The sequence below is a fragment of the Streptomyces sp. NPDC050263 genome, from assembly GCF_040655955.1.
GTDB lineage: Bacteria > Actinomycetota > Actinomycetes > Streptomycetales > Streptomycetaceae > Streptomyces.
The window spans coordinates 56,045-99,206 of the sequence record NZ_JBFAKW010000022.1; the positions used below are offsets into that span (position 1 = coordinate 56,045).

The window sequence follows — 43,162 nt, forward strand, 5'->3', positions numbered from 1 at the left end:
GAGCATCGCGTGCGGGTGTTCAGCCATGGCAATCGCCACCTTTCCCAGTTCGGCGCCAGAAGGCTGATACGGACGATTCTCCTCCCCCGAGCTCCTACCGGCCCCCGGAGCGGGCCGCCCGCGCGATCGTCACGACTGCCTTCTCCAGGGCGTACTCGGGATCGTCACCGCCGCCCTTCACTCCCGCGTCGGCCTCGGCCACCGCCCGCAGCGCGACGGCCACGCCGTCCGGTGTCCACCCCCGCATCTGCTGTCTGACCCGGTCGATCTTCCAGGGCGGCATGCCGAGCTCCCGGGCGAGATCGGCCGGCCGGCCGCCGCGCGCGGAGGACAGCTTGCCGATGGCCCGCACGCCCTGGGCGAGCGCGCTGGTGATCAGCACGGGCGCGACGCCGGTGGCCAGCGACCAGCGCAGCGCCTCCAGCGCCTCCGCCGCCCGCCCCTCCACCGCCCGGTCGGCGACGGTGAAGCTCGACGCCTCCGCCCGCCCGGTGTAGTACCGCCCGACGACCGCCTCGTCGATGGTCCCCTCCACATCGGCGACCAGCTGGGAGACGGCCGAGGCCAGCTCCCGCAGATCGCTGCCGATGGCGTCGACGAGCGCCTGGCACGCCTCGGGCGTGGCCGACCGGCCCGTCACCCGGAACTCCTGTCTGACGAAGGCCAGCCGGTCCGCCGGCTTCGTCATCTTCGGGCAGGCCACCTCGCGCGCCCCGGCCTTGCGCGCGGCGTCCAGCAGCCCCTTGCCCTTGACCCCGCCGGCGTGCAGCAGCACAAGGGTGATCTCCTCGGCGGGAGCCCCGAGGTACGCCTTGACGTCCTTGATCGTGTCGGCGGACAGGTCATGCGCGTTGCGTACGACCACGACTTTGCGCTCCGCGAAGAGCGACGGGCTGGTCAGCTCGGCGAGCGTGCCGGGCTGCAGCTGGTCCGAGGTCAGGTCACGTACGTCCGTGTCGGCGTCGGCGGCTCTGGCGGCGGCCACCACCTCCTGCACGGCACGGTCGAGCAGGAGGTCCTCCTGGCCCACGGCAAGGGTCACCGGGGCGAGAGGGTCGTCGTTTGCAGTCTTCCTGGCCATCCCCGAAAGCATCCCACGAGCCACTGACAACGCGGCCGAGGTAGGCCTGGGGCCGAGGTAGGCCTGGGGCCGAGGTTACGACTGGGGCCGAGGTACGACTGGGGCCTCTTACGGCTCCTCGCGCCAGCCTTCCCACTCCCCCGCGAACGCGTCCAGCGCCCCCGCGTCGAGCAATTCCGCCTCGTCCCCGACCAGGACGAGCCACTGCGCGTCCTCCGCGTCGTCCTCCCCGGCCAGGGCGTCCCGGACGATCCTCGGCTCCTCACCCACGCCGAACCGCTCCCCGAGTGCCTGGGCGGCCTCCTCGGCGGCCTCGCGGTCGGGCAGCACCAGCACATGTCTCACATCGCTCACGGCCCCATTTTCCGGCACGCGCGGCAGCGGTCGTACCGCAGATCAGCTCGTCGGCACGGTCAGGCACCCGGCGCGGTCACGCATCCGGTCCGGTCAGGCCTCGGTCCGGTCAGGCCGTCGGTGCGGTCAGGCCTCGGTCCGGTCAGGCCTCGGTCCGGTCAGGCCTCGGTCCGGTCAGGCCGTCGGTGTGGTCTGCACGATCTGCACGTCCAGCTCGATGCTGATGCTGGGGCCGACCACCGCGATGCCCCGCGTCAGCATCGTCTGCCAGCTGACGGTGAAGTCGTCCCGGTGCAGTTCGGTCCGCGCCCGGCAGGCCGCCCGCACCTCGCCGCCCATGCCGTTGCCGACCCCGAGGTACTCCGTGTCGAGCGTGACCGTCCGCGTCACACCGTGCAGCGACAGCGCCCCGGTGACGGCCCACCGGCTGCCGCCCTTGTGCACGAACCGCTCGCTGTAGAACTCGAGCGTCGGGAACCGCACGACGTCCAGGAAGTCCCCGGACCGCAGATGGTCGTCCCGCATCCTGACGTTCGTGTCGATGGACGCAGCGTCGATCACCACGTGCATCGCCGACTGCTCCATCCGCTCGGCGATCCGCACCGCCCCCGCGAACGAGTTGAACCGCCCGTGGATCCGGGCGAGCCCGATGTGCCGCGCGGTGAACCCGATCGACGAATGCGTCGGCTCGATCTCCCAGTCCCCCGGCGGCGGCAGTTCCGGAGGCCGCGCGACCTGGAGCATCACATCGCCGAGCGAGGCCAGCGCGTTCTCCCCGACCGTCGCCGTCGCCCGGTAGGGCGTGTACCCCTCGGCGGACACCGCGAGCCGGTACTCCCCCGCCGGCACGGTCGTCATGAACGCCCCGAAGGGATCCGTGCCGCCGCTGACGACATTGCGTCCCATCGCATCGCTCACCGCGAACTCCGCATGCGGCACCGGCTCGTTGACCGGATCGAGGATCCGGCAGCTCAGCACGCCGGCGTTCGGCGGGGTGTGGACCGCCGCGAGAGGGCTCGTCCGCTGCATGCGGTTCGTACGGTTTCCCAGCCAACGGCCGAACATATACGACACCCCCGCGCGACTTGACATCACTTGTTGCCGAAGAAGCATTCGATCACCGATGCGGCTTTCGAGGCAAGACAAGCCCACCTCACGGGAAACAAGCACATGTGCCGGTACTACGCACGAGTAGCCCATTGTGGCCGGAATCCACCCCTCGGATCGCAGACCTCACTCCACCGTCCTCCCCGTTGCCCGTACCGTCGGCACCCGCTCCAACTCGATCCCGAACCGCTCCCGATACACCGTCAACACCTCGTCGTCGCCCGTCAGTTCACTCTCCTCACTCGCCCCGTCGACGGACGTCGCCTTGAACCGGCGTCCGCTGAGCGTGATCCGCCCTCCGTCCTCCGTGACCCGCGAGCAGATCAGCGACTTCGTGAAGTGCGACTCCGGCGAGGTGCTGTGCCACCAGGCTCCCGCCACGAAGTCCCCCAACACCCGGGGCCGCAGCTCCAGTCGGTACACCGACGCCCCGTCGCACACGACGTCCAGGTCCCGCGCCTCCGCCGGAGCCAGGGCCGGCCCCGGCCCCGAACTCGGCCCCGAACTCGGACTCGGTCTCGGACCCGAACTCGGCCCCGGCCCCGAACTCGGACTCGGACTCGGTCTCGGTCTCGGACTCGGACCCGGACCCGGACTCGCCTCGACGATCCGGAACACCCCGCCGGGATCCTCCTGCTCGTCACGGTGCCCCCACCGGAGCGGGTAGTGGCTGTGCGCCCCGAACCCGACATCGGCCAGCCACTCGCCCGCGTCCACCGTCCTCACCAGCAGCGCGAGATGGTCGTACGGAATCCCGAGCCGCCCCTCCTCCCCGTACACCCGCGCCGCCAGCAGCGTGACCTCGAACCCCAGCGCCGCCAGCAGCGCGCCGAACGCCCCGTTCAGCTCGTAACAGAACCCGCCCCGCCGCGCCCCGACGACCTTCTCGACGAGCCGCCTCTCCTCCAGCACGATCCCCTCCCCGAGATGAACCGACAGGTTCTCGAAGGGCACCGCCCTCAAATGCCGCACATGCAACTCACGCAGCAGATCGACAGTGGCGGTGGCGACGGGGCCCGTGGCGACGGGGGTGGTGCCGACGGAGGCCGTCGCGACGGGGGTGGCGGGCCTTGCCGGGGGCTCGACGCCGATGCGGCGCAGATAGTCATCGACCAGTCGGGCGTCGAGCCGGGCAGCGGAGGGCTGGGCGACCGAAGGCTGGGCGACAGAGGGCTGGGCGACGGAAGGCTGGGGCGCTTCTTCGTCGGCCTGTGCGGGATTCATGCCCTCAGTCTCGCGCCACCCGCAGCTCCCCGCCCGCGTCCGCGACGACCGCCAGCGCCCCGTCCCGGTCCGTCCGCAGCACCACCGCGCCTCCCGCCCGCAGCGCCGCGACCGTGCTGGGCGCAGGGTGACCGTACGGGTTGTCCGCACCGCACGAGATCAGCGCCAGCCGTGGTGCCACCGCCCGTATGAGGTCCGGATCCTGGTAGGCCGAGCCGTGATGCGCCACCTTCAGCACGTCCACGCCACGCACCAGCGAGGCCGCCGACGATCGCGCCAGTGCCTGCTGCGCAGGGGGTTCGAGGTCGCCGAGCAGCAGCATCCGCAGCCCGGCCGTCCGCACGAGCAGCGTCACGCTCGCGTCGTTCGGCCCGTCCGGTTCCGGCACCGGGTCGGGTGGCGGCCACAGCACCTCCCAGTCCAGCGCACCGATCCGCCGCCGCTCCCCGGCCACGGCCCGCGCCATCGGAACGCCCCGCGCCGCCGCCTCCTTCCGTACGAAGTCCACCTGGTCCACGGGCTCCTCGAACCCCGTCGTCTGGATCTCGCCCACCGCCCGGCCACGCAACACCCCCGGCAGCCCGGCGACGTGGTCGGCGTGGAAGTGCGTGAGCACGACCAGCGGCACCCGGGTGACGCCGAGCGAGCGCAGGCAATGGTCGACCAGCGTCGGATCAGGCCCGGCGTCCACCACGACCCCGGCCCCGTCGCCCGCCGCGAGGACGGTCGCGTCGCCCTGGCCCACGTCGCACATGGCCAGCCGCCAGCCCGGCGGGGGCCAGCCCGTGAGCACTCTGGTCAGCGGCAGCGGTTGCACCACCACGAGCAGGAGCAGCACCCCGCAGAGCCCGCACAGCCACGGGTGCCCCGACAGTCGCCGCCCGAGCACCACCACCCCTCCCGTGACGAGTGCGAGCAACAAGGCACCGCCCCAGCTCCCCGGCCAGTCCACTCCCCCGCCGGGCAGCGCCGCCCCGGCCCGTGCCACACCCGCGATCCACCCGGCCGGCCAACTCGCGCACCATGCCAGTGCCTTGGCCACCGGCATCGCCACCGGCGCCGTCGCCAGCACCGCGAAACCCAGCACCGTCGCCGGCGCGACCGCGAACTCCACGAGGAGGTTGCAGGGCACCGCCACCAGACTGACCCGCGCCGACAGCACGGCGACGACCGGCGCACACAGCGCCTGCGCGGCTCCCGCCGCCGCCAACGCCTCCGCGAGCCGCGGGGGTACCCGGCGTCGTCGCAGCGCCGCGCTCCACCGCGGTGCCAGCGTCAGCAGGGCCCCGGTGGCCAGGACGGACAGCAGGAACCCGTAGCTCCGGGCCAGCCACGGGTCGTACAGCACCAGCAGCAGCACCGCTGTCGCCAGCGCCGGGATGAGAGATCTGCGGCGGCCCGTCGCGAGGGCGAGCAGCACGATCGCCCCGCAGGCCGCCGCCCGCAGCACACTGGGGTCGGGTCGGCACACGACCACGAATCCGAGAGTGAGCGCTCCACCGAGCAGCGCGGTCGTCCGCAGAGGGACACCGAGACGAGGTGCCAGGCCGCGGCGCTCCACCTGCTGGGCCAGCCCGGGCGGGCCGAGGAGCAGGGCGAGGATGATCGTGAGGTTGCTCCCGGAGACGGCGAGGGTGTGGGCCAGATCCGTCTCTTTGAAGGCCTCGTCCAGTTCGGGGGTGATCCGCGAGGTGTCCCCGACGACCAGCCCGGGCAGCAGCGCCCTCGCGTCCGCCGGCAGCCCCTCGGTGGCCGTCCGCAGTCCCGCCCGCAGCCGCCCCGCCAACCGCTGCGCGGCCGACGGTTCCGCGACCACCGACGGCGCCGCACGATCCCGCACCCGCAGCACAGCCGCGATCCGGTCCCCTCGAGCCAGCGCGGGCACCAACCGCCCGGTCACCCGCACCCGGGTGGACGGCAACAACCCGAGCCACGACGATCTGGCCGTCACCCCTGGTCCCGGCCCACCCCCGGACACCACCCGGCCGACAGCCTCCGCAGGCCGCCCACCCCGAGACGCATCCCGGCCGTCGAGCCCCGCCCGTCGGCCACCCGTGCCCGAGCCCGGCCCGACGTCCACGATCACCAGCACCGGAGCCCGTGTCGTCACGGCCGTCCGGGCCGCGCCCTCGACGCTGCGCACCTGGCCCTCGATCAGGACCGAGTCCGGGGTCACGTGGTCCCCTCTGACCCTGGGCCGGGTGAGCCGTGGATCGGAGGTGATCTCGACCTCGGCGGTGACCGTGGCGTACTCCCGTGCCAGCGCCGGCACCGGCCCCCGGCGCAGATCGGCCCCGTGCAGCCCGGCCGACGCGGCAGCCGCGCCCACGCAGAGCAACGACGCGGCGACAGTGACCCGGGGCCAGGCGATCCGGCTGCCCACACCACCCCGCGCGCGGCCCCGCCGCACGATCAGCAGGGCACCGGCGGTCACCAGGCAGGCGGCCACGATGCCGCCCACCAGCCCTGGCGGCGCGTCCAGCGTCAGCGCGGCCGTCGCCCAGGCCGCGAGCGCGGGTGGCACGAGCCGTAGATCCACCGGCCCTTCCTGGCGCGGGTTGGCGTCACCCAACCGCTTACCGGAATCCGCGTGCACGGTTCGGCGGATACGGGAGCCGGGCGTGCCCCGGACGCCGATGCCCTCGGGGGCCTCCCCGGCCCTCGTCGCGGGGTTCCCGACCCCAGGGACGGCGTGCTCAGCGTCGTCGGACCTCATGGCCGCACGAGATTCCGCAGGTCGGCGAAGCGCCGCTCGCCGATGCCGTTGACCTCGCGCAGTTCGTCCACCGATCGGAAACCGCCGTGTTGTGCCCGGTAGTCGACGATGTGCTGTGCCAACACGGGTCCCACGCCCGGCAGGGTGTCGAGCTGATCCACGGTGGCCGTGTTGAGAGAGACGGGGGCCGGCGGCCCGGCTCCCGCCCCCACACCGACGGAACCCCCCGCTCCCGCCCCGACAGCCCCGGCCGGCGCGGGTCCGCCGACGACGACCTGCTCCCCGTCCACGAGGAAGCGCGCACGATTGAGACCGTCGGTGTTGGTGCCGGGCCGGACTCCACCGGCCGCGCCCAGCGCGTCGACGACACGTGAACCGGCCGGGAGCCGGTGGATCCCGGGCTTGCGCACCTTGCCGCTGACGTCCACGACGATCTCGGCCCCGGCCGTACTCCCCAGGCCCGCCGACGGTCCGGCGGAGGCCGCCGGCCCGGCCGCCGAGCTCTGCTCGTCCGCCGGGTAGGGGGCCACGGCTCGCACCACCTCCGGTGCCCGCACCGGCTCGGCCCGTCCCACCCAGAAGTGCTGCACGGCGAAGGCAGCGGCGGCGACCAGCAGCACCGTGAGCGCGACCACGCTCCTGCGCTCCAGTCCGCAGCGCGCCTGCAACCACACCGGCAACCGCTCCCGCAGCGCACACCCCGCCCGCGTCTGCCAGCCCCCCGCGCCACGAGGACCTACCCCCTCACCCCCCTCATCGACATCATCGGACCGCACACCCACACCGCCGGCCCCACCACCGTCCACCGCATCGACTCCCCGCAAGGCATCAGCCGAAGCCACCACCGCTCCCGACCCGCCCGCAGCCACCGCAGATGCCGGAGCCACCACCGCCTCCGGAGCCACCACCGGCTCCGCAGCCACCACAGCCTCCGACGCCACCGCCGTGCCCGACGCCGCCGACGCCCCCTCAGCCACCGGCGTTTGCACCGCGCCCCGCGTACCTCGCGCACCCGCCCCTCCGACAGGCACAGCGCCCTCACCCGGCGGCGGCCCCGTCCCCGACTCCCGTCGCATCCGGGCCCGTTCGGCGAACAGCGCCTCCGCCCGGCGACGGATCTCCTCCGCCGAGGCGTCACGGTGTCGGACCCGGCCGCCGCCAGGTGCGCGGAGCTGGCGGGAACGGCCGTCGGAGCCGGGGCCCCGTCCGGGGCCACTGGTCGCGTTCGTGCTGTGTGAGCGTGATCGAAGTGCCATGCGACGAGGATCGGACACTTCGCCGAACCGCGATGATCTTGCTCAATTTCCGGGGATTACCGCCCAGTTGTGGATAACTCCTTCACCCTCCCGGGTGAGGGAGGCCCTCAACGCGGCGAGACCACAACCCCGAGCAGTCCCGGCCCGGTGTGCGCCCCGATCACCGCTCCGACCTCGCTCACGTGCAGATCGACGAGCCCGGGCACGCGTGACCGCAGACGGTCCGCGAGAGCGGACGCCCGGTCGGGAGCAGCGAGATGGTGCACGGCGATGTCGACGGGCGCGCTGCCCGCCCGGTCGACCCCGAGTTCCTCGAGGCGGGCGATCGCCCTCGACGCCGTCCGCACCTTCTCCAGGAGGTCGATGCGCCCTCCGTCCAGTTGGAGGAGCGGCTTCACCGCGAGCGCGGAGCCCAACAGGGCCTGCGCGGCGCCGATCCGGCCGCCGCGGCGCAGGTAGTCCAGGGTGTCGACATAGAAGTAGGCGGAGGTGCCGGCCGCCCGCTTCTCCGCCGCGGTGACCGCCTCGTCGACCGTGCCGCCCGCCTCGGCGACCTCGGCCGCCGCGAGGGCGCAGAAGCCGAGTGCCATCGCGACCATGCCGGTGTCCACCACCCGTACCGGCACCGGCGCCTCACGCGCCGCGACGACCGCCGCGTCGTACGTGCCGGACAGTTCGGCGGAGAGATGGAGGGAGACGATGCCGGTGGCGCCGGACTCGGCGACCTTGCGATACGTCTCGGCGAAGAGCTGCGGGCTGGGACGCGAGGTGGTGACGGGTCGTCGCTTCTGCAATGCCTGCGCGAGGGAACGGGTCGAGATCTCGTTGCCCTCTTCAAGGGCCTGGTCGCCGAGGACGACGGTCAGAGGCACCGCTGTGATGCCATGGCGCTCCATCGTCCGCTGCGGCAGGTAGGCCGTTGAATCCGTGACGATCGCGACATGGCGGGACATGACCTGGAGGTTACCTGGCGTAGCCCCTGTACGGCAGCCCGGCTCCTCGCAGCCGGCCCGCCCTTGACCGAATCAAGTACCGGCCGCACAGCGCCCGCCCAGGGGCCGCCTCAGGTGGTGCTCTCGGGGCGCGGCTTCTTCTGCCAGGGGTAGGTCGGACGCGCCGCCGGTGGGGTGATGGCGGTCCGGGTCGGCTCCTCCGCGGCGCGCGCACCGGGTGTCTCCGGCCACGTCTGCCCCGCTGCCGGGCTGCCGGCGGCGGGTGCCTCGGGCCATGAGGGCGAGGGCGGTGTCGTCGGGGCAGGCTCCGGTGTGGTCCAGTGCCGCAGGGCACCGGTCTCGACGTCGATCTGGGCGCTCAGGGAGTCGAGGTCGTCGTCCGCGAAGCGGTGGGCGCGGTCGCGGGCCGCCCAGCGCAGCGAGTCCGCCGATCCCGTGATGCGCTCGGTGCGCTCCCGCAGCGAGGGCAGCCGCTCGGTCAGCGTCGCCCGGTCCGGCTCGGATTCCAGGCGTTTGAGCTCGTCGTCCAGTTCGCGTCCGTGCGCGCTGAGTCTCTGGAAGAGGCCGAGGGACTCCTTCAGGGACTCGTCCTCGGCGACGCCCGCGTGCAGCGCGTCCTGGGTGGCCCGCATCGATGTGCGCAGCTTGAGCCGCAGCTGGGCGATCTCGCCGGCCGGTCCGAGCTGGGCGAAGGACTTGGCCCGCAGGGTGTGGTCCTCGACCGTGCGGCGGGCCTGGGTGATGGTGCGGTCGACGCCCCGCTTCGCGGCGCCGATCACCTTCACCGTGGCGTAGGCGCCGAGCGCCAGGAACAGCACGAAGAGCAGAGCTACCACTGTGATCACTGCTTCCACGAGCTCCTCCTGCGGCCGGCCACGACATATCCGGCGCCACACATGGCGCGCCGCACTCAAAACGGTAAACGACGCGGGCAGGCCCGGAGTTCCAGAAGAACCCCGAACCTGCCCGCACGAAACCCCTAGGGGGCGGCCGCGGCCGGTCTCGGCCCCTTACGCCGGGACGATGTTCACCAGCTTCGGCGCCCGCACGATCACCTTGCGGATCCCGGCGCCGCCCAGCGCGTTCACCACGGCCTCGTCGGCCAGCGCCACCTTCTCCAGCTCCTCGTCGGAGATGGCCGGGGACACCTCCAGGCGCGCCTTGACCTTGCCCTTGATCTGCACGACGCAGGTCACGCTCTCGTCCACGACGTACGCCGGGTCGGCGACCGGCAGGTCCTGGTGGACGACCGAGTCGGTGTGGCCCAGCCGGCGCCACAGCTCCTCGGCGATGTGCGGGGCCAGCGGGGCGACCAGCAGCACCAGGGCCTCGGCGACCGGGCGCGGCAGCGCGCCGCCCGCCTTGGTCAGGTGGTTGTTCAGCTCGGTGATCTTGGCGATGGCGGTGTTGAAGCGCAGGCCCTCCAGGTCCTGGCGCACCCCGTCGATCGCCTTGTGCAGGGCCCGCAGGGTGTCCACGTCGATGTCGCCGTCCTCGGCGTCGACGACGGTCACCTCACCGGTGGTCTCGTCGACGACGTTGCGCCACAGCCGCTGCAGCAGGCGGTACTGGCCCACGACGGCGCGTGTGTCCCACGGGCGCGAGACGTCCAGCGGGCCCATCGCCATCTCGTACAGGCGCAGCGTGTCGGCGCCGTACTCGGCGCAGATCTCGTCCGGGGTGACCGCGTTCTTCAGGGACTTGCCCATCTTGCCCAGCAGCTTGGAGACCTTCTCGCCCTGGTAGTAGAACGCGCCGTCGCGCTCCTCCACCTCGGCGGCGGGCACCGCGATGCCGCGGCTGTCGCGGTAGACGAAGGCCTGGATCATGCCCTGGTTGAACAGTTTGTGGAACGGCTCGACGGACGAGACGTGCCGCAGGTCGAACAGGACCTTGGACCAGAAACGCGCGTACAGCAGGTGCAGCACGGCGTGCTCGGCACCGCCGACGTACAGGTCGACGCCACCGTGCGGCTGGCCCTCGCGGGGGCCCATCCAGTACTGCTCGATCTCCGGGTCGACCAGCTTCTCGCTGTTGTGCGGGTCCAGGTAGCGCAGTTCGTACCAGCAGGAACCGGCCCAGTTGGGCATGGTGTTGGTCTCGCGGCGGTACTTCTTGGGGCCGTCGCCCAGGTCCAGGGTGACGTTGACCCAGTCCTGGTTGCGGGACAGGGGCGTCTCCGGGGACGTGTTCGCGTCGTCCGGGTCGAAGGTGCGCGGTGAGTAGTCCTCGACCTCCGGCAGCTCCAGGGGCAGCATCGACTCGGGCAGCGAGTGGGCGACGCCGTCCTCGTCGTAGACGATCGGGAAGGGCTCGCCCCAGTAGCGCTGGCGGCTGAACAGCCAGTCGCGCAGCCGGAAGTTGACGGTGCCCTCGCCGATGCCCTTGCGCGCCAGCCACTCGGTGATGCGGGCCTTGGCCTCGGCAACGGGCAGGCCGTCCAGGCTGATCTCGCCGTTCGCCGAGTTGATGATCTTCGCGTCGTGCGACCCGAAGGCGTTCTCCCAGGTCGATGTGTCGGTGCCGCGGCCGTCGGTCGGCTCGACGATGCAGTGGATCGGCAGCTCGAAGGCGCGCGCGAAGTCGAAGTCGCGCTGGTCGCCGCAGGGGACGGCCATGATCGCGCCGGTGCCGTAGCCCATCAGGACGTAGTCCGCGATGAAGACGGGGACCTGGTCGCCGTTGACCGGATTGGTCGCGTACACGCCGGTGAAGACGCCGGTCTTGTCCTTGGCCTCGGCCTGGCGCTCGACGTCGGACTTCGAGGTGGCCTGCGCGCGGTAGGCGGCGACGGCCTCGGCCGGGGTCGCGTGGCCGCCGGTCCAGACATCGTGCGTGCCCTCGGGCCAGGTGCCCGGGGTGAACTTGTCGACCAGCGGGTGTTCGGGCGCCAGCACCATGTAGCTCGCGCCGAACAGGGTGTCCGGGCGCGTGGTGAAGACGGTGATCCGCTCGCCGTCCACGGGGAAGTCGACGCGGGCGCCCTCGGAGCGGCCGATCCAGTTGCGCTGCTGCAGCTTGATGGCCTCGGGCCAGTCCAGCGCGTCCAGGTCGTCCAGCAGACGGTCCGCGTAGGCGGTGATGCGCATGTTCCACTGGCGCAGCTTGGCCTTGAAGACGGGGAAGTTGCCGCGCTCGGAGCGGCCCTCGGAGGTGACCTCCTCGTTGGCCAGCACGGTGCCCAGGCCCGGGCACCAGTTGACCGGCGCGTCCGAGGCGTAGGCCAGGCGGAACTCGCCCAGGACGTCGGCGCGTTCGGTGGCGGTCAGTTCGTGCCACGCGCGCGTGTGGCCCGGTACGGCACGCTCACCGGACTCGAACTGGGCGATCAGCTCGGCGATCGGGCGGGCCTTGTCCGCCTCGCCGTCGTACCAGGAGTTGAAGATCTGCAGGAAGATCCACTGGGTCCACTTGTAGTAGTCCGGGTCGATCGTGGCGAAGGACCGGCGCCGGTCGTGGCCCAGGCCCAGCCGGCGCAGCTGGACCTTCATGTTCTCGATGTTGGCCTCGGTGGACACACGCGGGTGCGTGCCGGTCTGCACGGCGTACTGCTCGGCGGGCAGGCCGAAGGCGTCGAAGCCCAGGGTGTGCAGCACGTTGTGGCCGGTCATGCGCTGGAAGCGCGCGAACACGTCGGTCGCGATGTAGCCCAGGGGGTGGCCGACGTGCAGGCCCGCACCGGAGGGGTACGGGAACATGTCCATGATGAACTTCTTGGGCCGGGCGGCCAGCTCGGGGTCACCGGCCAGGTCGCCCTTCGGGTTCGGCGCGGCGTACGTGCCCTCGGCGTCCCAGAAGTCCTGCCAGCGTGCCTCGATCTCGGCGGCCATGGCAGCCGTGTAGCGGTGCGGCGCGGCCTCTGCCGGGACAGCGGCGGCAGCGGGGTTCGTCTCGCTCATGGTCCTCAAAGCTCCATCGATCGTCTCTGCCAGCGGCCTGTCGTCCAGGAAACGAAAAATCCCCTCGCACAGGAGGGGACGCCGCGCCGATTCCGAACCGTCCGTTCACCGGCGGTCGGGACTGATCAGCGCGGCTCGCTAAGCAGAAGGCGTACAGCACGCATGGCGCTAGGGTACCGCAGGCCTTGAGCACGCCGCGACGCGCTTACGTATGCATGGTCGCGACAACGTTGCTGCAACCAGAATCGGTGGGCCGGAACTGAATCAAGGTCAAGGGTTACTTCGCGTAACAGTAGCTAAGGGACATCACGACAGCCACATTGTCGTTTCATAACAACGCAATAACTCAAACCTCGTACCCATCGGTATGGAGCCACTTAGAGTTCGGCAGCGGGACCGCTTTCCCGAAACTGCTCGGAGTTGCCCCCATGAACCCTCGTCGTAACAGCTCGCTCCCCAAGCCGGGTCGGTCGGCCTATGGGGCGGCGACTGCTGTCGTCCTGCTCCTCATACCCGTAGCCGTGCTGGTCGGAGGTGACCAGTTCCAAGCCTTCCTGAACTTCGGCGCGGGCGTGTTGTCCCTCGTCTCGCTCAGCTGCTCGGTGATCTGGGGCCTGGTCGCCCAGGACCGGATCTTCCTCAACACCCGCCAGCGGATCATCGGCCAGGCGGTGCACCGGACGACGGCGGTCGGCTCGATCGCGTTCCTGCTGCTGCACATCACCACGAAGATCGCGCTCGACCACACCCAGCTCATCGCCGCGATCATCCCGTTCTCGCTCGGCATCACCGGAAGCGCCGGCCTCATCGGCCTCGGCTCCCTGGCCGGCCTGTTGATGATCTTCGTCGGCATCACAGGCGCGCTGCGCAGCAACTTCGCCGCGCCCGCCGAGGTCGCCGCCCGCTGGCGCGCCATGCACATGCTGGCCTACCCGGCCTGGTGCGCCGCGCTGGTCCACGGGCTCTACGCGGGTCGCCAGGCCAAGCCGATCTTCACGATCCTGTACAGCCTGTGCCTGCTCGGCGTCATGGCCGCCCTCGCGCTGCGCGCCGCCCCGCGCCCCTTCAAGCGCCAGTTCGCCGACCGGCTCGGCTCCGTCTTCGGGGGCGCCGAGGACCGCTCCGCGATGGACGGCCTCGAGGCTTCACGCGCGCGCGTAGGCGAGACGGGCGCCGCTTCACGCGCACGCGTGGGCGAGACGGGCTCCTCCGCACTGCCCGGCTACGAGGGCCGCTCACCGCTGACCGACACGATGGGCTCCACCCGGATGAGCCCGCAGTCGTCGCCGCGGTACGACACCCCCGCCACCCCGGAGCCGGCGAACGGCTTCGCGGCCGCCTACCGCGCCGTCAACACACCCCCGCGCGGCCAGCAGCAGCCCTACGCGGCCGACCAGACGGCGCGCATGAACATGGCGTTCGACGTGCAGCCCACGGAGGCAATGCCGCGCGTCGACAACGGCGGCAGCACCTCGGGCAGTTGGCCGATCCCGTCCCCGCCGCCGGTCGGCGAGGCGCCTCCGTCGGCCTACGACCCGCTCCAGGACACGGGATTCAACATCCCGGTCTATGGCAATTCGGGCGCTCCGGGGTACGGCGGACGTGATGTGTACGACACCGGTGAGACGAACACCCAGTACGGCACGTACAACCAGAACGACACGTACAACAGCGGTCCCGCCAATGAACCAACGCCCGGCGCGTCCTTCGACGCACCGGGTTCGGGCGAACCTTGGAACACGCCTTCCGGAGGCTATAGGTGAACGAGGCCCTGCCCGACGTCCCAGAAGTCCGCGTGGTCGGCCTTCCGCAGCTCACGTCGGGCTTCGACCTTGTCGAAAGACTGGACCTGCCCATGCACCTGAAGGTGCATGGGCCGCTCGAACCCCTGGGCGGAGAAGCCCTCGCCAAGCTCTCCGAGAACATCAACCTGAAGGGCCGCGGCGGCGCGGGCTTCCCCTTCCACAAGAAGTTGCGCTCGGTCGCCGAGGCCGCGATCAAGCGCGGCGTACGGCCGGTCGTCGTCGTCAACGGCAGTGAGGACGAACCGGCCTGCCGCAAGGACACGGTGCTCATCAACCGTGCCCCGCACCTCATCCTGGACGGCGCGCTGCTGGTCGCGGAGGCGCTGGGTGCCCGCACGCTCGTGGTGGGGGTCACCCGCGAATCGACGCAGCGCTCCATGGAGGCCGCGCTCTCCGAACGCGGCCTCAGCAACGGCCGTAGATCGGCCCTGAAGGCGTTCGTCCAGCGCAACCCGATCCGCATGGTCACCGGCGCCGCCGCATCGCTGATCCGCTCCATCGACGGCGGCCCGCCGATCCCGCCCGGCCGCAAGGTCAGCGCCTCCCAGAACGGCGTCGGCGGCGCACCCACCCTGCTGTCCAACGCCGAGACGTTCGCCCAGCTGGCCATCGCCGCCCGCATCGGCCCGGAGCGCTACGGCAACACCGGCCTGTACGACGAGCCGGGCACCGTCATGCTCACGGTCTCCGGCGCGGTCGCCCGCCCGATGGTGATCGAGGTCCCCACGGGCGTGCCGCTGCGTTACGTCCTTCAGCTGGCCGGCGCCCCGCCGGTGCCCCAGGGCGTGCTGACCGGCGGCTACCACGGCAAGTGGATCGACGCGGCGACGGTCAACGAGGCGATCGTCTCCCGCAACTCCCTCGACGCGGTGGGCGGCGCTCTCGGCGCCGGCGCGATCCTGCCGATCAGCCAGGAGACCTGCCCGCTGGGCGAGTCGCTGCGCGTGGCCCAGTGGCTGGCCGACGAGAGCGCGGGACAGTGCGGCCCCTGCTACCTCGGTCTGCCGGCCGCCGCACGCGGCATGGAGGACATCATCAACGGCGGCGGCCCGGCCGCCCTGGAGGCGCTCAAGCAGGTCGCCAAGAACGTCAAGCGGCGCGGCGCGTGCTCACACCCGGACGGCTCCGCGATGTTCCTGGAGTCGACCATCAAGGCGTTCACCGACGACCTGGCCGCGCACGTCCTCGGCAATGGCTGCGGACGGCCCGTGGAGGGCGTTCTGCCGCTCTTCGAGACCGGCATGGCCCCGGCGAGCATCACGAGCGGCAGCGCGCCGGAGGAGAGCGGCTCGAGCCGCCAGAAGATCTTCGTCGACTGGACGCTGTGCCGCGGCCACGGCCTGTGCGCCGACATCCTCCCGGAGGTCTTCCAACTCGGCGCCGACGGCTTCCCGACGGTCGCCCAGGCGAAGGTGCCGCAGTACGCGGAGGCCAAGGCGCTGCGCGCGGTGCGCCGCTGCCCCGCACTGGCTCTGCGCATCGAGGAGGACACGCGCGCGCAGGCACCCGCCCGCAACCTCCCGGTCCTCTCCCAGGGCCGCGGCCGCCGCGCCCTCGGCCGCTGAACGACACGACGACATGAAGGGCCGCCCGTTCTCGGGCGGCCCTCACGTATTCGCCTGTGAACACAACAAGTCGGCAGACAACGAAAAGATCCCGCCGGATCGAATCCGATCCGGCGGGATCTGTTGTGGAGCTAAGGAGAATTGAACTCCTGACCTCCTGCATGCCATGCAGGCGCTCTACCAACTGAGCTATAGCCCCTTGCGGTGTTCCGCGGGTCTCCCCGGCGGCGACGCCAACATTACCGGCCCGGGGGGTGGACCACCAAATCGTTTCCGCCCTGTCCGGTTTCAGCCGGTATAGGAGGTCAAGCGGTGACGAACGAATAGAACCGCTTGAGCGTGCAGTGCTCCTCGAGGAGCCGGCCGTAGATCGGCTCGCCCTCCAGTTCACGGTAGGTCTCGATCGGGTCGCCTTTTATGATCAGCGCCCGCGCGCATTCCTCGCACCAGTACTGGTAGTCGGCGTTGACCGGCTCCATGTCACGGACGATCGGGGTGCCGCTGCCGCACCAGTCGCACTTTCGCCTGTGTGCACCCATCGATCAGCTCCAGCTGTGGCCGCAGGCCGTGCACACGTAGGAAATCCCGCCGTTGTCACCGAGAACCTGGGCCACATGACCGGAACCGCAGGAGGGGCAGCTGAGCCGGGTGGCCTTGTCCCGTGTCAACGCCGCTTCGGAGAGGTGGCCGACCTCTCCGAGGATGCTCGCAGGCATCGCTACTCCCTCCCGTCGGGCCGCGCCCCCTTCCGGCCGTTTGATTCTGCCACGGCCGGGCCAATACGGTCAGCGACGCCTCAGTACCAGTCCGGACACGGCACCCAGGGTCGCTGTCGCAGCGAGCGCGAACATGCATGTGAGAAGCGCTTCCGAAGAGGTATACGCCTCCCGGGCCCCAAGTGACTCAAGCCGGTTGAAGAACAGTGTGCCGAAGACCGCCACCCCGATCAGCTGCCCCAGCTGGGTGACCGTGGCGAGCAGTCCGCTGGCGTCCGCCGCGTCCTCGGGCCGCACCGCCGCCAACGCCCCGGTGAGCGTCGGGCTGAAGGCGAGCGCGAGCCCGACGCCCACGCCGGCATACGCCACGTACAGCCACGCGCTCCCGTGGCCACCGCCTTCGAAGGCCAGCCCCACCCCGGCCACGGACAGCGCGGCGAACGCGAACCCGGCCGGAATCAGGGACCGTTGCCAGGACGCGGGCCACTTACGCCAGGTCAGCCCGACCACCCCGAAGACGACCGCGGTCGGCGCGAAGGTGAGGCCGGCACGCAGCGCGCTGTAGCCGAGGCCGCCCTGGACGTGCAGGGTCAGCACGAACAGGAAGCCGCCGTTGACCGCCATGACGGCCATGACGCGCAGGACCGCGAGCCCCATCCCGGGGTGACGCAGCACACGGGGCGCGATCAGCGGGGAGCCGCCGCGACGGGCGAGCCGGGCCTCGTAGCCGCAGAACAGAACGAACACGAGCGCGCCGACGGCCAGCGACAGCCAGGACCACCACGGCCAGTCCTCCTCCTGCCCGAGCACGAGCGGCACTGTGACCAGCGAGACAGCCGCGCCAAGAAGCACCAGCCCGGGCCAGTCCAACCCGCGCGCCCCTGCACGCGCCCCTGCCACCGTCTCCTGCCGTTCCACGCCCCCGCCGCGCGGCAGGACGCGCCTGCCGACGGCCAGCAGGACGAGGCCCACCGGCACGTTCACCAGGAACACCGGACGCCAGCCGGTGCCCAGCAGATCGGCACTGACCAGAACGCCGCCCACCACCTGCCCGGCCGCCGCGCCGACGGCGAGGACCGCCGCGTAGGCGCCCAGGGCGCGCATTCGGGCGTCGCCGGTGAACGTGCGCTGGATCAGGCTGAGCACCTGCGGGATCATCACGGCCGACCCGGCGCCCTGCACCAGCCGGAACACGATCAACTCGGCGCTGCCCTGAGCCAGACCGCAGGCCAGCGAGGCAAGGGTGAAGAGAGCGAGCCCGACGAGGTGGACCCGGCCGTGCCCGAACCGGTCGCCGAGGCGCGCGCCGGTGATCAGCAGCACGGAGTACGTGACGGCGTACCCGGCGACGACCAGCTGGAGGTCCGCGCCGGAGGCGTTGAGGTCGGAACCGATCGTGGGGGCCGCGACGTTCACGATGAAGACGTCGAGCAGTGCCATGAACTGGGCTCCGAGCAGGACCGCCAGCAGCCGCCGAGACCGGTTGTCAGTGCCAGGGTCTTTACTGGCAGCAGGAGTTGAATCGGGTGGAACGGGCGCGGGGACCGGGCTCGTCCGGGGTGTCGTCGTCATGCCGACGAGCGTGACGGGGATCCGGTACGGGTGCCGAGAGCCCGCTGATGCTGGTACTGACAGCACCTGGCAGGGGACGGGTGGGAGATCGACCATGGGGGACGTGACGATGGGGGACGTGACGATGGGCACACGAACCGGCAGGCGGACAACGGCAGGGGCCGAGGCGGCAACGGGGAAGCAACCCGGGCCGGGGGCCACGCACCGGCGCCGGCCCGAGCTGGCCGCCTTCCTGCGCAGCAGGCGGGCCCGCGTGACACCGGGCGACGTCGGAATGGCGCCCGGGCTGCGGCGCCGCACTCCGGGGCTGCGGCGCGAGGAGGTCGCGCAGCTCTCGGGCGTGGGCGTCACCTGGTACACGTGGCTGGAGCAGGGCCGGCCGATCAACGCCTCCGCGCAGGTCCTGGACGCCGTGGCGCGCACGCTGCGGCTCGACCCGCCGGAACGGGAGCACCTGTACCACTTGGCGGAGGTGCCCTGCACATCGGCGCCGGAGGCCCTGGTGCAGAGCGTGGGCCCGGAGATCCAGGACATCATCGACACCCTGGCGCCCCGGCCGGCGGTGGTCTACAACTCGCGCTACGACATCCTCGCCGCCAACCCCGTCTACCACGATCTGTTCATCGCTCCGACGGCCGAGCCCGCCTCCCGGGTACCGTGCAACGCCCTGTGGCGGCTGTTCACGGTGCGGGAGGAGGACAGCCCGCTGGTGTTCCGGGACAAGGAGCTGCCGGTGATGGTGGCGACCCTGCGGGCGTCGTACGGACTGCATGCCGGCGAACCCGTCTGGGAGGACTTCATACGCAGGCTGTCGGAGGCGAGCCCGCTGTTCGCGCGACTGTGGGCGTCCGGTGACGTGGCGGAGCCCGGCAGCCGCGTGAAGGTCTTCCGGCACGCGGCGGTGGGCGAACTGAGGATGACGTCCACGTCGCTGTCGATCAACGGAATGCCGGAGTGCCGGATCGTCGTCTACACGCCGAACGACGAGGAGACGGAGCGGCGCGCGGCCTGGCTGCGAACGGAGGCAACAGAAGATCCCGCCCCTTGAGGGACGGGATCTTCGTGAAGCGATCTCAACCGATCTCAATCGATCTTTGACAAACTCAACAGAGTGTCGACCGACCGGACGATCAGTGGAGCTAAGGAGAATTGAACTCCTGACCTCCTGCATGCCATGCAGGCGCTCTACCAACTGAGCTATAGCCCCTTGTCCCATGCGACCGAAGTCGTATGGTGTTTCGCCCCGCTCGGCGGGGCGAACAAGAAGAACTTTAGCCTGCGACCTGCCGGAAAGTGAAATCCGGGTCCCGGCGGCCCGACGGCGCTCAGTCGTCGTCGCCGAGCACCGGCTCGGGCAGGGTGCCGGCGTTGTGCTCGAGCAGCCGCCAGCCTCGAGCGCCCTCGCCGAGGACGGACCAGCAGCAGTTGGAGAGACCGCCCAGGCTCTCCCAGTTGTGGGCCTCCAGGCCGAGGAGACGGCCGATGGTGGTCCGGATGGTGCCGCCGTGGCTGACGACGACGAGCGTGCCGTCCTCGGGCAGCTTCTCGACGTGCCGCAGCACGACGGGGGCGGCCCGGTCGGCCACCTCCGACTCCAGTTCGCCGCCGCCCCGGCGGACGGGCTCACCGCGCTTCCACGCGGTGTACTCGTCGCCGTGGCGGGCGATGATCTCGTCGTGCGTCAGCCCCTGCCAGACGCCCGCGTACGTCTCGCGCAGGGCCTCGTCGTGGGTCACCTCCAGGCCGGTCAGCGCGGCGAGCTCGGCGGCCGTGTCGGCGGCCCGCGACAGGTCCGAGGCGACGATCGCGTCGGGCTGGAGGGAGGCGAGCAGCCGGGCGGCGCGGCGGGCCTGGGCCACGCCGGTCTCGGTCAGCTCGACGTCCGTCGTGCCCTGGAAGCGGCGCTCCACGTTCCAGGCGGTCTGGCCGTGCCGCCAGAGGATGACGCGACGGCCGCGGCCCGGCTCGCGGGCGGCGGTCTCCGCGGGGGCGGTCATCGCAGCTCCCCGTACCCGGCGGCGTCTTCCTCCTCGGCCTGCAGCTTGGCGTGCTCCTGGGCCTTGCCGCGGGTGGCCTTGGCGTCGGCGGGCAGCTCCAGCTCGGGGCAGTCCTTCCACAGCCGTTCCAGCGCGTAGAAGACACGCTCCTCGCTGTGCTGGACGTGGACGACGATGTCGACGTAGTCGAGCAGGATCCAGCGGGCGTCGCGGTCGCCCTCCCGGCGGACGGGCTTGGTGCCGAGCTCCTTCTGGAGGCGCTCCTCGATCTCGTCGACGATCGACTTGACCTGGCGGTCGTTGGGCGCGGAGGCCAGCAGGAAGGCGTCCGTGATCGACAGCACGTCGCTGACGTCGTAGGCGATGATGTCGTGCGCGAGCTTGTCTGCGGCCGCCTGTGCGGCGGCGGTGATGAGCTCGATGGAGCGGTCGGTGGCGGTCACTACGTGGCTTTCCCTAGGCGGACACTTGTCCCCAAGGGTCTCACGGACCGCCGACGGCACCCCACGTGATGGAGGGATCACACGGGTCACTCGGTCGAGGTGGGCTTGTAGTCCTCGCCCAGGACGACCGCCACGTCGGCGTTCGCGGCGACGGCTCCCTTCTTCACGACGCTGTCGTCCAGGCCCAGGGTCTTGGCCACCTCGGTGGCGTTCTCCTTCTCGGCGGCGTCGGCGTAGAGCACCTGCGAGGCGGCCTTCGTGCCCGTCGGCGTACCGGCATCCAGGAAGGTGAAGCCACCGTTGAGGAGCACCACGCGCGCGTCCTCGGTGTTGGCCTTGGTGCCGCTGGCGTTCTGGAAGGAGACGCTGACGGCCGCGTCCTTGTCGGGGCTCTTCGCGGCGCCGCCGAGGACGTCCTTGACGACGCTCGCGCCGGCCTCGGCGCTGAGCGTGCCGTCGGTCTGGACGGGCAGCAGAGCGGTCTTGTAGTCGCCGCCCTTGGCGAGGTCGGCGAGCTTGGCGAGGAAGGCGCCGAGGTCCTTGTCGGTCAGCGACGGGTCCAGGATCTGCGCCAGGGTCTGCACGGTGACGGTGGCGCCCTGCGCGTCGGAGGACACCTTGCGCAGGATGCCCTGCATGACCTGGCCGAACCGCTCCAGCTGGGCGTTCTGAGCCTCGCCCGCGGCACGGTAGGTGGCGTAGGCGACGGCCATCTTGCCGCTGAGGGTCTGGTCCTCCCCCTTGCTGACGAGCGCGGCCGCGCCCTTCTTGGCGTCCGGGTCGGGCACCGCGGTGTCGGTGTCGACCTCGATGTTGCCGACGAGGTCGACGAGGTTCTGGAGGTAGGGCGTGTCGAGCCGCCAGGTGCCCTCGATGTCGGTGCCGAGCACCGTGTCCAGCGAGTCGCGGGTCCCGGCGGAGCCGTCGTCGTCGACGGACTTGGCGAGGGTCGTGGTCGTGCCGTTGTCGTCCGTGATGACGAGGGAGTTGGGGAGCAGGACCGTGGTGGCCTGCTTGGTCGTGGTGTTGTCCACGAGCAGCACCGTGGAGGTGCCTCCGGCGGCGGTGTCGTGCAGGTGGACGACTACCACGTCCCGCTTCTGGGCGGCGGTGGCGGTCGTGGCGCCCTTGTCGGAGTCCGAGGACGACGACAGGCCGGGCAGCTTCCCGGCGTACGCGAGGTAGCCCACTCCGCCGACCGCGACCAGCGCCAGGACCACGCCGAGGGCGACGATGCGGCTACGGGCCCGGCGCTTGGCCTCCTCGCGGCGCTCGGTGCGGTTCTCGGTGAAGTTCAGCCAGTCGATGACGTCCTCGGAGTCGCCGTCGGGCTCCTCCACGAACGCGAACTGCTCGGTCTGGTACTCCCGTCGGGGCTGCCCGGGAGCATCGGACCTACCGCGCGTGTCAGCCGCCGCGTCACCGCCGTCGCTGTCGGCCCCGACCGCGGACTCGGCCCCCGACTCGGGCTCGACCGGGCCGGCCTGCTGCGGGATGTAGGCGGTCTGCTCGGCGACGCGGGGCTGCTCGACCCGGGACTGCTGTCCGCCGACGGCGGTCTGCCCGTAGGGGTCGTACGGGGCCTGTGTCGCGGTGCCATAGGGGTCGTACGCGGGGGTGGTCGGCTGCTGACCGGTGTCGTACGGGTCATAGCCGGGCGTCTGCTGCCCGCCCGTGTCGTACGGGTCGTAGCCGTACCCCTGCCTGCCCTGCTGCCCCTGCCCCTGCCCCTGGTACGGCTGCTGGCCCTGGTGCTGCTGCCCGTACGGGTCGTAGGACGGCTGCGGCACCTGCTGGGGCGGGATCTGGACCTGCCGGTAGACGGGCTGCCCGTACTCGTCATAGCCGACGAGTTCGTACTGGTCGGCCCCGTATCCCGCGTCGTATCGGTCGTTCACCGGTGCCCCTCTCGGCTCACTCGCCGCGGTACAGCTCGCGCTTGTCGATGTAGCGCACGACTCCGTCGGGCACCAGATACCAGACGGGGTCGCCCTTGGCGACTCTCGCACGGCAGTCCGTCGAGGAGATGGCGAGAGCGGGAACCTCGACGAGCGAGACGCCGCCCTCGGGCAGTCCGGGGTCCGTGAGGTTGTGCCCGGGCCGGGTGACGCCGACGAAGTGCGAGAGGGAGAACAGTTCCTCGCTGTCCCGCCAGGTCAGGATCTGTCCCAGGGCGTCGGCGCCGGTGATGAAGAAGAGGTCGGTGTCGGGGTTGAGGGCCCGCAGATCGCGCAGGGTGTCCACGGTGTACGTGGGGCCTCCGCGGTCGATGTCGATGCGGCTGACCGAGAACTGCGGGTTCTCGGCGGTCGCGATGACCGTCATCAGGTAGCGGTCCTCGGCCGGGGAGACGCTGCGGTGCGTCTTCTGCCACGGCTGACCGGTCGGGACGAACACGACCTCGTCCAGGTGGAACTGCGCGGCGACCTCACTGGCCGCCACGAGGTGTCCGTGGTGGATCGGATCGAACGTCCCGCCCATGACGCCGAGGCGGCGCTTGCCCGGGTTCCGTGGGCCGGTAGGCATGTCCTGCTCTCCCATGCGTGCAGACCCTACCGGCCGGGCCCAAGGGCCCCGGCCGGCGGTTGCCCGGAGCGTCCCGCTATGCCGGACTGGCCGTCGGTGAACACGTGATGTCTCAGTGGTCGCGAGGTCTCAGCGGTCGCGGTTGAAGCGGGTGGTGATCCACAGCAGGAGCAGCAGGATGAGGAATGCGCTGCCGCCGGTGACCAACGGGTCGAGGCTCTCGTGGTTGCCACCGTGCTCTTCGCCCTCGGCGGCGAGGGTGACCAACTGGGCGGCGGCGCTGTGGAGGCTCATCTTCGGCAGTACCTATTCGGTGAGGGCGGGATAAAGACGTCGGCCCATCGTAAGCGGGAGGCTCGGCGGCGATCACGCCGACTCCGCCATTGGGAACCTTCCCGCCGGCTCAGTCGTCCTTCCGCTTGTAGCCCCGCAGCAGGAACCAGGCGGTGAGCACACAGCCCAGGACCATCACGATCAGTACGACGCGGAGCAGATTCCCCGCCCCCTGCTGTTGGGCGGCGCCGACGGCTTCGGTGAGCCAGGCGGCTGCGGGGTGGTGCTCCATGGCGCGGGACTCCTTCGGTGTAGTGCCCGTCCAAGGTAACTCCGCCTAGGCTGGGCTCTGCTTCGGGGGCGCAAAGGACCGCACAAGGTCCGTAAAGGGTCATGTAAAGGCCACAGAGACGCACATGGGGGAAGACATGTCCGACGACGGCCACGAGCAGGACGGCACCGGTCACGAGAACGTGCCGAGCAGGCAGCGCAGGCGCTTCCCGGGGATCTCCTCCCGTGCGTACGAGCATCCGGCGGACCGCTCCGCCCTGGTGGCGCTGCGCAAGCTGAGCGGTTTCGACACGGTGTTCAAGGCGCTCAGCGGGCTGCTGCCCGAGCGAAGCCTGCGGCTGCTGTTCCTGTCCGACTCGGTGCGGGTCTCCGACCAGCAGTTCACGCACCTCAACGACATGCTGCGGGACGCCTGTTACATCCTGGACCTGGAGAAGGTCCCGCCGATGTACGTCACTCAGGACCCGCAGCCCAACGCGATGTGCATCGGTCTGGACGAGCCGATCATCATGGTCACCACCGGGCTCGTCGAGCTGCTCGACGAGGAGGAGATGCGCGCGGTCATCGGCCACGAGGTGGGCCACGCGCTCTCCGGGCACGCCGTGTACCGCACGATCCTGCTGTTCCTGACCAACCTGGCGATCCGGGTCGCCTGGATCCCGTTGGGCAACCTCGCGATCATGGCGATCGTGACAGCGCTGCGCGAGTGGTTCCGCAAGTCGGAGCTGTCCGCCGACCGCGCGGGCCTCCTCGTCGGCCAGGACCTGAAGGCCTCGATGCGCGGCCTGATGAAGATCGCCGGCGGCAACCACCTGCACGAGATGAACGTGGACGCGTTCCTGAAGCAGGCCGAGGAGTACGAGGCCGGCGGCGACCTGCGCGACTCCGTGCTGAAGATCCTCAACGTGCTGCCCCGTACGCATCCCTTCACCACCGTTCGCGCGGCCGAGCTGAAGAAGTGGGCCGAGTCCCGCGACCACCAGCGGATCATGGACGGGCACTACCCGCGGCGCACCGAGGACAAGGACACCTCGGTCACGGACTCCTTCCGCGAGTCCGCCACCCACTACGCGACAAGCGTCAAGAGCTCCAAGGACCCGCTGATGAAGCTGGTCAGCGACATCGCGGGCGGTGCGGGCGACCTGGGCGGCCGGGTACGACGCGGCTTCGGCGGCTTCACGGCCTCGGCTCCGCCGGAGGACCAGTCGCCGCGGAACGGCTCCGACGGCGCGGATCGCCCGGACGGCCCGGACGGCCCGACGGACACGCCCCCGCCCGGCAAGAGCTGACCACTCCCCCGGGCCTCCGGACCGCCGGGGCTCACAGCTTCGGTTGGGCGCTCGTGGCCAGGGCTCCGCACAAGGACGTCGCGCCGTCGGTCGCGTAGGGGTCCGTGCCGGCCGGGCCGCCCGTCTTCGCGGTCTCGCCGGCGAGCAGCGGGCGCAGGTGGTTCGTGGAGTCCTCGGCGCAGGAGAGCGGGCCGGCCTGGACGTACGCCACGACCAGCTGGACCTGGTGGGTGCGCAGATCGTCGCGGTCGAAGCGGAAGTGCAGCTCGCGGCGGACGGTGAAGAGGGAGGCCGGGGCGTCGGCGGCGGCGCCGGTGGGCCGTAGGGCGTACACGAAGGTGTGGTCCGCGGTGACCTCGAGGGTCGAGGAGTCGGTCTCGGCGGCCTCCAGCGTGCCCCGGACGCGGATCCTGCTGTCGGCCAGCTGAGCCCGGGCGGGGTCGAAGCGGACCAGCCAGCCGGTCGGCGCGTGCCGCCCGTCGGCGGTCGGGTGGCTGAAGCTCTCGTCGAACTGGTCGAGCTGGTCGGCGTCGATCAGGGCGCGCACGGGCCGCACCTGCTGCCCGGTGAGCACCTCCGGGTAGAGGGCGGAGTGCACGATGTAGTCCTTGGCCGTGGTCAGGGCGGTGACTACCTGGCTGTCGGAGAAGTGCGCGGTGCGCCGGGAGGCGGGCAGCGGGATGCCCTCGGCGCCGGTGCGGAACTGGGCGGCGGGGCTGTGCGCGAACAGCGACTCGGGGTCGGCGGCCCCGGGCACGACGCCCTGCGGGGAGAGCGGGATGACGGTCATCCGCAGGGGTTCGACGGGCCGGCGCGCGGCCGGACTCTGGTAGGGGTTGCGCAGGCCCATGTAGACGGCGGTGCCGAAGGCGATGGCGATCAGCAGGACCAGGAGCAGCGCCTGCCGGGACAGGCTCCGGCCTCGGCGCAGCGGCGGACGGGTGCGGACGGCGGGCGCGTGGTCGGCCATGCGTTCCTGCGCGGAGTACTCCTGGATACGGGCAGCGCGGACGAACGATTCGTCGAAGACGACGGATCGGTACTCGTCCTCTCCACCTCCGGGAGTGCCCTCGGGTGTCCCCTCCGGTGGGTCTCCAGGCCCGGCCATACTTTCAGAGTAGGTCGCACGGAGCCCAGGTAAACGCCCTGCTGTACGACAAGTTCTGACAGGTTCTCACCAGCTCGGGCCCACCCGCGGAGTCCTCGCACACCCCTGCGCCGCACAGGCGTTCAGGGCGTGCGCGGAGCGGCCGGGACGGGTGGCTGGGAATAGTCGGCGGAGGCGGACGGCGGCGGCACGGTCGCCTGTTCGAGACCGGTCGTGGCGGGCGGCGGCACCTGGTCCCGGCTGCTCGAGGACGCGCCCCGGTAGACCGCGGCGAAGGCCAGCGCCACCATGCCGATCCCCATGATGAGGGCGAGCATCCAGGCCACCGGGCGATGCCAGCGGACCTGCTTGCCGTAGGTCCCGGTGGTGCCGTAGCGGCGTTCCCAGGCTTCGGGGAGGTCGCCGTCCTCCAGGTCGTCGAAGTCCGGATCATGGCCGAAATCGCCGGGTCCGTCGGGGCCGTAGGCGTCGTCGTAGCGGTCGCCTCTGGCGCGGGATCGGCGGGCCTCGGCCTCGGAGGCCTCGGCTCTCGCTTCCGCGGCGGCAAGGAGGCGTTCGACGGCGGTCGGCTCGTGCACCACGGCCGCCTGTACGAAGGCCTCGTCGAAGACCACGGAGTCGAACTCTTCGTCCGACACCCCGCGGTCGTGATCGTCGTCGGGCTCCCAGCCGTCAGGGAACGGCATACCCCCCACGTCCTCCGGCACGAGTCCAGAGTAGACCTGGGGGGTCAATTTGGGCAGGCGGTAGGGAAATTCATCCGCCGGATGAGACGCCTGTCACGGCGTCCCCGAGGGGGCTCAGCGCCGTACGTGTCCGTCGCCCGTGACGATGTACTTGGTGCTGGTCAGCTCCGGGAGGCCCATCGGTCCCCTGGCGTGCAGCTTCTGGGTGGAGATGCCGATCTCCGCGCCGAAGCCGAACTGGCCGCCGTCGGTGAAGCGGGTGGAGGCGTTCACCGCCACCGTGGTGGAGTCGACCAACTGGGTGAAGCGGCGGGCGGCCTGCTGGGAGGTGGTGACGATGGCCTCGGTGTGGCCGGAGGTCCACAGCCGGATGTGCTCGACGGCCCTGTCCAGCGAGTCGACCACGGCGGCGGCGATGTCGTAGGAGAGGTACTCGGTCTCCCAGTCCTCCGGAGTCGCCTCCACGACGGTCGCCCGGGAGTCCTTGGCGTACGCCAGCACGCGCTCGTCGGCGTGCACCGTCACACCCGCCTCGGCGAGGGCGTCGAGGGCGCGGGGCAGGAACTCGGGGGCGATGTCCTGGTGGACGAGGAGGGTCTCGGCGGCGTTGCAGACGCTGACCCGGTGCGCCTTGGAGTTGATCAGGATGTCGATCGCCATGTCGAGGTCGGCGTGGGCGTCGACGTAGACGTGGCAGTTGCCGGTGCCGGTCTCGATGACCGGGACGGTGGACTCGGTGACGACGGTCTGGATGAGCGAGGCGCCGCCGCGCGGGATGAGGACGTCGACGAGCCCGCGGGAGCGCATCAGCTCGCGCACGCTGTCGCGGCCCTCGCCGGGCACCAGCTGTACGGCGTCGGCGGGCAGCCCGGCCCCGCCGACCGCGTCCCGGATCACCCGGACGAGGGCGGTGTTCGACTCGTAGGCGGAGGACGACCCGCGCAGCAGGACCGCGTTGCCGGACTTCAGGCAGAGGGCGGCGGCGTCCACGGTGACGTTCGGGCGGGCCTCGTAGATGATGCCGACGACGCCCAGCGGGACGCGGACCTGGCGCAGGTCGATGCCGTTGGGAAGGGTGGAGCCGCGAACGACCTCGCCGACCGGGTCGGGCAGCGCGACGACGTCCCGCACGTCCGAGGCGATGGCGCGCACCCGCTCCGGGGTGAGGGTCAGCCGGTCGATCACCGATTCGGCGGTGCCGGCCTCGCGGGCCTTGGCGATGTCCCGGGCGTTGGCCTCGACGATTTCGCTCGTACGGACCTCCAGCGCGTCCGCGATGGCGAGCAGCGCGTCGTCCTTGGCGGCCCGGGGCAGCGGCGCGAGGTCGGCGGCGGCCGCCTTGGCACGGTAGGCGGCGCGGGTGACCGGGGACATGGAGTCGTACGGGGAGAGCGTGGTCATAAGGGAAGCGTAGTGCGCCGCACCGGCCCCTTCACCGCTCGTTCCACACCCCGAGACCGGCATCCCGAGACCGGCGGCGACCGGCGACCGGCCCCCGGCGCCCCGAGGCGGTCAGTAGGGGTGAACCCCGACGGGGGTCGCCGGGGCCGGGCCGTAGCCCTCGGCGATGCGCTGGTGGTAGGTCTGGCGGTCGATGACCTCCAGGCCGACGATCTCCCAGGGCGGCAGCCCGGCCGTCTGGCGGTGCTCGCCCCACAGGCGCAGGGCGACGGCGGCCGCGTCGTGCAGGTCGCGGGCCTCCTCCCAGTACCGGATCTCGGCGTGGTCGCCCGCGTATCTGCTGGTCAGGAGGAAGGGGTGGTCGTGGGCGAGCTGTTCGAGAGCGCGCCGGACCTCCGTCAGCGGGGCCTCCTCGCCGGAGACGCTGAGGGTGACGTGCCACAGCCGGGGTACGTCCACGGGCCGGCCGCCCTTCGACTCGGCGACCTCCTGGGCCCGGTACCGCTCACCGGCCGCCACACTGGTCAGGGCACGCTCCTCGCCGGGCGCCCGCGACGGCGACGGCGATGTCGAACCAGCCGCACGCGACGACGTCGCACCGGTCCCGCCGGTACTCCCACGGGCCGCTGCCACCCCAGGGCGCACTCGTCTCACGACGGCCTCCTTTACGCAGCGCTCGTGCGGAATGGGTCCCGCGGTCGCCCGCCGGACTCCCGCAGCCGGTGTCCCTGAGACAAAGTTGAGCAGGCCGCACGGCTCCGTGGGGCGGTTTCACGGAACGTCCCCCACCGGTACGGACCGTTCGAGCGGGTTTACGGGTGCAGGATCACCAGGTCGTCCCGGTGGACGACCTCGCGCTCGTACTCCGCGCCCAGTTCCCGCGCCAGTTCCCTGGTCGACCGGCCGATCAGCCGGGGGATCTCCTTGGCGTCGAAGTTGACGAGACCGCGGGCCACCGCGTGCCCCGAGGCGTCCCGCAGCTCGACCGGATCGCCCGCGCTGAAGTCGCCCTCGACGGCCGCGATCCCGGCCGGCAGCAGCGACGTGCGCCGCTCGACGACCGCGCGCACCGCGCCGTCGTCCAGGGTCAGCGACCCCTGTGGGGTGGACGCGTGCTGCAGCCACAGCAGCCGGTCGGCGGAGCGCTTTCCGGTGGAGTGGAAGTAGGTGCCGGTGTCCCCGCCGGCGAAGGCGTCGGCCGCGTGGACGGCGCTGGTGAGAACCACGGGGATGCCGGCGGCGGCCGCGATCCGGGCGGCCTCGACCTTGGTGACCATGCCGCCGGTGCCGATGCCCGCCTTGCCGACGCTGCCGATCTCGACGTGCGCGAGATCCTGCGGCCCGTGCACCTCGGCGATCCGCGCGGTGCCCGGCCTGCCGGGATCGCCGTCGTAGACGCCGTCGATGTCCGACAGCAGGACGAGCAGGTCGGCGTGGACGAGATGGGCGACGAGCGCGGCGAGCCGGTCGTTGTCGCCGAAGCGGATCTCGTCGGTGGCGACGGTGTCGTTCTCGTTGACGATCGGGAACGCGCCCATCGCGAGCAGCTTGTCGAGGGTGCGGGAGGCGTTGCGGTGGTGGGCGCGCCGGCTCATGTCGTCGCTGGTCAGCAGCACCTGGCCGACGCGGACGCCGTAGCGGGCGAAGGAGGCGGTGTAGCGGGCCACCAACAGGCCCTGGCCGACGCTGGCGGCGGCCTGCTGGCGGGCGAGGTCCCTGGGGCGGCGGCGCAGGCCCAGCGGGGCGAGCCCCGCGGCGATGGCGCCGGAGGAGACGAGGACGATCTCCTTCTCTCCCCCGCTGCGGCTCTTGGCGAGAACGTCGACGAGCGCGTCGACCCGGTCGGCGTCGAGCCCGCCGGAGGCGGTGGTCAGCGACGAGGAGCCGACCTTGACGACGATCCTGCGGGCCTCGCCCACGGCCTGCCTCACCCCTGCCACCTTGTTGTTCGCCCCTTGCGTAGGTCTGATTGCCGGTTTGGCAATCTACGCGACCGGGACGGGGGCCGCGCCCGGGTTTCACCTCGCGGACAGGCCCGGCGGCGCGGCCGTTCGCTCATGCTTTGCTGACCACGCCGGACACCGAGGTCTTCTCGAACGGGATGCGGACCGATGTGAAGGCCGCGGCCCTGATCAACGAGGAGTACGACGCCTTCGTCGTGCCCCTGGCCAACGCCTTCCGGCCCACCTTCGAGCCGGGGCTGCAGCGGCTGACCCGGCTCATCGGGAAGCTGAAGATCCCGGTCGTGGTGCTGGGCGTCGGCGCGCAGTTCGGGGTGACCTACGCCCCGGAGCGGCTGAAGCCCATGGAAGGCAGCGTGCGCGCCTTCTGCGCGGCGGTGCTGGAACACAGCGCCTCCATAGGCGTGCGGGGCGAGTTCACCGAGCGCTACCTCCACGACCTGGGCTTCCGGGACGTCGAGGCGATCGGCTGCCCGTCGATGTTCCTGCACGGCGACCGGCTGCTCGTGGAGAAGAAGGCGGCGGCGCTGACCGCGCAGTCCCGGATCAGCGTCAACGGCTCGCACACGGCGGTGCGCGGCGGCGGTCTGCACAAGGTGATCACCCGCGCCCACGAGCGCTATCCGAACCTGCTCTGCATAGGCCAGAACATCAGCGACGCCAAGCAGCTGCACTGGCGGGACGTGGACTCCCCGGGCGGCCGGGTCCGCGAGATGCCGACCCACCCCGACCACCCGATGTACCGGGAGGGCAAGGCACGCGTCTACATCGACCCGGTCACCTGGATGGACGATCTGCGCGAGTTCGACTACTCGTTCGGCTCACGCACCCACGGCAACATCGCGGCGCTGCTGGCCGGCACGCCCGCGACCGTACTGGCGTTCGACTCACGCACGCTGGAGCTGTGCCGCTACTTCGAGATCCCGCACCGGCTGCTCAGCGAGGTGCCCGAGGACCTCGACCCGGCCGACCTCTACGAGAAGGCCGACTTCACCGGCCTCGCCGGCAACCACAAGGAGCGCTTCGACCGGTTCGCCGCGTTCCTGGACAAGAACGGGCTGCAGAACACGTTCACCCACGGCGACGGCGGCGCGGCCTTCGAGAAGAAGCTCCGCTCCCTGCCCTTCCCGGCGGGCCTGCGCCCCTGGAACGACACCGACGTCGCCCCGCTGACGAGCCGATTCGGCTGGCTGCACCATCGCATCGGCGCACTCGACTCCCAGAACGCCCAGTTGAAGCGAGACCTGGCGAAGAGCCGCACCGGCGCGAGAGCAGCCGCCAAGGCCGCCTCGGTCATCCCCTCGCCGTCGATCTACCGCCGCGCCAAGCGTGCCGTGGGCGACCCGCTGCGCCGCGCTCTGAAGCCGAACAAGTCCTGAAGCCGAACAGGTGGACCGCTCGCCCGCCGCTCGCACCGCCGCTGGGCCGCCTGCTCACACCGCCGCAGTGCCGCCTGCTCACACCGCCGCAGTGCCGCCCGGTCTCATGGTGCGCCGGCGGAGTCTGCCGAGCCTGCGGCGGACCTTGCGGGTGAAGCCGCGCAGCAGGGCCTCGGCGGGGTCCTTGCGCCAGCCCGGGTAGGCCTTGGCCTCGCGGGGTTCGGCGAGGTAGATCCGGTCGGGGAGGCCGGCCGCGGCGGAGCCGTAGTGCGGGTAGGCCAGGTAGAGCTGGGTGTTGCGCTTCTTCAGGACCGGGGCCGGCTTGCTCTTGGCCACGATGAACTCGAGGACGTCCGCGAGGAGGTCGGGGCGCTGCCGGGCCACCAGCTCCAGGCGCAGCCGCTCGTGGACCATGAGGCGCTGGGCGACGCCCTCGTTCCAGTACGCGTCCATGAGCGGCTTGGCCAGCTCCATCTTGGTGCGCCGTATCTCCTCGTCGTTGCGCAGGAATATGGGCCCGAACTGCGGCAGCACGGTGACGAGGAAGGGGCGGACCATGAGCACGTCACGCTTGGCGCCGGGCGGGACGAGGCGCTCCAGCAGGCCCATCAGGGCGCGCGCGGAGTCGAAGCGCAGGGTGTAGCTCCCGCTCTTCGTCACATGCTTGCCGTCGGTGCGGCCCACCAGGTAGTAGCAGGTGTAGTCGGCGACCACGGAGACTCCGTCGGCCCGCAGATACGCCTCCATGGTGAAGAGCGCGTCCTCGCCGGTCCACAGGGACTCGTCGAAGCGCATGTCGTGGCGTTCCAGGAACTCCCGGCGGAACAGCTTCTGCGCGCTGAGGGTGAACTTTATGTTGGAGGAGTAGACGTCCGTACGTTCGAGCGTCTCGCCCCACATCGACCTCGGCGGCTTGCGGTTTATGCCCTCGACCCGCCCGAGGACCACGTCCGTGCCGTTGCGGTCGGCCATGGCGACCATGCGCTCCAGGGCCTCGGCGCCGAGCCGGTCGTCGGCGTCGAGGAAGAAAACGTACCGCCCGGTGGCCTTGGCGAGGCCTACGTTGCGCGGGCCGCTGGGGCCCCCGGAGTTCTCCTGCCGGATCACGGTGACGGACAGCGGGACGCGGGCGGCGAACTCCTCCAGGTACTCCCCGGTGCCGTCACCGGAGCCGTCGTCGACGGCTATGACCTCCAGGCGCGCGGGATCCAGGGTCTGTGCCTCGACGGACGCCAGGCACTCGACCAGGTACGGCATCGCTTCGTACGCCCCGATGACCACCGTGACGTCAGGCTGCGCAACGGACACTTTTCCCTCTCACCACGCACCGATCCTCGACAAGAACGCTCTGGATACCGGATAGACGGAGTATGAACCGAGTGGGTTGCCTGGGTTGCGACACGTGTTCTACATCACAGGATGCACGAAAAGCCGGACCCCCGGAGTGAGAACTCCGGGGGCCCGGCCGAGGAAACACGGATGTCAGGCGGTCGTCACGCCCTTGGCCAGTTCCGCCTCGTCGTCCGGCGGGCCGTCCACCGCGCCCAGCATCGCACCGGCCAGGGAGCTCGCGCCGACGTTGCGCGCCTCGGCCTTCAGCGCGAGGTCGGTGAGCGCGGTGTCGAACCGTTCCAGCGACGTGGGCTCGTCGGGCCCGAGCAGGTACTCCTTGAGCTCCTTGCGGTCCTTGGCCAGCGGATCGCCGACCGGGGCGCGCACCGCGTCCAGCAGTTGGTCCAGCTCGGTGGCGCTGTTGCCGAGGATCACGGCGGCGCGCACCGCGGTGTTCTGCTGCTTGAACTCCTCCGCGCCCAGCTCCGCGGAGTCCGTGACCGCGTACGGCTTGCCGCTCGCGATGAAGTCGGAGACCACGCTGGAGATGTCGGAGACCATCGCCTCGGAGGCGTTGAAACAGTCGTACAGACGGGGTTCGGCCCCGGTGACCACCCGGTGCTCGAAGGACGGGAAGGAGCGCCAGTAGGTCTCGTTCCACGCGGCGCGCAGCCGGGCGGCCTCCTGGTGCTTACGGACGTCGACGATGCCGTCGCGGCTCGTCACGGCCTCGTCGGCGCGCTCGTCGAAGGCCAGCGAGAGACCGTCCAGGCGGGCCTTGAGCCGGGTCAGCTCGGCCTTGGCCTCGGCCTGGGCCGCCGGGTCCGCGGTGAACCGGGGGTCGCCCGCGCGCTCGGCGGCGGCCTTCTTGACCAGGGCGATGATCCGCCGGTGCGCGGCGCCCGCCTTGGCGTTGCGCATACCGGTGAACGGGTGTGGCTTGTACACGACACGGACCGGCGGCTCGGCCTCGACCAGCTTGCGCACGATGTTCTCGCCCGCCAGCAGGAGCGAGGTGTTGCCCGGGCTGTCGTCCCAGCCCTCCCAGGTGGGCGCGTACAGGACCGTGGGCATGCGGTCGGCCGGCACGCCGTTCGACGGCCGGATCGGCGCGAGCTGCGGGCGGCCGACCTCGACGATGTCCTCGTCGCGGATGCCGACGTCGGCGATGGCGTAGCGGTCGCGGCCCGCGCGGCCGGCGGTCCACACCTCGTCGTAGACCTTGCTGAACGGGTTGACGCTGGCGACCTTGTCGCTGTCGCCGTGGCCGATGAAGACGTGCTTCATGGTCGGCACGCGCAGCAGGTGGATGTTCTTGCCGACGTTCGCGCAGTACAACGCGACCCGCACCATGGACAGGTCCATGTTCATCAGGTGCACCCCCCCGGGCACGCAGATGACAGGGACCGAGGTGGGCGCCATCCGCTCCAGGATGACGCGCTCACGCAGGATGACCAGCGGCCGGGCCTCCATCTGCTCCAGCGTCTCCAGCCACATGTTGACCTGGTAGGCGGAGTCGTCGGAGCCGGAGAAGTACAGCACCGTCTGCGGCCGGTACTCGCGCAGCCAGGCGCTGACCGTGCCCAGGACCTTGCCGGCCTTCGGCGGCAGCCGCCTCGCCCGCAGGTACGGCACCAGCGCGAGGACGTACAGCGTGCCCAGGCCCAGGGTGACGGCGATGCCGACGAACCCCGGGAGCACCGCGACCGAGTCGGCGCCGGAGCCGCTGAACGCGCACACGAGCAGGCCCACGACGGCCGCGAGGTCGAGGTGGAGCATCTTCACGGTGGCCCGGCTCAGCAGCAGACGCGGCGGGGCGTCCGGTATGGCCAGCCGGGAGGCCAGGTCGACGTTCCTGGTCACGACCGGCATCTGGCGGCGCTTGCCGATCAGGGTGGCCAGCGCGCCGTGCGGGGCCTGTAGACCGAAGAACACCGTGAAGCACGCGATCGCCGCGTAGAAGACCGGCTCCTGGGAGAGGCCGAGTCTCGCCAGCAGCAGGATCAGCAGCAGTTCGCGGACCAGGAACCGGGTGGACAGACCTGCCCGCACCTTGGACAGGAGCCCGATGAGGCGACTGCCCTTGCGGTGGAGGTAGAGGTCCGCCAGGTACGTCACGGCGGCCGCGGCGGCGAAGGCGGGGGCGCTCGGCACGAGCGCGGCCGCCATGAGACCGGGGTAGCCCAGCATCATGAGGACCGCTGCGGCCAGTTCGGCCGCGCTGCCCACCCGGGCTACGCGAATAGCGGTGGATATCACGGGGAAACCTGCTCTGGGAGGGGGCCGGTTCATAGGTACTTAAAAGTCCGGAAAATCCTTTTTGAAGGTTTCGGAATTTTTACGGTTCAGGCCTCTGTGAATTCTCCGTAAACAAGGAGCGACAGAGGCCTGAAAAATCGATGGCTATTTGATCACGATTATGCCACGCCGTTCTGTCGGTCCAGTACGTCGGCGAGTGCCTGCTCGAAGCCGGACGCCTTGCCGGCGGCCGCTGTCGGATCCTGCTGGCGGACGTCGATGACATGCCCCGTGAGCTCGGAAAGCATCACGTCGAGCGAGGTGCGGGCGACCGCCTCGGAGGAGAGCAGACTGCCCGCGGGCTCCTGCCCGAAGGCCTTGGTGCGCATCGGCGTCGCCGTGCGCTCCGGATTGACGCAGTTCACCCGGATGCCGTCCCCGGCCCACTCGTCCGACAGGGCCTGGGTGAGATTCACCATGGCGGCCTTGGTCGAGGAGTAGAGGCTGTACTCGGCGCGGCCGCGGGTGTAACTGCTGGAGGTGTACAGCAGCAACTGGCCCTTCGTCTCGGCGAGATACTTGTAAGCCGAACGTGCGATCTGCACAGGCGCCAGGTAGTTGACTTTCAGCGCTTCCTCGATGGTCGCGTTGTCGGTCTCGGCCAGCTTGCCGATGCGCAGCACGCCCGCGGTGTTGACGACGTAGTCGACGCGCCCGGTCTCGCTGTAGGCCTTCGACAGGGCGTCGTCGACCTCCTCCGGGTTCTCCACGTGCGTGCCGGTGGTGGACCGGCCCAGGGCGTAGACCTTGGCGCCGTGGGCCTCGGCGAGTTCGGCGATGTCCTTGCCGATGCCGTACGAACCGCCGAAGACGACCACGGTCCGGCCGGTGAGCAGCTCGCGGTAGACCTCCTCGCCGTTCTGCTCGGGGGTGGCGGAGGACGCCAGCTGGAAGAGCTTGTCGGCGATGAAGACGTCGACGGGCTGAGTCACCTTCATGTTGTACTCGTCGCCCGCCACGACGTGGATCGGCACGTCCGGCAGGTAGCGCAGCACGACGGTGCAGTCGTCCGTGGCCTGGAAGTTGGGGTCGCCCGCCGCCACCTCGTAGGCCCGGCGGATGGTGGACAGCTTGAACGCCTGCGGGGTCTGGCCGCGGCGCAGCCGGGAGCGGTCCGGGATCTCGGTGATGAACTCGCCGTCCTCGCCGTGCGTGCGCGTGACGATGATGGTGTCCGCGGACGGGATGGCCACGTCGACCGCCTGGTAGCGCTCCAGCGCCGTGACGCAGTCGTCGATGACGCGCTGCGAGAGCAGGGGGCGGACGGCGTCGTGGAAGAGGACGTTGAGGTCCTCGCCCTCGGCCAGCCCCTCGCCCAGGGCGGCGATGGCGCGCTCGGTCGTCTCGTTCCGCGTGGAGCCGCCCTCGATGATCGCCCGGACCTTCTTGAACCCGGCCTTGGACACGATCTTCTCGACGTCCGGCACATAGCCCGGGGCCATGAGCACGATGATGTCGTCGACCGAGTCGGCCTTCTCGAAGGTGGTCAGCGTGTGCTCGATGACTGCCTTGCCGGCGATCTTCAGCAACTGCTTGGGAATCGACAGACCCACGCGCTGGCCGGTGCCACCGGCCAGGATCACTGCGGTGGTACGGGGCTTGGCTATCAGCTGGGACACAGAAGACCTACCTTGAGAGGACAGGGACGCGGAAATGGTCCCACTTGCGGTTACCGCGATGCAAGGTGAGCGCCGTCGACTGCAAATGTGTACGCAACCTGGCATTCACCTTGTGCCGCTGACGATTGCCGAGACACCGTTGCGGCTTCCCCCGAAACCCCCTGGAAATCCTGTGAGTAACTCCACAGGGTTAACGCATTGCCGAGAGTGACATGCGCTGCGACATCTGTAGCGGCATCTGCAGCAACATGCGTGACACGGGTGACTCTAACGGCTGCCGAGAGACGTCAGCGCCGCCGCAGCCGTTTGAGGCAGCGGTGTCCGAGCACCCGCACGAGCTCCTTCGACGAGGTCTGGTGCACCGGGCGGGCCGAGGCCCCGCCGGGCCCTGCGGCCACCGCCGCGAGCGCTCCGTACAAGGCGTGCGCGGCCACCTCGGGCGCGATCCGGGCCTCCCCGGCCCACTCCTGCGCCCGCTCCTCGACCCGCTCCCCGGCCCGCTTCGCCGCGGGCTCGGGCGCGGCGGACAACAGCCCCGGATCGCCGATCACCCGCACGCCCGTCAACTCAATCCGAGAGGCCGTCTCGGCACCGATCTCGGCGGCGGCTTCGACCGCCCAGCCGGGCGTGGAGATCTTCACATCCCGGGTGGTGGGACTACATATGTTCTTCATATGGAAGACCGCGCCGTTGCGCACCAGCTTGGAATAGAGCTCGTCGGGCAGCCCGTTACTGCGGAATTCCTTGTTGAGACTCCGCAGCATTTCGGCCTCGGCGAGCGTGAGAGAGCGATTCGCGGTGTCGGGAACAGGCTGCAGGAGATTCCTCGGCAGCCCTAACAGCGCCTCGAACGTGCGCATCAGCCCGCCCCGGTCCCGGTCGTCGACCACGACGACGGTGACCCGCTCGGCGCCGACCGCCCGCACCCACCGCTCGACCAGCCGGTCGTGCCGGTGCCGGCGCCAGAAGCTGGGGGTGGGCTTCTCGTAGGGGGCCTTGCGGAGCATGTGCTCCAGCCACTCCTCGTAACCCATGCGCAGACCGTTCTGCACGTACTGCTGCCACTGCGAGGGCATGATCTTCCCCAGCGGGCGCACGGTGACCAGCACGTGCACCGGCTCCCCGCCGAGCTGCTCGACGATCCGTTCGATCGTCGCGTCGTCCGGGGCGTCGGCGAAGAACTCGCTGCTGATCACGCAGGTGCGGCGGCCGGTGGCGTGCACCTGCTCCACGAGCCGCGTCCAGTGCCGCTCGGTGGGCCTGGTGTCGCCGATCATCCCGGTCCGGGAGCAGGCGGCCAGCACGGCCTGCATGGGGTGTCTGCTGTGCGCCGGGAACTCGACGCCGTACGCCGGCAGCTTCTCCTTCGCCCCGAAGAGGGCGCCCTGGATCGCGGTGGTCCCGGTTTTGTGCGGGCCGATGTGCAGCAGGCGGGTGCCGCGCGGCAGCGGGGAGAGCTTCGCCGGGGCCACGGCGTCATTGCTCGTACAGTCCGTCTCCATGGTCAAGGGACGGTAAGAGAGCTTCCTTGGGAAACGCTGAGAGGAGCCTGGGGCACGGATGAGTCCCAGGCTCCGGTCAGCGGTTCTTCACTTCGAGGTTTTCTGCACGGCCCGCGAGGACGGGGACGGGGCTACCCGCGAGGACCGGGACGGGTCAGGATCTGGGCTAGAACGGCTCGAAGCCCTCGAACTCCTGGGACGCCTCGTCGCGTTCGGCCTGCTTGTCCCGGCGGCGCTGGGTCGCGGGACGCGGCTCCTCGAAGCGGTGGTCCTCACCCCGGCGGCCGAGCATCTCGGCACCGGCCGTCACGGACGGCTCCCAGTCGAAGACGACCGCGTTGTCCTCGGGACCGATGGCCACGCCGTCGCCGCCGCGGGCGCCCGCCTTCATCAGCGCGTCCTCCACACCGAGGCGGTTGAGCCGGTCGGCGAGGTAGCCGACGGCCTCGTCGTTGTTGAAGTCGGTCTGCCGCACCCAGCGTTCGGGCTTCTCGCCCCGGACGCGGAACAGGCCGTCCTCCTCCAGGCTGACGGTGAAGCCGGTGTCGTCGACCGCCTTCGGACGGATGACGACCCGGGTCGCCTCCTCCTTCGGCTTGGCCGCGCGCGCCGCGCCCACCATCTCGGCGAGGGCGAACGACAGCTCCTTCAGGCCCATGTGAGCCACCGCGGACACCTCGAAGACGCGGTAGCCGCGCTCCTCCAGCTCCGGGCGGACCATCTCGGCGAGGTCCTTGCCGTCGGGGACGTCGATCTTGTTGAGCACCACGAGCCGCGGCCGGTTGCCGAGACCGCCGTACTGCTTGAGTTCCTCCTCGATGATGTCGAGGTCGGAGAGCGGGTCGCGCTCGGACTCCAGGGTCGCCGTGTCCAGCACGTGCACGAGCACGCTGCACCGCTCGACGTGGCGCAGGAACTCCAGGCCGAGGCCCTTGCCCTGGCTGGCGCCCGGGATGAGCCCGGGGACGTCGGCGATGGTGTAGACGGTCGAGCCGGCGGTCACCACGCCCAGGTTCGGCACCAGGGTGGTGAACGGGTAGTCCGCGATCTTCGGCTTGGCGGCGGACAGGACGGAGATCAGCGACGACTTGCCCGCGCTCGGGTAGCCGACGAGGGCCACGTCCGCGACCGTCTTCAGCTCCAGGACGATGTCCTGGAGGTCGCCGGGCACGCCGAGCAGCGCGAAGCCGGGCGCCTTGCGGCGGGCCGAGGCCAGCGCCGCGTTGCCGAGGCCGCCGCGACCCCCCTGGGCGGCGACGTAGGACGTCCCGTGCCCGACCAGGTCCGCCAGCACGTTGCCGGCCTTGTCCTGGATCACGGTGCCGTCCGGGACCGGCAGGATCAGGTCCTGGCCGTCCTTGCCGGAGCGGTTGCCGCCCTCGCCGGGCTTGCCGTTGGTGGCGCTGCGGTGGGGCTTGTGGTGGTAGTCGAGGAGCGTGGTGATCGACTGGTCGACGACCAGGATCACATCGCCGCCACGGCCGCCGTTGCCCCCGTCGGGGCCACCGAGCGGCTTGAACTTCTCACGGTGGACGGAGGCACAGCCGTGGCCTCCGTTACCCGCGGCGACATGGAGTTCGACGCGGTCCACGAAGGTGGTCATGGTAGGTGCCTCCAGCACTGCGAAAACGTACGAGTTCGGTCTCTTGCGTAACACGCGAAAGGCGGACCCGCCTTCCCGAAAGGGAAGTGAGGTCCGCCTCGCGAAATGTTCGGTCTGTGTCTAAGCCCTGGGCTCAGGCGGCGACCGGAACGATGTTCACGACCTTGCGGCCACGGTGGGTGCCGAACTGCACCGAACCGGCCTCGAGGGCGAACAGCGTGTCGTCGCCACCGCGGCCGACACCGGCGCCCGGGTGGAAGTGGGTGCCACGCTGGCGGACCAGGATCTCACCCGCGTTGACGACCTGACCGCCGAAGCGCTTCACGCCGAGCCGCTGAGCGTTGGAGTCGCGACCGTTCCGGGTGGACGATGCGCCCTTCTTGTGTGCCATCTCTCCTCAGTCCCTTACTTCGCAGCCGCGGGGATCTCAGTGACCTTGATCGCCGTGTACTGCTGGCGGTGGCCCTGACGACGGCGGTAGCCGGTCTTGTTCTTGTAGCGAAGGATGTCGATCTTGACGCCCTTGTGGTGGTCCACGACCTCGGCCTGGACCTTGATGCCGGCCAGCACCCACGGGTCGCTGGTGACAGCCTCGCCGTCGACAACGAGCAGGGTCGAGAGCTCGACCGTGTCGCCAACCTTGGCAGTGGAAATCTTGTCAACCTCAACGATGTCGCCGACAGCAACCTTGTGCTGGCGACCACCGCTGCGCACGATGGCGTACACGCTGATCTCACTCTCTCGCTCTGGGACGGCATCCCCGCAGTCCAGCCACCCGGGAACGAACACGGGCGGCCTCTCCCGACCACCGAGGTACCGGTACCCGGGAGGAAGAGGGTTTACGAGGATGTGGCATGCCAACCGACACGCCGAGGGTCAAGGCTACGGGGCGGGTGCGCAGGGGGTCAAACCGAGCCGTGCCCGCCGCTCACCGCTGCTCGTCCTCCGGGGCCGCCGCTCACCGCTGCCCGCCCTCCGAGGCCGCCGCTCACCGCTGCTCGTCCTCCGAGGCCACGGCCTCCTCGACGGCGAACCCGGACGTGTCGAGCTCGAAGTCGAACGGGGCGGGGATGCGCACGGGCCGCCCGAACGGAACGTCGGTCCGGGACCGGTACCCCTTGGGAGACGGATCCCACATGACGTTGATCTCCCCGCCCCCGCGGCGCCGGGCTGTGACAGCCGCCCGCCCCTCGGCAACGCTCACCCGCCGACCTCGCACCACAGAAGTTTCCCGCCGCTCCCGGAGAGGCCGCCGCCGAGCGGATACCCGCCCCACGTCTCGGCGTAGTGACATACGAGGAAGAGCCCGCGCCCAGCCTCCGCGTCCGGGCCTGTCGGGACGGGGAGACGGCGGGGCCCGGACCGCTTTCCGAAGGGAGGCGGGATGTGGGGGTTGGCGTCCCAGACGCTCACCCGGAGCCGACCTCGACCGAGCCCGCGGAGGCGGAGGGTGGCCGGGCCGGTGGAGTGCCGGTAGGCGTTGGTGACGAGCTCGGTGGCCAACAGCTCGGCGGAATCCTGGAGTTGCGACATGCCGTGTCCGGCGAGGACGGCTCGGAGGGTGACGCGGGCGATGCGCGCGGCTCGCGGATCGTGGGGCAGTTGGAGGGCGTACGCCCAAGTTGGGGCCGCTTCGCACTCCGACAGAGATACGGTGACCATGAACGCCTCCTGCAGTGGGGGAAGTTGGTTCGCTCGACGCTCCGGCCCGGCCGGGCGGTGGCAGTGCCGCGCGCTTGCAGGTGCGATGCGGTGCGCTTCCGGCGTATCGGCGGGGTCGGTTGAGCGGCTCGGGACTCACCGTAGGCTTCAGCCCCTGAAGGTTTTGCACTATCAAGCAAAAGGTTCAGGGATTTAGCTCGTGCGAGTGGCCTCCACAACAGACGTACGGAACGGAGCGAGGACTTGGCACCGCGAAGCGTCCCTACAGCCCGCCGCCTCCGCATCGGCATCGAGCTACGCCGCCTGCGGGAACGGGCCGGAATGACCGCCGCCGAGGCCGCTCGCTCTCTGGGCACGACTCAGGCGCAGGTCAGCAACATCGAGGCCAACCGCTTCGGCATCAGCGCGGAACGCGTGCGCACCCTCGCCCACATCTACGGCTGCACGGACCAGAGCTTGGTCGACGCCCTAGCCGTCATGGCGGCGGACCGAACACGCGGCTGGTGGGAGGAGTACCGGGACACACTGCCTTCCCGCCTGCTGGATCTCGCCGAACTGGAACACCACGCCACTGCTCTACGCGTCACGCAGGTCATCAACATCCCGGGCCTGCTGCAGACCCCGGAGCACGCCCGCGCGTTGTTCCGCGAGGCGGTTCCGTCCCTGCGCCCGCACGAGATCGAGTACCGCATCTCCCACCGCATCAAGCGCCAGGCCATCCTCTATCGCGAGCAGCCCCCGCCATACACCGCGATCGTCCACGAGGCCGCCCTGCGGATGCAGTTCGGCGGCCGCGAGGTGGCCCGGGCCCAACTGGAACATCTGGTCGAAGCCAGCGAGCAGGCCAACGTCTCCCTCCGCGTAATCCCCTTCAACGGCACGTCGTTCCCCACCACAGGCCACGCCGTGGACTACTTCCACGGTCCGGTGCCGACCCTCGACACGGTGGAGGTCGACACCGCCCACGGCAGCGAACTCGTCGATGCAGCAGGACAGTTGGAGAAGTACCGTCTCGTGCTGGACCGTATGGAGGCAGTCGCCCTGAAACCCGCCGCCTCTCGCGACCTCATCCACCGCGTCGCCCAAGACACCTGAGAGACGACATATGACCGAACGGAACTGGCAGAAATCGACGTACAGCGAAGAAGGCTCCGCCTGCGTCTACCTCGCCACCACCCCCGCCGGAACGATCCTCCTCCGCGAAAGCGACGAACCGGAAACCATCCTCCCCATCAGCCCGAGCCAACTCGGGTCCCTGATAGCCCGCCTGCGCAACGACTGAAGCAACACATCGAGCCTTTCCCAGTAATGGATCGTGCCGTTGCGTGATCGTTCAGATGGTGCGGCCGTACTCGAGCTGAAGCAGGACGAGGGCTGCGGCGGCGATCTTCGTGATGCGGCTGGGGTCGAGGCTGACCTTACGCAGGGCCCTTGAAGGTGGTTTTGAGCGGGACTGTAAAACGATCGGTGTAACTCCTGATCAAGGAAGATGCATCGATGACCAGCGACAACGTGACCGAGGCCGAGTCCGTCGAGGCCGCTGA

General features: G+C 70.6%; 40 protein-coding genes, 2 tRNA genes and 1 pseudogene (1 of these 43 only partly in view). 7 read left to right on the forward strand and 36 right to left on the reverse strand.

Annotation, left to right across the window (positions count from 1 at the left end; genetic code table 11):
* The 10 genes from AB0J04_RS13390 to leuS form a co-directional block, all read right to left on the reverse strand.
* On the reverse strand, window positions 1-27 hold the start of the coding sequence (locus AB0J04_RS13390) for a nuclear transport factor 2 family protein (protein ID WP_363168505.1). It extends 369 nt beyond the left edge of the window; the window shows 27 of its 396 coding nt (coding positions 1-27); the start codon lies at window positions 25-27; its stop codon lies beyond the left edge, outside the window.
* Window positions 28-94: 67 nt separating this feature from the next.
* The gene (gene holA / locus AB0J04_RS13395; protein ID WP_363168506.1) at window positions 95-1,081 is read right to left on the reverse strand and encodes a DNA polymerase III subunit delta; all 987 of its coding nucleotides are present in this window, start codon (window positions 1,079-1,081) and stop codon (window positions 95-97) included.
* 108 nt (window positions 1,082-1,189) lie between these two features.
* The gene (locus AB0J04_RS13400; protein WP_363168507.1) at window positions 1,190-1,435 is read right to left on the reverse strand and encodes a hypothetical protein; all 246 of its coding nucleotides are present in this window, start codon (window positions 1,433-1,435) and stop codon (window positions 1,190-1,192) included.
* Between the two features lie 174 nt (window positions 1,436-1,609).
* Window positions 1,610-2,500: a YceI family protein gene (locus AB0J04_RS13405; protein WP_363168508.1), complete on the reverse strand. Its 891-nt coding sequence runs from the start codon at window positions 2,498-2,500 to the stop codon at window positions 1,610-1,612.
* A 168-nt stretch (window positions 2,501-2,668) separates the two neighbouring features.
* Window positions 2,669-3,766 carry an arylamine N-acetyltransferase gene (locus AB0J04_RS13410; RefSeq protein ID WP_363168509.1) on the reverse strand — a complete coding sequence of 366 codons (1,098 nt, stop codon included), beginning with the start codon at window positions 3,764-3,766 and terminating at the stop codon, window positions 2,669-2,671.
* Between the two features lie 4 nt (window positions 3,767-3,770).
* Window positions 3,771-6,362: a ComEC/Rec2 family competence protein gene (locus tag AB0J04_RS13415; protein WP_363168541.1), complete on the reverse strand. Its 2,592-nt coding sequence runs from the start codon at window positions 6,360-6,362 to the stop codon at window positions 3,771-3,773.
* Window positions 6,363-6,478: 116 nt separating this feature from the next.
* Complete coding sequence (locus AB0J04_RS13420; RefSeq protein ID WP_363168510.1) at window positions 6,479-7,738, reverse strand: ComEA family DNA-binding protein; 1,260 nt, start codon at window positions 7,736-7,738, stop codon at window positions 6,479-6,481.
* 107 nt (window positions 7,739-7,845) lie between these two features.
* Window positions 7,846-8,691, reverse strand: a complete 846-nt coding sequence (locus AB0J04_RS13425; RefSeq protein ID WP_363168511.1) for a DegV family protein — start codon at window positions 8,689-8,691, stop codon at window positions 7,846-7,848.
* Between the two features lie 110 nt (window positions 8,692-8,801).
* Window positions 8,802-9,545, reverse strand: coding sequence for a hypothetical protein (locus AB0J04_RS13430; protein WP_363168512.1), 744 nt, complete (start codon window positions 9,543-9,545; stop codon window positions 8,802-8,804).
* Window positions 9,546-9,701: 156 nt separating this feature from the next.
* Complete coding sequence (leuS, locus tag AB0J04_RS13435) at window positions 9,702-12,590, reverse strand: leucine--tRNA ligase (RefSeq protein WP_363168513.1); 2,889 nt, start codon at window positions 12,588-12,590, stop codon at window positions 9,702-9,704.
* A gap of 428 nt (window positions 12,591-13,018) precedes the next feature.
* Here leuS and AB0J04_RS13440 point away from each other — a divergent pair, with 428 nt between their 5' ends.
* Both AB0J04_RS13440 and AB0J04_RS13445 read left to right on the forward strand, forming a co-directional pair.
* Window positions 13,019-14,353 (forward strand): cytochrome b/b6 domain-containing protein, encoded by a 1,335-nt coding sequence (locus AB0J04_RS13440; protein ID WP_363168514.1) that lies wholly within the window; start codon window positions 13,019-13,021, stop codon window positions 14,351-14,353.
* Window positions 14,350-15,960 carry an NADH-ubiquinone oxidoreductase-F iron-sulfur binding region domain-containing protein gene (locus AB0J04_RS13445; RefSeq protein ID WP_363168516.1) on the forward strand — a complete coding sequence of 537 codons (1,611 nt, stop codon included), beginning with the start codon at window positions 14,350-14,352 and terminating at the stop codon, window positions 15,958-15,960. Before AB0J04_RS13440 ends, AB0J04_RS13445 begins: the two co-directional genes overlap by 4 nt.
* A 126-nt stretch (window positions 15,961-16,086) precedes the next feature.
* On the opposite strand, the gene AB0J04_RS13450 is transcribed toward AB0J04_RS13445, so the two are convergent.
* From AB0J04_RS13450 to AB0J04_RS13465, 4 genes are all read right to left on the reverse strand, one after another.
* Window positions 16,087-16,159 (reverse strand) — tRNA-Ala (locus AB0J04_RS13450).
* A gap of 106 nt (window positions 16,160-16,265) precedes the next feature.
* Window positions 16,266-16,499 carry a hypothetical protein gene (locus AB0J04_RS13455; RefSeq protein WP_005479297.1) on the reverse strand — a complete coding sequence of 78 codons (234 nt, stop codon included), beginning with the start codon at window positions 16,497-16,499 and terminating at the stop codon, window positions 16,266-16,268.
* Window positions 16,500-16,502: 3 nt separating this feature from the next.
* Entirely contained in the window at window positions 16,503-16,676 is a 174-nt protein-coding gene (locus tag AB0J04_RS13460; protein ID WP_329217253.1) for a hypothetical protein, read from the reverse strand.
* Between the two features lie 69 nt (window positions 16,677-16,745).
* A complete protein-coding gene (locus AB0J04_RS13465; protein WP_363168542.1) occupies window positions 16,746-18,134 on the reverse strand; it encodes an MFS transporter in 1,389 nt (462 codons plus the stop codon).
* A gap of 388 nt (window positions 18,135-18,522) precedes the next feature.
* Between AB0J04_RS13465 and AB0J04_RS13470 the strand changes: the two genes are divergently transcribed.
* Window positions 18,523-19,296 (forward strand): helix-turn-helix transcriptional regulator, encoded by a 774-nt coding sequence (locus AB0J04_RS13470; protein ID WP_363168543.1) that lies wholly within the window; start codon window positions 18,523-18,525, stop codon window positions 19,294-19,296.
* 86 nt (window positions 19,297-19,382) lie between these two features.
* Here AB0J04_RS13470 and AB0J04_RS13475 read toward each other — a convergent pair.
* The 7 genes from AB0J04_RS13475 to AB0J04_RS13505 form a co-directional block, all read right to left on the reverse strand.
* Window positions 19,383-19,455: transfer RNA gene (locus AB0J04_RS13475), tRNA-Ala, on the reverse strand.
* A 118-nt stretch (window positions 19,456-19,573) separates the two neighbouring features.
* The gene (locus AB0J04_RS13480; protein ID WP_363168517.1) at window positions 19,574-20,245 is read right to left on the reverse strand and encodes a histidine phosphatase family protein; all 672 of its coding nucleotides are present in this window, start codon (window positions 20,243-20,245) and stop codon (window positions 19,574-19,576) included.
* A complete protein-coding gene (gene rsfS, locus AB0J04_RS13485; protein ID WP_351915607.1) occupies window positions 20,242-20,688 on the reverse strand; it encodes a ribosome silencing factor in 447 nt (148 codons plus the stop codon). The genes AB0J04_RS13480 and rsfS overlap by 4 nt, the downstream gene beginning before the upstream one ends.
* An 86-nt stretch (window positions 20,689-20,774) precedes the next feature.
* Window positions 20,775-22,586, reverse strand: coding sequence for an LCP family protein (locus AB0J04_RS13490; protein WP_363168518.1), 1,812 nt, complete (start codon window positions 22,584-22,586; stop codon window positions 20,775-20,777).
* A 16-nt stretch (window positions 22,587-22,602) separates the two neighbouring features.
* Window positions 22,603-23,229, reverse strand: coding sequence for a nicotinate-nucleotide adenylyltransferase (gene nadD, locus AB0J04_RS13495; RefSeq protein WP_351915603.1), 627 nt, complete (start codon window positions 23,227-23,229; stop codon window positions 22,603-22,605).
* Window positions 23,230-23,343: 114 nt separating this feature from the next.
* Complete coding sequence (locus tag AB0J04_RS13500) at window positions 23,344-23,508, reverse strand: hypothetical protein (protein WP_351915602.1); 165 nt, start codon at window positions 23,506-23,508, stop codon at window positions 23,344-23,346.
* A gap of 109 nt (window positions 23,509-23,617) precedes the next feature.
* Window positions 23,618-23,779, reverse strand: coding sequence for a hypothetical protein (locus tag AB0J04_RS13505; protein ID WP_363168520.1), 162 nt, complete (start codon window positions 23,777-23,779; stop codon window positions 23,618-23,620).
* Window positions 23,780-23,915: 136 nt separating this feature from the next.
* On the opposite strand from AB0J04_RS13505, the gene AB0J04_RS13510 reads away from it, so the two are divergent.
* Entirely contained in the window at window positions 23,916-25,067 is a 1,152-nt protein-coding gene (locus AB0J04_RS13510; protein ID WP_363168544.1) for a M48 family metallopeptidase, read from the forward strand.
* A gap of 31 nt (window positions 25,068-25,098) precedes the next feature.
* Here the strand turns inward: AB0J04_RS13510 and AB0J04_RS13515 are convergent, their stop codons facing one another.
* From AB0J04_RS13515 to proB, 5 genes are all read right to left on the reverse strand, one after another.
* On the reverse strand, window positions 25,099-26,175 hold the full coding sequence (locus AB0J04_RS13515; protein WP_363168521.1) for a hypothetical protein: 1,077 nt from the start codon (window positions 26,173-26,175) through the stop codon (window positions 25,099-25,101).
* Between the two features lie 122 nt (window positions 26,176-26,297).
* On the reverse strand, window positions 26,298-26,882 hold the full coding sequence (locus tag AB0J04_RS13520) for a hypothetical protein (protein ID WP_363168522.1): 585 nt from the start codon (window positions 26,880-26,882) through the stop codon (window positions 26,298-26,300).
* A gap of 93 nt (window positions 26,883-26,975) precedes the next feature.
* Entirely contained in the window at window positions 26,976-28,262 is a 1,287-nt protein-coding gene (locus tag AB0J04_RS13525) for a glutamate-5-semialdehyde dehydrogenase (protein ID WP_363168523.1), read from the reverse strand.
* 111 nt (window positions 28,263-28,373) lie between these two features.
* A complete protein-coding gene (locus tag AB0J04_RS13530; RefSeq protein ID WP_363168524.1) occupies window positions 28,374-28,916 on the reverse strand; it encodes a hypothetical protein in 543 nt (180 codons plus the stop codon).
* Between the two features lie 158 nt (window positions 28,917-29,074).
* Entirely contained in the window at window positions 29,075-30,181 is a 1,107-nt protein-coding gene (gene proB, locus AB0J04_RS13535; RefSeq protein WP_363168545.1) for a glutamate 5-kinase, read from the reverse strand.
* 143 nt (window positions 30,182-30,324) lie between these two features.
* On the opposite strand from proB, the gene AB0J04_RS13540 reads away from it, so the two are divergent.
* Window positions 30,325-31,602: a polysaccharide pyruvyl transferase family protein gene (locus AB0J04_RS13540; RefSeq protein ID WP_363168525.1), complete on the forward strand. Its 1,278-nt coding sequence runs from the start codon at window positions 30,325-30,327 to the stop codon at window positions 31,600-31,602.
* A gap of 78 nt (window positions 31,603-31,680) precedes the next feature.
* Here the strand turns inward: AB0J04_RS13540 and AB0J04_RS13545 are convergent, their stop codons facing one another.
* From AB0J04_RS13545 to AB0J04_RS13585, 9 genes are all read right to left on the reverse strand, one after another.
* A complete protein-coding gene (locus AB0J04_RS13545) occupies window positions 31,681-32,910 on the reverse strand; it encodes a glycosyltransferase family 2 protein (RefSeq protein WP_363168526.1) in 1,230 nt (409 codons plus the stop codon).
* 174 nt (window positions 32,911-33,084) lie between these two features.
* Window positions 33,085-35,193: a hypothetical protein gene (locus tag AB0J04_RS13550; protein WP_363168527.1), complete on the reverse strand. Its 2,109-nt coding sequence runs from the start codon at window positions 35,191-35,193 to the stop codon at window positions 33,085-33,087.
* A gap of 158 nt (window positions 35,194-35,351) precedes the next feature.
* A complete protein-coding gene (locus AB0J04_RS13555; protein WP_363168528.1) occupies window positions 35,352-36,851 on the reverse strand; it encodes a bifunctional cytidylyltransferase/SDR family oxidoreductase in 1,500 nt (499 codons plus the stop codon).
* Window positions 36,852-37,138: 287 nt separating this feature from the next.
* The gene (locus tag AB0J04_RS13560; RefSeq protein WP_363168529.1) at window positions 37,139-38,353 is read right to left on the reverse strand and encodes a hypothetical protein; all 1,215 of its coding nucleotides are present in this window, start codon (window positions 38,351-38,353) and stop codon (window positions 37,139-37,141) included.
* A gap of 166 nt (window positions 38,354-38,519) precedes the next feature.
* A complete protein-coding gene (gene obgE / locus AB0J04_RS13565; protein WP_363168530.1) occupies window positions 38,520-39,956 on the reverse strand; it encodes a GTPase ObgE in 1,437 nt (478 codons plus the stop codon).
* Between the two features lie 133 nt (window positions 39,957-40,089).
* The gene (gene rpmA / locus AB0J04_RS13570) at window positions 40,090-40,347 is read right to left on the reverse strand and encodes a 50S ribosomal protein L27 (RefSeq protein WP_363168531.1); all 258 of its coding nucleotides are present in this window, start codon (window positions 40,345-40,347) and stop codon (window positions 40,090-40,092) included.
* Between the two features lie 14 nt (window positions 40,348-40,361).
* Window positions 40,362-40,682 carry a 50S ribosomal protein L21 gene (gene rplU / locus AB0J04_RS13575; protein WP_030601628.1) on the reverse strand — a complete coding sequence of 107 codons (321 nt, stop codon included), beginning with the start codon at window positions 40,680-40,682 and terminating at the stop codon, window positions 40,362-40,364.
* A gap of 262 nt (window positions 40,683-40,944) precedes the next feature.
* Complete coding sequence (locus AB0J04_RS13580; protein WP_363168532.1) at window positions 40,945-41,160, reverse strand: hypothetical protein; 216 nt, start codon at window positions 41,158-41,160, stop codon at window positions 40,945-40,947.
* Window positions 41,157-41,618 (reverse strand): ATP-binding protein, encoded by a 462-nt coding sequence (locus AB0J04_RS13585; protein WP_363168533.1) that lies wholly within the window; start codon window positions 41,616-41,618, stop codon window positions 41,157-41,159. The genes AB0J04_RS13580 and AB0J04_RS13585 overlap by 4 nt, the downstream gene beginning before the upstream one ends.
* Before the next feature lie 243 nt (window positions 41,619-41,861).
* On the opposite strand from AB0J04_RS13585, the gene AB0J04_RS13590 reads away from it, so the two are divergent.
* Both AB0J04_RS13590 and AB0J04_RS13595 read left to right on the forward strand, forming a co-directional pair.
* On the forward strand, window positions 41,862-42,713 hold the full coding sequence (locus AB0J04_RS13590) for a helix-turn-helix transcriptional regulator (protein ID WP_363168535.1): 852 nt from the start codon (window positions 41,862-41,864) through the stop codon (window positions 42,711-42,713).
* A 10-nt stretch (window positions 42,714-42,723) separates the two neighbouring features.
* On the forward strand, window positions 42,724-42,900 hold the full coding sequence (locus tag AB0J04_RS13595; protein ID WP_363168536.1) for a DUF397 domain-containing protein: 177 nt from the start codon (window positions 42,724-42,726) through the stop codon (window positions 42,898-42,900).
* A gap of 51 nt (window positions 42,901-42,951) precedes the next feature.
* On the opposite strand, the pseudogene AB0J04_RS13600 reads toward AB0J04_RS13595, so the two are convergent.
* Window positions 42,952-43,066 (reverse strand): annotated as a pseudogene (locus tag AB0J04_RS13600) (IS5/IS1182 family transposase); the annotation flags it as partial.
* Window positions 43,067-43,162 lie beyond the last annotated feature (96 nt).

What these genes read in the sequence shown, in the direction of transcription:
- holA (WP_363168506.1), bottom strand. Translation starts at nt 1,081, where the DNA reads ATGGCCAGGAAGACTGCAAACGACGACCCTCTCGCCCCGGTGACCCTT.
- AB0J04_RS13405 (WP_363168508.1), bottom strand. Translation starts at nt 2,500, where the DNA reads ATGTTCGGCCGTTGGCTGGGAAACCGTACGAACCGCATGCAGCGGACG.
- AB0J04_RS13410 (WP_363168509.1), bottom strand. Translation starts at nt 3,766, where the DNA reads ATGAATCCCGCACAGGCCGACGAAGAAGCGCCCCAGCCTTCCGTCGCC.
- AB0J04_RS13420 (WP_363168510.1), bottom strand. Translation starts at nt 7,738, where the DNA reads ATGGCACTTCGATCACGCTCACACAGCACGAACGCGACCAGTGGCCCC.
- AB0J04_RS13425 (WP_363168511.1), bottom strand. Translation starts at nt 8,691, where the DNA reads ATGTCCCGCCATGTCGCGATCGTCACGGATTCAACGGCCTACCTGCCG.
- leuS (WP_363168513.1), bottom strand. Translation starts at nt 12,590, where the DNA reads ATGAGCGAGACGAACCCCGCTGCCGCCGCTGTCCCGGCAGAGGCCGCG.
- AB0J04_RS13440 (WP_363168514.1), top strand. Translation starts at nt 13,019, where the DNA reads ATGAACCCTCGTCGTAACAGCTCGCTCCCCAAGCCGGGTCGGTCGGCC.
- AB0J04_RS13455 (WP_005479297.1), bottom strand. Translation starts at nt 16,499, where the DNA reads ATGGGTGCACACAGGCGAAAGTGCGACTGGTGCGGCAGCGGCACCCCG.
- AB0J04_RS13460 (WP_329217253.1), bottom strand. Translation starts at nt 16,676, where the DNA reads ATGCCTGCGAGCATCCTCGGAGAGGTCGGCCACCTCTCCGAAGCGGCG.
- AB0J04_RS13470 (WP_363168543.1), top strand. Translation starts at nt 18,523, where the DNA reads ATGGCGCCCGGGCTGCGGCGCCGCACTCCGGGGCTGCGGCGCGAGGAG.
- AB0J04_RS13480 (WP_363168517.1), bottom strand. Translation starts at nt 20,245, where the DNA reads ATGACCGCCCCCGCGGAGACCGCCGCCCGCGAGCCGGGCCGCGGCCGT.
- nadD (WP_351915603.1), bottom strand. Translation starts at nt 23,229, where the DNA reads ATGGGAGAGCAGGACATGCCTACCGGCCCACGGAACCCGGGCAAGCGC.
- AB0J04_RS13500 (WP_351915602.1), bottom strand. Translation starts at nt 23,508, where the DNA reads ATGAGCCTCCACAGCGCCGCCGCCCAGTTGGTCACCCTCGCCGCCGAG.
- AB0J04_RS13505 (WP_363168520.1), bottom strand. Translation starts at nt 23,779, where the DNA reads ATGGAGCACCACCCCGCAGCCGCCTGGCTCACCGAAGCCGTCGGCGCC.
- AB0J04_RS13510 (WP_363168544.1), top strand. Translation starts at nt 23,916, where the DNA reads ATGTCCGACGACGGCCACGAGCAGGACGGCACCGGTCACGAGAACGTG.
- AB0J04_RS13515 (WP_363168521.1), bottom strand. Translation starts at nt 26,175, where the DNA reads ATGGCCGGGCCTGGAGACCCACCGGAGGGGACACCCGAGGGCACTCCC.
- AB0J04_RS13525 (WP_363168523.1), bottom strand. Translation starts at nt 28,262, where the DNA reads ATGACCACGCTCTCCCCGTACGACTCCATGTCCCCGGTCACCCGCGCC.
- AB0J04_RS13560 (WP_363168529.1), bottom strand. Translation starts at nt 38,353, where the DNA reads ATGGAGACGGACTGTACGAGCAATGACGCCGTGGCCCCGGCGAAGCTC.
- obgE (WP_363168530.1), bottom strand. Translation starts at nt 39,956, where the DNA reads ATGACCACCTTCGTGGACCGCGTCGAACTCCATGTCGCCGCGGGTAAC.
- rpmA (WP_363168531.1), bottom strand. Translation starts at nt 40,347, where the DNA reads ATGGCACACAAGAAGGGCGCATCGTCCACCCGGAACGGTCGCGACTCC.
- AB0J04_RS13585 (WP_363168533.1), bottom strand. Translation starts at nt 41,618, where the DNA reads ATGGTCACCGTATCTCTGTCGGAGTGCGAAGCGGCCCCAACTTGGGCG.
- AB0J04_RS13595 (WP_363168536.1), top strand. Translation starts at nt 42,724, where the DNA reads ATGACCGAACGGAACTGGCAGAAATCGACGTACAGCGAAGAAGGCTCC.